Here is a 51,498-nt window from a genome sequence, read left to right on the forward strand (position 1 = left end):
AGAAGCGAAGCGGTCGTCTTTGAAATCAGGGCCTACCCACAACCAACTTCAATCCAAGGGCCGTGCTTACAACAGCGGTCGGAACCCCTCTGCCTGTCCTCCCCACGCGTCAACTGAACTCTTTCGCCAGAGGACCATCCGGGTGATCTTACCGGATGGTTTTTCTTAATTTCCACCCCCCCATTGACAAAGACGAAGACGCCGCCATAATATGTAATTATCTTGTCATTATCATTTAGGAGGAGTTGTTATGATGGAGATTTCCCGCGTATTTCGACGATGCATCAGCTTGACTGTCCTGGTTGGCCTGCTATTGGCTGGAGGCCCCGCCGCGCTGGCCACCGGGAACCCTTGGTACGACAAGTATGTAACCTATGAAAGCACGAACGGCAGCAATTATTACGCATCCCCGGACTCAGCCTTGCTCGGCTGGTCGGAAAGCTACCTGCTTCGCAGCTATGTTCACCTGTACGAGCTGACCAAGGATACGGGGTGGCTGGACAAGTACACGACTCACGTCAATACGATGCTCAGCAACGTTTCCGATTCGGATGCGGATGGCTACGAAGGGTGGGAGACGGCCTTTTATTCGCCTAACACGGTTCTTAATGGCACCTTTGCTACAGCGGATGCTTCGGACTCGACGTTACCCGGCGGCTGGACCCGATTCCAATCGACCTCGAATACGGCATACCGCTCCAATGCCTCCGGCAATTACATGCCGTCCACATCGGATTGCGGCGGCGACCAGTACGGATTCGTTTTGAAAACGAACGGGACCTCCTGGCAAAAGCTCTATCGAAACCTCGATACTTACGAAGCCAACAAGAAATACAACCTCCGTTTCAACGCCAAAACGAACGGCTCCTCCGCCAAAGCTCGCGCTTACGTGTATGACAGCACTACGGGAACTACCCTTGCGAGCGTTGTTGTGGACAACACTTCATGGGCGAATTATACGCTAGATTTCGTCACCCCAAGCGCCGGACACACCCTTCAAATTTGGCTCTCCCACGTCGATTACACCGTATCTGGCGGCATTGCCTATTTCGATAACGTCGCAGTCTCTGCCTATTATCCTTATCTGGTCCATGACGGCATGATCGGCACAGCGCTAGCCGAATTCATCCGCCTGGTCGACCGCAATTCGACCACACTCTCCGCCTACACCACGGAAGCCAACACCTATCAGACCTTTGTGGAAGACGAGCTCGTTCCGAAATGGGAAAGCAGCGCCTATCTGGGCAACAATTGGGTAAACGTCTCCGCCACGCAGGGGTACTACAAAGAGCCGACTACCGTGAACACCTTCCAAACGCCTACCGTGCTAAACCCTTTGCCTAACAACCAATACCTCATCTTTGCGGAATTTCTCATGATTATGTACGATGTGAACGGGAACTCGAATTATCTCAGCAAGGCCATAAAAATGGCGGAATATTTCAAAACGGACCTTACCGCCAACGGAACCGCCTACAAATGGGGCTACTCCACGCTTGCCGCCAAGCTGGAAGACACTTCCCACGCGAATATCGACATCTCCGTTGCCGCTGAATTGTTCAATCATGGGCAAGTGTTCACGGGCACGGATATGAATAAATTCGCTTCCACAATGACCGATGTAGTGTGGAACGGATCGACCTCCACCCCGCTCATGCACAATTATGTGGACGGCACGCAGGGCACGCTTTGCCAAGACTATCTGTATTCTCTGGATATCCCCGGCTGGCTTCGGTTAGCTCAGTTCGATGCGGATGCATGGATCATTGGAGCCAATCAATACTCCGGCTTGACACCGCTTCGCCACCTGGAGGCTTTGACATTGGCCAGAATTATGGCATGGGATCCCGTCAAGCTTGTCAATCAGGGCTTCGAGCTGAAGAACGCTACGGATGCTACGCTTCCGGCCAGATGGACCCGGTTCCAATCCACCTCGTCAACCGCCTACCTGGATGGGGCCAACGCTAGAACAGGCAAGTATGGTCTGACGATCGTATCCAACGGGACCGGTTGGCAAAAAGTCGTGCAGCCCTGGAGCCGGTATACCGCCTCTTCCACTTACGTGGTGACTTTCGACGGGAAGACGGACGGCAGCGCTGCGGGCGGGAAAATATGGGTCGTCAACAAAACGACCGGCGCTACCATCACCAGCTATGCGTTTTCCAACACCTCTTGGGCGTCGCATTCCTTCACGTTTACCTCTCCATCTACTGCGAGCAATGAAGTGGAGATTTATCTGGGCCATAACAGCTATACCCCGGTCGGAGGGAAGGCTTACTTCGACAATGTGGTCATTAAGAAGCAGGGGGATGCTTGGTAGTATGGGTTTTACTGGTATTATTGGTTAAATTGGTTATATTGATAATTATGATTAGATGAAAGGCTCAAACCCCTAGCGACAGTCCCGGACTGCGCTGGGGGTTGAGTTGTGTGGGGAGCTTGGGAATTGCTTTTTGATTGGCTTATTTTGATGCGAGTCGATCAACGTACTCCTCTTTGGTCAGCCCAAACAATACCGAATCGCGATATCTTCCATTCGTATCGCTCATATTCCAAACCAACCCGGCTAAGCTGATCCTTTTTGGAACCAATGCCGTTCTTTTTTCCTTCAAATTTATCGTACCTTTCGCTGCGACGGTACATAAATATATTTGGAAGTCATCTAAGGAGGATGCTCATGGTCAGCAATAGCAGCCTGAAAGTATGGGTCATGACGAACGAATTTCATCCGAATATAGTCGGAGGATTAGGGATTGTCGCTACCCGTCTGAGCAAAATGCTGAGCAATGCCGGTGTGAAGGTCAAGGTGATATGTTCCGGCAGCTCTGGCAAACTAGTTAAATCAAAAGCGGGTGGAAATATGCATATCGTTAGGTTACCTAAAAATGTGCAACATTTTAATCATTCCACTCGCGCATTCAAAGCTAGTGCCGTATTAAGGGCAGCGGTAGGCGCAAGCTGGGGAAAACCGGATCTGATCCATGTCCATAGTGTTGACTTTGCCGATGCCGCCGCAGCAGCTAGAAACAAGTTTCGCGCACCCGTTGTATACACAGTACATTCCAACGTTTCCGGAGGGCCTCAGTCGAAGTCTGGAAAAAATCAGGCTAAATTAATTCGAGGAGCGACGAGGATCGTCGTTCCAAGCAGGTGGCAAGCGATTGCGACCAGGAAGAGGTACGGCGGCTCACAAGGCCGTTTTGTCGTCATTCCACACGGAGTGAACGCCGTTTCGATGCAAACGCGCGGTGCTCCCGAGCATTTGCTATATGTAGGCAGGATAATTCCATCAAAAGGCATAAAATCTTTAATCAAAGCCATCGCTTTACTATCCCATTCTCGTAAAAATGTTCGTTTGACCGTTGTCGGCAGCGGAAAAAAGAGTTATATGAACCATTTGCGCACATTTGCCAAGCAGCTTGGTGTATCAGAGCGTATCCGCTGGATGGGCAGCCGCCCGAACGAAGCGATACTGCGAATGTACCCTTCCTACGGCGCCGTGATTGTTCCGAGCGAAACGGAATCGTTCTGTCTTGTAGCCCTTGAGGCGATGGCGAGTGGGGTACCTCTTGTATCGACCTTGTCAGGCGGACTTAAGGAATTTGTAAATAATCGGAATGCACATGTTATTTCTTCTGTAAATGGCCCAACAATCGCAAGGGCGATTGCAGCTATGTGGAATAATAAGAAAATGACAAAGAAGCGGCTGATTTATGCAAAAGCAACCGCTTCCCGTTATAGATGGCACGAAATTGCTCAGCGTTACAGGTCGATGTTTTTAGGCTTGAAGAGAGTGAGGACAACGTGAGCAACAAGTCGATTTCCAATATCGCGAATCAGTTTGGGATCCATGTAATAGGGCAGAAGCAAATTCGTAAAGGGATATTCCGTGTCACGAACTCGGAGGGGCAAGCTTACAGCCTGAAACGAATGCCTAAGCCGCTTGCGAGACTGCGGTGGATCGATCGGATGCTTCTGAGTGTCCGGAATAAAGGGCTTCGCCTTGCCTGGCGCAGTCCGCAAACACCAATAGGGAGCAAGCTTTACGCGACATCTCCTGAAGGAGAGCTTTACGTGCTGACGCCTTGGATTGCGGGGAGAATGCCTTCCCCTCGTTCACTAAAAGACATGCGGACATGCGGCATCGCATTGGGCCGGCTTCATACCGCTGGGGGCGAAGGGATAAAAGGTCATTTCGCCTATAACCAGATTGGCGAATGGCCCCAAAAACTCCAGACAATGCAACGGAAATTGCAAAAAAGAATAGTGAAAGCAAACGGTAACGGCTTCGGCAGTATGACGATAAACCGTTTTGTCCAGCGCCATGGCCCGGAAATTTTACGGTATGCAAACGAGGCGAAGGCATTGCTGCGGAGCAGCGGATATTTTTCCTACCGCAAACATCCGCGCTCGCACGGCGTGCTGAGTCATGGCGACGGTGGACCGAGCAATTTTATTATGAACGCCAAAGGAACCTATCTCCTTGACTTCGAAACGCTGCATGTGGATTTGCGCGCCTACGATTTGTACCGGGTCATTTACAACTCATGCAAAGATCATCAGTGGAATTTTAAGATCGCAGAAGCTATTTTAAACGGTTACCGTCAAGTCGCAAAGCTGAGTAAAACCGATTATAAGTTAATTCGAATCTGGTTGCGGTTCCCGATTAGTACTTACCTGGTATTTTCCCCCAGTGAAAGATTCCCCTTAACGGAGAAATGGCTGAAATGGGCGCTATCGTCCGAAAGGAGGATAGGTCCGTTTTTGCAAAAGCTAGACAGCTATTCTGCGTCACATAGCTCTTAAGGCGCCGGCATGCTTTACAGTGCCGTCCCCGTGCCGGCGCGAGGGGCCATTTGCGGAATTTGAATAAGCGCACACGGACTTCCGCCAAGCCGGTCATATAGTATCGGGGAGGCTGTTCACGCTCCCCAACGACTACGAACTGAAGCTCGTCCGGGTACTTCAAGCGCGAAGAGGCATAGCTTCTCAATCCACCCATTCCGGCTCGTAATGCTACGGTGACTTTCTTCATCCTCGTCGTCCCCCTATCTCTTGTTGCCCCGAGCATCAAACTCGCGAACGTACGCCACCAGATCGGCGAAATTCACCCAGGAGATGCCGACCTTCTGGTCCGCCGCGCCATAGGACATGATCAGCTCATCGCCAACCACGATGCCCCCTGTCGTGAACAGGCATGGGGTTGGGTAGTCGGTGGGCAGTTCCCACTCCTGCCGGGCGTACATGAGCCGGTCCGGGCAGCGATGGGTCACCACCGGGAAGTCGTTCTCTTGCTCTTGGACAATGAGGAACGATTGCGTATAGCCGAAATAAATATCCTTTTTGCCATGATAGGCGACAAGCCATTCGCTCTCGGATACCCGCAGCGGCGCCCAGCTTGCCCCTATCTTATGCTCTTCCCAATCGAAGATGCCGGTGGCCAGCAGTTGGTGCCGCGCCTCAGGACCGGCCAGTCCCTCGAGTGTGTCCGCCGCCGCCATATAGATCGACGGGTGAATCTCCTCCCCGCCAGGGAACGGCTTCGGGTTCATCGGACGATGAAGCGCCACGTACATCAGCCTTCCGCCCATCTTCATTTTCTCCGGAAACAAGAATACATCGCGATTGTCGCTAACATAACCGTCCGTAAGCGGACACACATACGCAAACGCCTCTTTATAGCGGCGCTGCTTCAGCTTGGCCAGATCCAGCCTGTACAGAACCGTCACCGTATTATTGGTGCGACACACGTCATAGAAGGGACCCTCGCCCTTCTCTACCCACTCCGGTACATAATCGTACCGGGTTATGACGGGAGGGTCCTGGTCCTCCATCCAATACGGACCCGGAGGGAACATGCGGCAGGCTACAGATACGTAGAGCTCCCCATCGATCGGGAAAATCCGCGGGTCTTCGATACAGCCGTTCGAATAATCTCTCACTTGCCGGCCATTGACATCTTGAATCCATATGTCCTCATCCTCCGAGTTCAGCGCCGGCGTCAAAGCCGGACGAGAGAAATCCGCATCCCACGTCTCACCGTTATCCTCGCTGGTCGCATAACCAAGGAAGATCGGATACGGAGGCAATTTTCCCTCCGCTTGTTTCTGCGGCCACGGCCCAGTTGCTCGGAACAGCATATGAAGCGTGTCCGTTTCCGGGTCCTGCACGATGGCGGGGTTGAGTACCATCTTGCTCGCCCAATCGCAACCTTCGACCGGCACTAAAACAGGCTCTGGCGAATAACGAAAGTTCGGTTTCATAGCAATATGTTCGCCTCTTCCCTTCAATCAATTAAATTTCCAAATACGCGCCTTGTTTCTTCAACTCCGCGTGAAGCTCCGCAATGGATATTTCGTCGGTAGGCTTATCGCCAAGCGCCGCCAGCGCCGCAGCGACACCGCCGCCGTGCCCGATCGCACCGGCGATCGGCGTGACGCGAATGCCTCCCTGCGCCTCGAACGTGGTCGAAATACATCGGCCCACCGTGACCAGGTTGCGGACTTTATCGTTGATCAGACAACGATAGGGGATGCTGTACGTTTCGCCCGACTTCAGATGTTTGATCTCCTGATTTCTTTTCCTGAAATGCTCTTCTTTCTCGCCCTTCGGCGGATGAATGTCGATCGGATACCCGCCATGGGCGATGACATCGTCGAATGTACGGCATTCCACCAAATCGTCCAGCGTAAGGGTGTACAAGCCTTTAATTTGTCTGGAGCTGCGAACGCCGACCGATGGTCCCGACGAGACGACGATCGAATTTTCGAAACCGACAATTTTATGCTTCAGGAACGTCTCCAGCTCTTTCACATGTCTGCGACCTACGACCTCCGCTTCGCTCAAGCTCCACGGATCCGTGCTGTCGTAGCCCAATATCCGGGAGGTGTTCACGATCACTTCGCCCGGGTTATTCGTCTCGAAGAACAACAGATCGTCGCGAACGCCGGTCAGCTCCCCGCTGTCCATCGCTTTTTTCATCTCGTTCACGAAGCCGCCGATGGACAACCGTTCCGCCCTCAGCACGCGTTCCATGTCTTCTTCCGTCGGCAGTCTCGGGAAATCCTCCGGATGCGTCCGGATATACTCCTTCACACGAGGGATATCAACGCCTCGAACCTTCATGTTCATCGTCATTGGCTGTGTAGCGCCGTCGGTCTCCCGACCCTTATTGAACTCCACGCCGGCCCATGCCGACAAATCGGCGTCACCGGAGGCGTCGACGAACACTTTGCCGACAATTTCGGTTATCCCCGCCTTGTTGACCACCTTGACGCTTCGAATCCTACCGTCCGCTACACTAGCTTCCGCCAGCATCGTATGGTACAGCAGCCGACCCCCGGCCTCGGTAAACATCACGTCCAGCTCATGCTTCATCCCTTCCGCATCGAACGGCGTGACCGTGTACGTGTAACCCGTAGTATCCTCGATATGGCCGGGCGATTTGCCTCTCGCCTTCAGCCGGTCGATCAACTCGCCGGTCAAGCCTTGCACCACCTGAGTTTCACCCGAATGAAACGTCATCATCGGGCCTACGCCGGCAGCGGTCAGCATACCGCCGAGAAAGCCGTATTGCTCGATAAGCAGCGTCTTGGCTCCGCATCGAGCCGAAGCGACGGCCGCAACGGTGCCGGCAATGCCGCCCCCTACGACCACGACATCAAACTGATTGGTTGTCATGTCTACTCTCCTCCTCTCCCCTTAACCCGCTTAAACCGCTGCCGTTCCGACCAACTCTACTACTTGGAAGCTCTTAGCCGGAACATCCACCTTACATCCTTCAATCGTCACAGCTTGATCGTTCGTATCGAAGTTAAAAGCTACACATTTCTCGTTCCCATTACGGTCCGTCCAGAGCGTAGCCATTACTTTTGGATACTGCTTGGCATGCAGCCCTCCCTGCATCGGCCAGCTTACTTCCCTCGTTTCACAAGCATAAAATGGGATCGCCTTCAGCTTGCCGTACAAAATCAAGTCCTTGTATTGCTGATAGAAGCTTACCCCTCGCTTCATGACGGCAAAATAGTCCTCAGCCTTTTCACTATTGATTTCGGCCAGATCGATGCCCTCGACGGTCGGCAACAAACCCCACAAAATATTGCGAATAAAGTTCAATTCAAACACGTCAAGCGAGTATCTGAATTTGACTAAGGAGCCGTAGCTCAAAGCGTAATCCCCATAAATCATGGTGAACAGAGGCACGGATTCGCAATTCTCCACCCCAGCCAATTCCGGGAACGCGATGTTTTGCAGGTTGGTATCCAAAGTCAGGAACACGTCGAATAGATCGACATAAATTTCACAGCACGATTCCGTCGTAATGATCATATCCGCGCCGACCGTTTTACGTATCAGGTGCAGCATCTCATGATAAGAGTCGTTCCACCACGTACCGCCTCCTACCGGATGCGAATGCGTTTTATCAAAACAAAGCGTGGAATTGAACGAAGCGATCTGGTCCAAATAAATTCCGTCAAACTTCGTATCCAGCATAAGCTCTTTGCAGAGCGCATTCACTCTTTGCTGCCACATGGCCGTTGTCGGACACATCGGCTTCAGGTTGTTGTCCTTCCACGGTTCTTCGAATAGATTGCCTTGCTGATCCTTCAAAGCGTAGGCGACGGCATTTTCAGATTTCCAGCTGTCAATATTCGTGTCCCACATCCGTGCGTTGATATAAGGGATTTTGGTGATGCCTTCTTCCGTAAACTTCTCGTTCCATGCGGTCAGCTGTTCCGGCCAGCCCTTGTCCCGGAGCTCCTGGGAAATATAGTCGGGATAGTCCACATCATGTTCGCCCATATGCCAGCCGTACCAATGCAAAGCCAGATTGGCACCGGTTTTATCCCTTATTAGTTTGGCGGTGTCGAAATATTCCTGCGTGTTTTTCCCAAGCTCGAAGCTGTTATGGTTGATTCTCCACAAATCCGTCTTCACAAGCTTTTCCGGCAAATATTTGTCCACTAGCTTCGTTTTGCACCACTTTTGCTGAATCGCCCATTCCCTGTACATCCCAGCCGCAGTCTGCCAATCTCCCTCAAAAAAGCTGAGCACAGACGGATAAGGCATTTGATAGGACTTCAGCGTCCCCATATGCTCCGGGTAGTTGGTCATTTTATAATCAAAGCCATTATTCCGCTCGTTGTAGTAATAGCCGGTCGTCTTGATATACACATCACTATCCTCGGTCGCAAAATAATAGCCGAATTTACCCGTACTATAATAGGAAGAGAATTGGTAGGAAAACTGGGAAGGATATTCATTTTCATATTTCAGGACCCCCCTGCCCCACCAGAATGGAATTTCCTCTTCTTTACTCAGCAAAGTCTGAATCGGATTCTTGACAATCAGGCCGTTCTGCCAGGGCAACAGCAGGTAATCGTCAGCAGCTTCACCGGTTATGGAGGTCATGGTACCGATAATCGGGAATTCTACTTTGTTGAAGTTAGCTTGTTCCAACAGGACATTTACGGCAATGTCCCAATTGCTCTTCGAGCCGCTCATATTCACATTGACTTGGACTTGGATGGCTTCGCTCGACCAGGAGAGGACCAAATCCGTTCCATTCAGCGAATAGGAAAATTCCGTTGTATCAGCCGGCTCAATGAACTGAAAGTCATCCCCGGAAACCGTTTCCACCCGCCAAAGAATGCTGTCCAGCTCCACAACATGATCCTTATAAACGGCCCGTTTCAAATATCCTGTGTTCTCATCAAAAAACAGACTCGTGCCGCTATCTTTCAACTCTATATGGCCCATCTCCGCTACCACCTTTATCTTATAAATTGACGCCCGTTATTAACGCACCATCTTCCGCAAGCTTGTTCCTTAACGCAACAACATCCACTTCGCAAACATTGGAGTCGCCCTGGATCGCCATAGCTGCGGCCGTACCGGCAGCCTGCCCCATCGCGATACAGCTGGCCATAATTCGTATAGCGGCATGCGCTTCATGCGTAGAAGAAACGCATTTTCCCGCCACTAGCAGATTGGTAACCGCACTCGAATATAAGGCTCGATAAGGGATGTCGTTCCATCCGCCCTTCGGGTACGTGATCGTTTTTTGGGCGCTTCCGTATCCAATCCCAGACCCCTTCGGGTTGTGTATATCGATAAACCAGGAATTGCAGCCAATTCCATCGTCAAATTTCCTGCCCTCGACCACATCGTCTTCAGTCACAATGTAATCGCCCTTGAGTCTTCTCGTTTCACGCACGCCTAACAAAGGGGCAATCGAGATGATTTGGATATGCTCGCAACCTGGAACGTTTTCTCTCAGCAGCTTGATATAAACTAAAATTTTCTTTCTTCCTTCTAAATAAGCTTTGGATAAGTCGCTGGCCTTGGTGCCGTCTATCCCTACGATTCTCGGGCAATTGAAGGCAAGCTCGTTAGGACGGTTGATCAACGGATAATTCTGAAAGCTTTTCGTATCTAAAATTTCAAACCCGGTCCGTTCCGAATATTCCTTAATGGCTTGCATAAACGTTTCTTTTCCCTCTACCGAAGTCAGGTAGCCTCTTGCTGCAGGAACATCGATATTGCCGGCAATAAATCGCAAGCTTACCGCCTGGGTCAAGCCGTCGCTCTCGCGCCCGAACATAGTGGGACTGCCAGCCCGATAGGCTACATCCGCATCTCCTGTGGCATCGATGTACACATTCGCCTTGAATCTGGTAACCCCTGATTTGTTCGCTCCGATCAAACCTATGATTTGCTCCCCTTGCCGTTCGACATCATAGATGAAGGTGTGGAACAGCACTTGGACACCGCGACTCATCAACAATTCGTCCAGTACGCATTTGATAATTTCAGGGTTGAAATTGAATTCCATGCCTTCATAGAACTGACTCAGATCCATAATTTTGTCCAGATTTCCGGCTACTACTTTTTTCCCGTCATACGTGAAGACGCCGTTCTTCATCATGGGCGTTACGAGTCCTGCGGTGGCCACGCCTCCCAAGCAGCTGGTCTGCTCCAGCAGCAGCACTTCGGCACCGCCTTCGGCAGCCGAGATCGCTGCGGATACCCCGGCCATACCTCCGCCAACGACGATGACATCTTTTTTTATCGTTTCAGCCACAACCATTTTTACCGCGCTCCTTACTCTCATCCGATTTCTGCAAAAAGAAAAACAGGCTGTAGGCATAGGAATATGACAACAGCCTGTTTAGTCGTTCAGAAGAAACGTTTATTTTTTGTAGGTAGCGTACCAGCCGTCCACTTCTTTGACGCTGTCGTCGCCGCCGGAAGTTTTGTACTGCTGGATAAAGGCATCCAGTCCGTTGATTCCTCCATCTGTGATAATCGCTTTGATCATAAAGTCATTGATCATCGTGATCAGCTTCTGATTGTTTTGCGAGTAGACCGTCTGGGCCGGAGGGATGTATCCCATCAGATCCGGGAACTTCAGCTTATCCGCAATGTCGTTATTCATCTTCGTATAAGCGTCGAACAATCTGGCATCTTTCCTTACCCGTGCCTGCCAGTAGATCGGGTACAATTTCTCATCATAGCCCGACATGTACTTGCCGGCCCAGTTGCGATCGTCGTTGAACTTCGGAAGAATCGGGCTGTAAGCGCCGTCTTTAGCAGTGAAATGAACGCCCTCTTCTCCGATCGCCAAATTCTTGTGGATGTCCTTGTCCAATTTGGCATTGATCCACTTTACAACCGCTTCCTGATTTTTGGAGCTCTTCGGCACATAGGTGAGCGTATCGAATCCGGCGCTACGGCCTAACCCCGCTTTCCCCCCAGGACCTGTCAACGGCTGGATAAAGGCGATTTTGGCGTCCGGCTGATTTTTGACCAAGGCATCCGTAATCGTCGGAACCTCCGCCCAGTTCATCGGGATGACGCCGACTTTGCCGCTAGTGAATTTTTCTTTCAGATTCGCATCCTTGTTGATCGCAAATTCCTTGTCCAGCAATCCGTCTTTATATAGGGTCACGGCGAAGCTCAGGTACGATTTGAAGTTCGAGTCCAAAGGACGAGGGACGAGCTTGCCGCTCGACTCGTTCCAGCCGTTCGGCATCCCGAAGGCGCCGATCAGGTTCACGGTATTGATGCCCATCGTATCGGCGTTCGAGCCGTTCACGGAGAACGGTATCGTGCCGGCACCGCCAGGAGCTTTTTCCTTGAACGCTTTCAGGACGGCTACGAATTCGTCTGTCGTCGTAGGCATTTTCAAGCCGAGCTTGTCCAGCCAATCCTGCCGAATCGCCAGCGTATTGTTGACTACCGAGATCGACGGATTCGGGATCGCATAAATTTTGTTGTCTACCTTCAAGGCGTCCAGCGTCCCTTGCGACATCGCAGCCTTAATGTTAGGACCGTATTTGTCAATCAGAGGGGTTAGGTCGACTAACGCTCCCCTTCTTGCATACTCGACGAACAAGCTGCGGAACACGCTGGAGCCGGCGGTATTGATGTAATCGTAGGCTTCTCCCGATGCCATGATCAGGTTCAGCTTATCTTCGGGTTTGTCGGCAGGAAGCATATCATAAGTGACTTTGTACCCCGTCTTTTCCTCCAACATCTTCGCAACCGGATACGTATTCAGATCGGTATTAGCCGTATAAGTCAACAAAGCTTTCAGATTCGGTTTCGGAGCATTTTTGTCTTCGGTTGGCGCTGGAGTAGGCGTAGCACTAGCGCTAGAACCAGGCGTCTCTTCTTTTCCGCCGCATCCCACTACGGACACGGTCATAAGCAGAGCGAGCGCACTAACAACTAATTTTTTGTTCATCTTTGTCCTCCCTATTGTTTCTTTATTTATTTAGACCTTGACCCCCGATTTCAAGTACAAGGTTAAATACAGCTTAGCCTTTGACCGATCCGATCATAATGCCTTTGATAAAATGACGCTGCAGCAGCGGATATACGAGCAGAATCGGCACGGTGGACGCAATGATCGTGGCCGCCCGGACCCCGTCCGGCGTGACATTCATCAGCTCATCCGCACTTTTCATCACTCCGGCAGCATTGCTGTCCATCACGATCGCTACATCTCGCAGATAGAGCTGCAGAGGCTTCAGCTCCTGACTGTTGATATAGAGCAGAGGATTGATATAGTCGTTCCAGTAGCTGACGGCATAGAACAGGCACACGGTGGCGATGACCGGCTTGGAGATCGGGATGATGATGCGGAACAAGATGGTCAAGTTCGATGCCCCGTCCAGACTCGCGGACTCTTCCAGGCTGGGCGGAACGTTTTCATAGTACGTTTTGATCAGCAGCAGATTGAATACGTTCACCAAACTGGGAAGGATCAGAGCGCCCAAGGAATCCATCAATCCGAGCGAGCGGATCAGCAAGTAATTGGGGATCATTCCTCCGTTGAACAGCATGGAGAAGACAAACAGGATCAGGACTAGTTTTATCCCAGGGATGTTCTTTTTAGACAGCGGGTAAGCCGTTAAGGAAGTCAGCACAATCGCTGTGAACGTCCCGACGACCGTGACAATGATTGATACGAGAAACGAATCCTGAAACTGACTGGAGGTAACGACGAACTTCATCGTGTCCAGCTGGAAGTCGATCGGGTAGATGCCTACCTTGCCTGATATAACGGCCCATTCCGCACTCACCGCTTTCGAGAAAACGTTTAGGAAAGGAAATAGCGTAGTAATCGCTAACAAAATCAAGAACACATAAACGAATGTATCTAAACAAATGTCTCCAAACGTTTTTCTTCTGACCATAGTACCGCCCCTACCAGATGCTTTTTTGTGTGAGCTTTTGACATACTTTGTTGCCCGTTACGACTAAGGCGAAGCCGACCACGGAGTTGAACAACCCAACCGCCGTACTGAACGAATAGTCCATCGTCCCGAGCCCTATTCGATATACGTAGGTGCCGATAACATCAGCGGTTTCATACACGACCGAGTTGTACATGACCAGGATCTGCTCGGTGCCGGCTTCCAGCACATAGCCCAGCCTGAGAATCAGCATAAGCACTATCGTAGAGGCTATCGATGGCAAGGTGATGTGGATGATCTGATTGATCCGACCAGCCCCGTCAATATCGGCCGCTTCGTACAGGTCTTGATCGATTCCCGCAATGGCGGCGATGAATACGACTGCATTCCAACCCACTTCCTTCCAGCCGGCCGAGAACACCAGCACGCTCCGGAACCAATCGTTATCAATCAAGAAGGAAATCGGTTCGCCTCCGAGCGACTCTATGATGCGATTCACAATCCCGGATGACGGCGACAAAATATTTACAAACAATCCTCCGATGATGACCCAAGACAGGAAATGCGGAAGATAGATTATGGTCTGCACCACGCGTTTGAAGAAAATTTTCCGGACCTCGTTTAACACGATCGCTACGAAGATGGGGAGAGGAAACAGGATGACGATTTTGTAGACGCTGATTAGCACCGTGTTTTTGAGTACTCGGAAGAACTCGTTGGATGAAACCAATTTCTCGAAGTTGTCCAAGCCGACCCATGGGCTGCTGCCGATTCCGTCGAATATATTGAAATCCTTGAAGGCGATCAGGATTCCGTACAAGGGGACGTATTTGAAGAGGAGCAAATGAAGCAAGCCGGGCAATAAAATCAAATACATGCTCATATGGGCTTTCCACTGGTTTCGTTTTCGTTTCCTAATCGGCGTATTAGGAATATTCGCTATGGAGTGTTCGGTCATGTCCATTTTGTAAGCGCCTCCTTCTATGTGTTTATTTTACTGGAGACCGGAAATGAAACATATACGATAAAAATTCGAAATTCGCTAATAATATTCAATTTGTCGGCAGAAAGAGAAAAACCATCAGGGCTTTGATCACCCTGATGGTCCATTGTCGTTGGCGCACCGTTAGGCGCGCGGGGAGGGCAGGCTTCTCCTTTTTTTGGGGTGGGGTTAGTACGAGAAGGCGGCAACTTAGCCGCCGCCTAGTAGACTTATGGTTACTTGTAGGATGAGCTAATCGGTTGCAGGATACGGTAGGGCTGGTAAGAGCGGCAATTAAGACGGGAGTTAGTAAAAAATTTGCACTAACTCGCTTGGAAACCGCAGCTAGTGCGGGAGTTAGTAAATTTGTTTTACTAACTCGCTTGGAACACGCAGTTGATGCGGGAGTTAGTAAAGTTTTTTTACTAACTCGGCCGGAAGTAGCCACTTGAGTGGGAGCAAGTCCATTTTTCAGCGCTCATACTGGATAGCCGGGATCTTGATTTCCACGACTGTCCCGACCGACTTCTCACTCTTGATTGTTAATCCATAGTCCTCGCCGTAGTTCATCATAAGCCGTTTGTTCACATTCAGGATGCCGAAGCCATGACCATTCGTTCGCGGCTCATCGGACAATATTTTCATCAGCTGCTCCGGCTCCATCCCTACCCCATCATCCTCAACAGTCAGCAGCAGACCGGGGTCCTCCAGACGACCGCTTATTTTGATTTTGCCGGTCTGATCATCCTTTTCCATGATGCCGTGCAAGATCGCGTTTTCCACGATAGGCTGCAAAATCAGCTTGAAGATGGAGTAGCCCAGAATGCGGCTATCGATGTCCAGCTCCAGCTGAATGACGTTATCGAAGCGCTGATTCTGAATTTTAATATACGTTTCAATATGGGCCAGTTCATCCGCAATTGAGATAATATCCTTCCCATTGCTCAAGCTTAATCGGTAAAATCTCGCTAACAGGTTGATCAAGTTTGTAATATCATCCGCTTTGTATTTAACCGCTTGACATGTGACCAGCTCCAGCGTATTGTACAGAAAATGCGGATTAATCTGAGCCTGCAAAGCCCGCAGCTCCGCGTTTTTCGATTCTTTTTCGATTCGGATTTTCTCGTCAACCAGATCTTCGATCTTCAGGAGCATGTTGCTGAACCGTTCTTCCAGCACCCCGATTTCATCTTTGCCGCTAATCGTTACTTTGACCGACAAATCCCCCGTCTCCGCTACTTTCATGACCTTCATCAGCCTCAGCAACCGTTTCACCATGGATCCCGATATCAACAAGGCAAGCAAATAACCGATGACGCCAATGATGAGCATGAGTACGAAGGTATAGTTTCTCAACTCGTTATTGGCGCTCAGAAGAGTGGACATAGGCATGACCGCATACAGCTTCCAGTCCGAAAAGGGTACATCCACGCTTGCCGTCATCACATCTTCGTTATTCAGTCTCGTTTTTTGCCAAAGCTCGTCTTCCCCCGCCGGAATTGGCATGTTCCCTATATCTTTGTACTTTTCATTCGCCATCGTATGATCCGAGCTTGTAATGATCTGGTTATGCGAATTGGCGAGCAGGATGAAGCTGCTTTTCGCCAGGGTAGAGTTCGTTACGATCTGCGTAATATCCCTTAGTAGAATATCCACACTTACGAGCCCGATAAACTCGCCATATAAGTTCGGGTTATTGACCACTCGTATGGCCGAGATGATTTCCTGATTGTCGTTGATGCCTGCATACTTGAAGGAATATGGGGATGTGATATAGATTTGCCCGTTGCGCTCGGCTGCATTTGTGTAAAAAACGGAATCCTGGATCGATTTATAGTTGAAAAAGTTAATGGACTCGTTGGAGTAGATGGTAGGCTCTTTCATGTAAAGCCGGATTCGGTATATACTTTGTTCGGTCTGGATCCGGGTGAAATAGTCGCTCAGGAAAACAGAATCATCGTATTGCGTATTCAAATCATACTTCTTGGGATCGCGGAGCAGGATGTCTTGAACGTTTTTGTTGGAAAACACCATATTCGAAGATCGGACCGCGCTTTGCAGCGAATAACTAAGCGTGCTCTTCAACTGATCCAGCGATTGCGAGGAAATATCCAGCATTTTATCGCTAAGAATGACGGAGCTTCGGTTGTAGGTCAAGAAGGCCAGGATGCCGAGCGGAATGACGATCAGGACCAAATAGGACAGCAACAGCTTTTGCTTCATATTCATGTCCTTCAAGAAGGCGTTGAACATTCGGGTTACCAAAACCTTCATACCGCTATTTCCTCCTGTACTCCGACGGATACGTCCCCACAACCTTGTTAAACACAGAAGCGAAATAATTGGCATTGTTGTAGCCTAACATTTCGGCGATCTCATTGATTCTTAGGTGCCCGTCCTTCAGCAGCTCCTTCGCCCTCTCCATCCGGATGCTCTCGATGTATTCGCTTAATGTTGTTCCGGTTTCTTTTTTGAAAAGAGTGGATAGATAGGTGGAACGGATGTCCAGATAAGCTGCAATTTCGACTACAGAAATAGCCTCCGCGTAATGCTCGCGTATATACTCAATCGCCATTTTGACCTTCAGGCTTTTTCCCTTTTGCTCCTGCGTATGGGCGAACAACACTTCCAGCTTGTCGATGATGAAGGCAGCGATCTCATCCATCGTGTAACTATTCAAGAGCTCCGCCCATTGCACCTCCATGTCTTTCCACTTGATACCGATAGCCATATTGTTTTCTTTCGCGATGGAGATGACTTTCAGCATGATTTGCAGGAATATGCCTTTTACCGTAGTGATGCTATATTCGTCGGCTTTTTCCTTAAAGATTCTTACAAGCCCTTGGACAAGCTCCACTGCGGCTGCTTTGTCGGCATCGTTGTAACAGGCGGTCAGCTTTTGCACAATCTCGTCGGAATGGAATTCTTGGTTGGCCTGTGCTTGCTCATCGTAGAAAATAATTCCCCCGTATTCCAGCAAGAAGCTTTTCTCCAGTGCTTTCTGAGCGTTCTGATAAGATTTATAAACATGCTCGACCCCTCTGACCGCAACCCCGACTCCGGCCGTTACAGTCCCCTCGAACGCATAGAGCTGATTATTTTCAGCCTGGATCAATTGGATCACGCGCTTCAAGATGGCTGAATGCTCAGCCGTTTTGCCGAACACGTGGATGATGACATGCGTACGGTCCATCACCCCGGCCATACAGGAAATCGAGTTTTCTTCGAATTTCTTATAGATCAGGCTCAGCGTTTTCTCATTGCAAAAATGATCGCTGCCCTCTCCCGTTGAGAGCTTGTGAAAATTGTATTTCAACACCAAACACCGGAAGTTGTCATGCAGCTGGACACCGACCACAATATCGTCGAACCGTTTTTTCAACTCCGCTTGGTCTACATTTTTTCGAATGATCGCAAGCGATAGCTCCTGTTGGAGCAGCACCAAGCTCTGCTCGAGCTTATTGTGGATCCAGCTGTCTTTGAGCTTTTTGTTTTTTTCCGCCATACACTCGCTCGCCGATTTCTGCAGAACCGTGAACAGCTCGTTCAGATCGATCGGCTTCTCGATATAGTCCACGGCTTTCAGCTGGATGGCCGATTTCAGGTACTCCTTGTCGGTGTAACCGCTTAGAAAAATGATTTTACAGTCCGGGTTTAGTTTGAGGATCTCGGTTGCGCTTTCAATCCCGTTCATTTTGGGCATGCGCACATCCATCAGAATCAGATCCGGCTTGTGGGATTTGGCGAGCTCCAGTCCTTCGATGCCGTCCTTTGCTTCACCCAGTACCTGAATTTTGAGCTTGCTCCAGTCCATGCCCTCGATCAGCTTTTCTCTTGTGGCCCGCTCGTCATCCACAATAATGAGTTTTAGCATGTCAACCTCCCGAACTGAAAAAGTGCTTACAGCTTATAACCTAAGGATACACCTTCGCCAAAAAATCGCCAATTTCCCGGGCATAAACGTTCGAGCCTGCAATCGAGGGATGAACCCCGTCATCCGTGTTGGCCTCATTTTGCATGGAGCGCAGGAATTCATACTTGTCGTAGCCGGCGCAAGCTTGATGCATGTCCACTAGATCGACTTGTTTGGCCGCTGCTGTATCCCTCACCACTTGGATATATTGCTCCAGCCAGGCCTCGGCTCCACCTACGTTGGCATAGTAGCTTTCCGGGTGTCGGCGGTAGTAGTACAGCTTGGCATCCCCTTCGATCATGTAATTCGTCGTCACCAGAATGGGGGTCGCCTGTTGATTTCGGATTTCGTCGATCATCGTGGATAGGTTGGACTGGAAAGTACTTATGGGCACCTTTGGGATGTCCAGCTCGGTCATCACGTGGTCGTTCATGGCAAAATTGATCAGGACAAAGTCAGGCTGATGCGCCAGCACATCCGTCTGCAGCCTTTCCAATCCTTGGGAGCTAGTATTCCCGCCGATTCCCGCGTTGATGCCATTCAGCTGGAAACGAGCTATTATTTGGTTCACCCATTTATGCTCGTCCGGCACCCATTGTCCGAACGTTATGCTATCGCCGAACATGACAACTTTCGATCCTCTAAAGCTCTTTTTTTGCGTGGTCATTTCTGTGTCAGCACCTCTCGTTTGATTGTAAAGCAGTAAAATTCGGTGCGGGTGATGGGATTCCTCTTTTATCGACAAGGAGCGGGGAGAACTGCTACTGGCATAAGAGGACCTGACCGGGTGAAAGACCGGTAGGTCCTGTGGAATTCGCATTTTGTCGGTGCTTCGGGAGGGCAAGTTGCTGCTCCAACTCATCCCACTATGAGCTTAGCACAAGCCTAATCTTCAACAAGCTAATAAAATTCGAAAAGGTTCAATAATATTCGATTTGTGAGGGAGATTCAATTGCAATGGATCATTCGTGCATCCTAACTCACCAAACAAATTTTGTTGGATAGCTTGGCTTGGAACGACCGGTTTACCACGTTATCCTACAATTCTAGTTGGATAGCACGTTCGGAGCGACCGTTCCTAACACGTTATCCTACAATTTTTGTCGGATAGCATACATGAGGCAACCATTCAGTCTCGTTATCCTACAATTCTTGTTGGATAGCTTGTCAAAAAAAAGGAGGAAGTCGCACACACCCACTACCCCCGAGTCATCCCCCGACTTAAGAAGGATTGAATCTCTTTTGGAGTTTATCCACGACCCGTTATCTCCATCGTCAATCCTTCCGGCGGGCGACGTGGAGTAAGGCGCCCCAGTGGCGGCGAAACGATTTATCTTGACGGCAATTCAGGCGGGATCGGATTTCGTTAAAGAGCTTGGCTCTTTTCCATTCCTCCATAAGGATGTGCCTGGAGAAGGTTTCGAGGAGAGTAATGTACTCTTCAAAATGATAATACGTTCCCAATCAAAATGTCGTACATGAACAATCTCAAACAACCCGCTTTCCTCAATCCACCAAGAAGAGCAAATTTTCACCGTTTCCTCCCGCCGTCCACTTCAGCTGGAAGCTATGTTGCCGCATTAGCGGCATGGAAGCGAAGTATATAATCTGTGAACCAAATTTCCGTCGATTGGGGGCAACACGGGGATTTATGAACCTAAGTTCACTGTTCAGGAAGCTGGCTTCTTGAACAGTGAACTTAGGTTCATAGTTTAACGCATTCGGAGCTTGCTAACGAAATTCGGTTCATAAGTAATGAACATTAGGTCATACAGCTGTCCCGCGCCTTCACCACGGCCCACCTCGCCTACCACCGCCGTCCGCGCGTAATAAGGCTATCAATTACTTGCTACTCTGACAAAAAACCATACCTAATCGAGCATATTCTGAGTACCAACTTACTCGAGTAGAGTACCCTTTTTCGCCAAATGGTGCTACACTCCCCCCATCTGGATACTCACGTAAACAGCTCGCGAATCCGGCAACGCAATGAAGCCCGGCTCCCACCGCCATCGGCTGTGATCATGAACAAAAAAACGCCCCCAATAGGACGTTTCTCCATGCGCTTTCGGCTACTCTTTGACAGAGCCAAGCGTAGCACCTTGAATGAAATATTTTTGCAAATAAGGATACACCAAAATAATCGGGAGCGCCGAGAACATAATGACGGCCGCTTGCAATGTTTCCGGATTATAGGGGAGCACAACATTCGGCACGGAGCCCATAATGGTGTCCTGATTGACGATGTATTCTCTTATTTTGATTTGCAGCGGATATAATTTGGGATTCTGGATAAAAAGCAAGGCATGGTAAAAAATATTCCAGTACATCACGGCATAAAACAGACCAACTGTTGCCAGAACCGGCTTGGATAAAGGCAATACGATACTGATAAGGGTTCGAGCATCATGACAGCCGTCCATCTTGGCTGCCTCCCCGATTTCTTTCGGCAGTTGTTGAAAGAACGTTCTGACAATAATCAAATTAAAGGCAGAGATACCGCTCGGAATAATTAAGGCCCAGATGCTGTCGAGCATCCCAAGCCCTTTTATCGTTAGAAAATAGGGAATCATCGGGGGCTGAAAAATCATTGTAAATACAATCCCAAGCATAACATACTTGCGAATCAGAAACTCAGTCCTCGACAATGAATATGCCAGCATCACCGTAATCCACATGCTGAACAGCGTTCCGGCCGCCGTCACAAACACGTTGACGCCGAGCGCTCTCCACAGATCCACTTTCGCGAGGATCACCTTGTAAGAGGCCAGAGTAAAATCAACCGGCCAAAAGGACACATGCCTTCCCTCAACCTGAAAGGGTGAGCTTAACGATATGGAGGCAACATGGACGAGAGGCAGAAACATCGTTAGTGAAACCGCTAGCAGGACGATATAATTAAAGCGCTGAAACAGCGCTTCACCGACAGATTTTTTCAACATAGCGTTCCCTTTCTGTGCTCATTTCTCAGAACAGACTTTGGCCTGTCGTTTTTTTCGATAATTGATTCCCGCCCCACAAGAGAATGAATCCAACCACCGATTTAAATAAGCCAATTGCCGTTGTCAGACTGTAGTTGCCCTCCTGAACGCCTGAACGAAACACATACGTATCCAGAATGTCGCCAACCGAATACGTCATCGGCGTTAACAGCACAAAGGACTGCTCGAATCCAAGCTCCATGAAATGGCCGATTTTTATTAACAATAAGACTGTAATCGTAGGAAGCAAGGAAGGAAGCGTAATGGAGATCAGTTGTCTGAACTTGCCCGCGCCGTCTACGGTTGCCGCTTCGTACAAACTCATGTTGATTCCGGTCAAGGCAGCCAAATAAATAATGGCGTTCCAGCCCACCTCTTTCCAAATCGCGGACACGGTCACAATCGTGCGGTAATACATCTCTTTCTGCATGAACAGAATCGGATCGCCGCCAAACCACATCACAATGCGATTGACAACGCCATGCAGCGAAAGAAGTTCAAACATAATCCCCCCAATGATGACCCAAGAAAGAAAATGAGGCAGATAAAAGAAGGTCTGAACGGTTCTTTTAAAAAACTTTTGCTTTGCTTCGTTGAGAAGAAGAGCCAGCACAATAGGCGCCGGGAATCCGAATACCAGCTGATAGAAGGCAATAAGCAGCGTATTGCGCAGTATTTTCAAAAAATCAGGATATTTAAACATAAATTCAAAATGCTTTAGGGCGACCCAGGGGCTTTTCCAAAAGCCATTGAAAATTTGATAATCCTGAAATGCAATCAATGACCCTGTTACAGGCACATAACGAAATATCAGGAACCACAGAATGCCTGGCAGGGCCAAAAGGTACAGCAACCAGTGCTTTCTTATGTTATCGTAAAGGCGACGAAATTTCGTCGCCTTTTTTCCTAGAGCCAGCGGCTGCTGCAAAGGAACTGCGGAAGATGCCAAAATATCCACCTCTATTTCTTGTTGACCTTCTGGTACCATTCATTGGCCCGTTTCGTTACTTCTTCTCCGCCGGCTTTATACCATTTATCTACATATTCATCAAATTTATCGATAGCCATATCTCCCGTAATGATTTTGGCCGCATATTCCTGGAACAGCTTATGGGCTCCGATATCCGCAAAACCATCGTAAATGCTGTTGGGCATGCCGTCCGCCGGCAACAATTTTTGCGAGGATTCGGAATCCTTCGTTAATTTAGGGATCATTTTCCCATACTCAGACGTATCTATAGCAAAGTTTTTTTCATAGAACGGGAGGTTCCAGTAGGACAAGCCGCTTAGCGCAAATTGTCTGGATTTCCGCTTTTCAAGCGAATCCTTCTCCGCAACGTATTTTACTGAACCGTTTTCGATGATCTGACTTTCGTTCACCTGCCCGAATACCTGGAAGTTGGCCCCTTCCTCCGTGTACCACCAATCGAGGTATTTCAGCACGTTCGGAGCATTCTTCTCCGCACTCTTGGGAATCATGTAGTCCACAAAGCCGAGCGCCTTCTGCGAAATAAAACCGTTGTAGCCATCCACTTTCGGAATCGGAATCGCAATGACCTCCGCTTTCGGATTTTTCTGCTTCATCGCATTGAAATTGGCGGCTCCTTCTCTTGGAATATGGAACCACATCCCGACTTGATCGTTTCTGATTTTGGCCACCCAAGTATCGCTCTTATTCAAAAAGGTCTCATTGTCCAGAAGCTTTTCCTTATACAGCGAGCTTATGAATTTAAGCGCTTCTTTCATGTTGGGCGTTACGCCGGCATAGATCAGCTTGCCATTCGCCAGATTCCAGTCAGGGAAGCCTTCGTACATGCCAATCTCGTACATGGAGAACAGCTCGTCCATCCATCGCGCGCCTTCGCGACCGCTTGTTGGAATATCATCCTTTACGCCATTGCCGTTAGGGTCCTTGTCACGGAACGCTTTCAGCACTTCCACCAGCTCAGCTTGCGTAGTCGGCGCCTTCATTCCGACCTTGTCCAGCCAATCCTTGCGGATCATAATCCCCAGTCTTGGGAAAATATCATACTTCGGAATATAGTAGATTTTTCCGTCCGGTGAAGCCGATCTGACTTTATCCCATACTTCCTTCGGCATTGCGTTCCACAGATTTGGCGCATGCTTGGGAAGCAACTCATCCAGTGCCAGAGCTGCGCCCTGCTTCATCATAATCTGGTCTACATTGCCCCCTTGACCGTTAGGTCGCAACAAGTCGGGAAGATCGCCGGATGCCAACAGAATTTGAATCTTTTGCGTGTAATCATTCCAAGGGAATGTTTCAATCTTGAGATTAACGCCCGTTTTATCCTCAACATACTTCAAATCCGAATCACTTGGCACGGCATCCTGCTCTATCGGCCCTTTAATGATCCGAATCGAAGCTTTCGCCGCCGGGCTCGAGGACGTTGCCGTCGCGCTTTCCTGCTTGCCTGTCCCTTCCGCAGGCGCCTTCTCGCTGCAGCCTGCCAGCGAACCTGCAACAAGGATTGCGCATGACAGCAATAGCACACTCTCTCTTTTTACTTTTTTTCTCATTTCGTATACCACCTTTTCAAAATGTCAAAGTTGATTGCACTCAGAGCGTACATGAATCGTAAATTGCAAACAACGTTCCATTTGTTGAAACATCTACAATAAATGAGCGATTACATGCCCTTTTATTTTCTGCATATAGTCGGCGAATAAGCATAGCATCCGCTTAGCCGAGTTAAACTGCGTTCAGGCTGCATCGAGGGGAAGAATGGCTGATCGTACAAAAGGCCAGCCCGCCGGCTAGCCTCGTTGATTCCCTCTTTTCAACCATTCGCGATACTTCCCCGGGGTCATCCCTTTCACATTGCGGAAAGCGCGGATAAAGCTGTTTTCATTCTGATAGCCGACCATCTCGGCGATTTCAAACACTTTGTAGTCGGTATCGGCCAACAGCCGCTCGGAGCTCTCAATGCGAAGTTTGGAGATGTATTCATATACCGTGTGATCCGTCTCTTGCTTAAACAACTGATTCGCTTGATATAAGCTTAACTGAACGGCATCGGCAATGTCCTTGACGCCGATATTGTCCTGAAGATGCTGCTGCATGTACGCTATCATTTGATGAATGACCTGGCTGTTCTTGCTTGTCGACTGCTCACGAATGGCCAATAGCAGGCAAGCCAGGCTCGCGTTGAAATGCTTGCGCAAATCGGCGAGATCCATCGAATTGATTTTAGGATTTTTAGTATACGCTCTCATCGCCCCTGCAACCGACTTGCCAAATTTCTCAGCGGTTTGCTCAAGCGCGATTTGCAGATTCTCAAGTGCCGCAATAACGGTTAACGGGGGGAACTCGCCTGTTTCTGCGGCGTCGAATAAAGCATTCGTCGCGCTCCATACGTGCCTTTCCTCCCCGGAATGCACAGCCTGAACAATTCCCTGGATGAGAGTGTTATCGAATTCTCCCACCGCGTGGTTCTCCTGTTTGTTAACGGTGTGAGTATGTCCATATCCCTGATACAGCCTCTGGGCTAACGCGCCAAGCGCCTGCCTGTACGCTTGCGGCAGATGGTGCGTGTGCTGCACGGGATCGCTAAGTCCAATGGAAATGAACATTTTGATGTAGATGTTCACCTCAGCGATAATTCTATCCAATGATTCCAGAAATTGTTCCTGATCCCAATCGCGAAGCGGTTGTACAAGCAGGCACAGACCTTCTCTTCCATGCTGAATCATCACCATGCGAAAATCCGGATTCAAGCATTCTTCCACAATATTGCCCAAGGCAAACAGCATCAGATGGAGGTCGCTCTTGTTGTAATTTGCGGACCAGGCCATGTAATTATCAATCGAAATGACGCTAATATACGCAGGTCCGTTCTGCCACTCCGAGAAATGATCCTTCCATTTCTGATACAACTCTACATGATCGGTCTGTTCAACTAACACATCCTCGAGAAATCGCTTTCTTATTTCCGGAATCGTTGTCTTGATCTGTTTGAACATATGGGAATGATCGTTTAATATTTTGGTCATCAGATTTTGCAAATCCAGCAATTCCGGCTCTTGATAAGACTTTTCAAACGGGATCAGAAGCTTACGCATGCGCCGGATAGGCTGCAGCATCTGAAAATTAATCATGCAGATCATGATCACGCTGAATAAGGCTATCAGAACGGAAAGAAGCAGCACCACATCGCGTATCCAGTACATGCGCTTGAACAGAATTTGCTCCGGCAAAACAATGACAAAGCTCCAGCCGGTATAGTCCGATTTCAGGGCATAGACGATATGTTCCTTCCAGTTGGCGGTTTGCGCCGAAGCGCTTCCCAAATTTCCCTGCTGCACAACGGCCGCAACCTCCTCCGTCGACAAGCCCAACTGCTCTTTGACCAGAATAGGCGATCCTTCGGCATCGAAGACGTACCGGCTCCGAGGCACCTCATTGTCCAGATAAACGGGATTGGAGAAGAAATCCTTCAATGGAACATTGATAACCAGGATGCCTTTCTTCCGGGCACTTAACAGAATCGGTCTGAACAAGGAAATAAGCGCTTCGTTCGTCCTCTTGTCCATTCTCGCTTTAACAACCATGCCGTTGATCTGATTCAAGTCCGCTATCCATTCTTGATCGGTGAATAGCTCGATATTGGAAACATAGCCGATCGGATTGCTGGCGGCAACGCTTTGTTTATCCATGTCGTAGATGTAAATCGACTCGATATTTTGCGAATAGCTCACTGCATTCAGAAAATTGATCGTATTTGTTATTTTATTGTACTCTTCTTTTGTGCTTTGCAAAAAATCTGTAGTTGAAGGGTCTAATATAACTTGAATCGCTGTTTTGTCCATCGCTTTAATCATCTCATCCGTGACATCTTTATCGATCTTCAACCATGTTAGCTCTGAACCGGCCATTTCATTTTTCAGTATGTCTTTCGCGACAAAATAAGACGTAAGTCCCAGGGATAGGAACATAATAAATATGAGCAAGGTCAAACCTAGCAGGAGTCGTGACTGAGAATTCTTAACCGCATACTTGAGCCAGAACAAAAATCGTTTCATAAGCAGTTCCCCAATCCCTCACGATCACTAAGGGGACAGCTTCCTCGTGATCTTCTCTTCTATATTAGCACTTGTCTTTCCGGTTTGAACATAACGGTTACTTCATGACGAAGTGAAAATGACCATTCTGGTTAGATGGTCATTTTCACATTATTCCATATGAATAAGTTTACTGGGCGATAACAATTGTTGGACGAATAGAGACAGTTGCATGCTCGCGAGCGCCGTAGCTAACGTTGGAGACACCAGACAGTGACTGCGCGGCATAAACCCGTATGGACAATTTCTTATCCGATGCATGCGCATTAACCGCCTGACTTGTTACATCCAACTCATGCAAACCGGCTGTTGCTGGGAAGCTCGCCAACACAATTCCTGTTGCGGCCGGCTTATTATTCCAGCTTATGCCGTTCTCCGTCCAACTGTTGTCGCTGACCAGTTCGACAATCTGATTCGGCGCAATGGCGCCTGCTGACGTGATATAGACATGAATCTTTGCAGATTGGATGCTGCCGGTAATGGAGGCTAAATCAAATTTGATATACGATTCTCGGTTATAACCCGCCGCCGGGTCTGATTTCGTTTCAAGAGTAGCACTGCTCCCATAATTGAGAGTTGCGTAGCTGCCGTTGCGTACGAACGCATCTTCAGCAGCCGTCAGCTCGATTACTGGCAAGCTATACTCCAGAACGGGTCGGTTCGCATCGGTTGCGTCTTCCCGTGAGCCGTAGGTTACATTGCCGGTGCCTCCTGCATCCGTCGGCGAGTAGACCCGAATGGAAAGCTGCTTGTCGCCTGCCAGCGCCGCGTTCACTTGCGAGGTGACGTCTAGGCTGACGGGAGCGCCTGTCGTCAGAGAAGACCACTCCGCAAGCAAGGTGGCGGAGGCCGGTTTGTTGTTCCAATTCAAGCTGGTTTCAACCCAAGCAGAGCTGCTGACAAGCTCCGCCCTGTTCAATGTTCCGGCAGCCCCGCCTACGAAGATAGGAACCAGCTTGATTTGGGCGGAAGAAACCGGCGTTGAGAGCGTTGACAAATCAAAGCGGATATACGCGTCACGATTGTAGCCGGAAGTGGATTTCTTCACTTCCAAAGCCGCATCTGTGCCAAAATTCACCGTTGCGTAAGCGCCGTCCCTTACATAAGCATCCGCTGCCGCGGACAGCTTCTTTGTTGTCGACAGGGCATCCGAGACGGAACCAAACACAGCCTTGAATGTTTTCCCTTTGGCCCCATTCACATTGACAGAGAGCTTAATCGTTGGGCTTAACTGCGTAATGGACACCTCCGGATCTTTAGAAATCACACTGGATGCGCTTCGGTTGATTTCTATGACAATCGTTCCGGTATTGGCTTGGGTCGGGTCGGAGACGCCGATTTCCAACGCACCTGCCGATTCCAATGTCATGACAGAGGACTTTTTATTACTGGTTATATAAGGATTGCCATCGACATAGACGGATTTGGTCGCGTCATTCCAGAAGTTGGCCCCGACTGCGTTCAGCTTCTTCTCCTTCACTGCTTGAGCATCCCCGGAGTTTTCAAGGATCGCCACATCCGGATTGCTGGCATAGGCGCTGACTTGCGTGCTTGATTTATTCGGCAGCAGAACATACGAGTAGCTGTCGTCGATCGGGTTCTTCCCATGATCCTGCCACAAGGTCATAAAATGTTTCGAGACCGTTGTTGTATCGATCCCCTTGGCATACGTGTTCATCGACGCCCAAGTATTCGTCCTATTTTCCCTAAGCCCCTTTACGGTTGTTGGCGTCGGGAAGTAGTAGCCAATATCCGAGTCGATGACATTGCCGGCCAAGTGCATCCAGTTTACACCTGTTATCGTTTCCGCCCAGCCTAATGTGCTGGATTTGGCCGAGCCGTTAACCGTCAGCGCATTGTTGCCCGCAGCGTTGATTTTACGATTTTCGATTGTCGTTTCTATCGTCCTGTTGTCCGTGCTTGTGATCCCCGCCCCCAGAGCAACGACTTCATCGTCGAACATGAACCAGGACTTCTTCGCCGTTAATGTACTGCTCCAAGCATCCAACTCCATCCCTGTGACGCCATACTGGTCAGATACGCTCGTTCCCCCTACCCAATTGTTGCTGCTTCTAGACTTCTGCCCCGAGCCTGTGCCTCTGGATTGCCGATCAACTGTCGTGCCGGGCAACCGGTACTTATCCACAAGTCCCCAATATTCATCACTGTATTGAGCTAAATCATTATTGTATAAGTACGTCATTCCCTCCCCCGTATACCAGCCTCTTAAATTTTCACCGTTAATCGACTCATAGTTGGAGATTCGACTCGAATGCAGGCTCAGGGCAAATCCGAATCCGGGCCGCAAATGGACTGCCCGATCCATAGATGCGAATTGTTTGTACTTAATCAGCTCTCCTCTTGAGACAACCGTCGGATCGTTGACAATCTGTTTGGCGAGTACCAGATAGAAGAGCGGCAAGTCTTGATAGACGGAGCGGTACGTATCCGATTGCACCCAGTATTTAACCATACTCTTGTACTGGGCTGCATCGAGAGGCGGGGAAAACTGCGCGAAGTGCGCAAAATATCCGATCATTTCATGACCTGCCGAATGCGCCTGGAACGAGCGCCTCGACATTTCGCGTCCTCTCACCATATCCATCATCTCCCCCTTGTAAATAAAGGGCTCGAAGCTGTCATGAAGCCACTTGTACACATTGCCTAACTGAGGATCGCTGATTTGCCAGCTTGAACCGTCAAGCAGATCGATCAGTTGAGCCAATCCGCGCATTAAATACATCCCGTACGCGCCGTTATACGCAAACGAATCATGCTGGATAAAGGAGCCGTCCGCATAAAACCCGTCCCCGCTTGTTACGTAGGGAAAAACGATACTTAAGGCATCTCGGGCAGCCGCTATTTTCGCGCTGTCTTTTACAATAATGGCCCGGATCAGCACGACTTTCGCCATGCCCACACGGTTGGCCCCAGTTGCCACATTTTGCCCCCCAAGATAATATCTAGTTGGATTTGGAGAAAATTTGTTGATGACATTCATATAATTTGTTTTTTGCGTAGTCGTTAATTGATTGTAGAGCAGCACAACCGTATCGCTCAACGGGTACGGAGACCCCATCTCCCAATCAAACCAGTTGCCGGATTCCACTTGGTTCTCGTTATAGCGATTCGTATACAGCCAATCTAGACCGCCGCTTATGCTTGCAAGCAAGCTTGAGTTCTGATACAGCGAAGAAGCGCTTATTGAATAGGCAAGCGCCATCTCATATAATCGCGTGTAGCTTAGCGTCATATAGCTGGATTGATTCTTCGCATCCGTGGTGGCGGTGAAGTTAAGATCGCTCCACAAATAGGTTCTGCCGACAGACTGGTTTAATGTATCCCAATTGGATTGGGCCTTAGCCGTAATTTGGGTGATTTTATTGGCAATATCAGGGTCGTCCGTCGTATAGATTCCCCCTGTCAGAAAATAGTTCCACTTCTCCCTTAGCGCGTCGAACTCATCCGCAGCATTCGCCCGGTTTCCCGACATCAACGCAGCACCGCTCCATAATAGCGAAAGAACCATAAGCAGCTTAAACAGTTTCCTACAACTTGTCTTCATCTTCTATAACTCCCTCCGTTTCATTTCCGACTCCAACATTATCCCCCGCCATCTCGTCCAGCCTTCTGCTGGAACATACTACTCACTATAAACAAGCCCAAATGTAAGCGCAATCATTCATATTCAAGCCGATACGCAATTCATAAAAAAATCGCCTTCCTGCAAAATACGCATACTTTTTTATGAATTGCATACTGCCTCGAAGCTCCAAGCCCGCCGGAAGAGCAGAAACAAAACCCTCCCAGATCAAGCCAACTTTCGCTCCTTCTCCCCGTTGCACTATTTGCCCTCGACTACAAATTGTTTAATCCGATTTTTTATGGATTCCCGAACCTCGCGGAATTTTGCCATGATTGCTTCTTCCGAACCGGTCGCCTTCGCTGGGTCGTCAAAGCCCCAATGAAATCTAGCAGCTTTCTCGTTACGAACGACCGGACAATGGTCATTCGCATGACCACAAAGCGTTATGATGTAGTCCGCACTTTTCATTATTTCCGGGTCGATTACGTCCGAGGTATGCCCCGAAATGTCGACACCGGCTTCCCGCATCACTTGAACGGCACGCGGATTTAGCCCATGTGCTTCCAATCCCGCACTTTTCACTTCGTATTTCTCGCTGCCGAGCCTCTTTAAAAATCCGTCCGCCATTTGGCTTCTACATGAATTGCCCGTACAAAGAAAGTAAACTAATTTTTTATCCATAGTCATGTCCGCCTCTTATTCATGTAGGGTTCGATAAACGATTGACGCAGCCACAGCCCCCAGTATGGTCGCTACGATGTACAGCCACATATGCTCGGTTGCACCCGACACAAGAGCAGGTCCCAAGGATCGCGCTGGGTTCATGGACGCTCCGCTAATCGGTCCCGCGAACATAGCCATAAGCCCCACCGTGGCACCTATGGAAATACCGGCAAAGCTTTTAACCGCTTTTCCGTGAACCGCTGAACCTAATATGACCGTCATTAAAACAAACGTCAAAATAAACTCCAGAACAAACGATTGGCTCTCCGACGCATGTGGAAGCGTGGAGCCTAAATGGGCGACATTGCCAAATAAAAAGAGTAAGGTATAGCTCGCTGCGATCGCTGCAATGAGCTGTATAACGATGTAACCCAGACTATCTCTTATTGAAAGCTCCCCTCGAACCCAAAAACCGATCGTTACCGCTGGATTAAAATGCGCTCCTGAAATATGACCAAACGTATAGATGAGCGCCATAACAAGAAGCCCGAATGTAATCGCGACACCAACATGGGTAATGGTTTTCGTTATCTCATCGACTACGATCGCCCCTGGACCTGCAAAGACTAGAAAATACGTGCCGATAAACTCAGCGATTAATTTCTTTTTCAAACCGTGAGCTCCTAGTTGAAAAAAATGTTTTCTGCATCATTAGCAGCATGAGCTTTCTTTTCGGAAATCGGTAAGTTCAACCTGTTGAGCGGCGGGTGTCGTGCAGCAGGAACCGGATCGGCTATCTCGATCTTCAGCTGCTTCGAATTCACTATCCCCTTTGGTGTAAAACACTTCCCACGGGTTGCCCTCCGGATCGGTAACCCATATTTTATCTTGGACCGCATAACAGCATGTAGTATTCATTTCATCAAATGAAACGAGTCCGGATTGTTGCAGTCGGGTTTTGGCCGCCAGCACCTCTTCCGTGTTTTTGACTTGGAATCCGAAATGGTTCAGAACGCCTCGGTTTTCGTAATGACGGACATTTAAAGAAAAGTGCAAAGCCGGATCATCCAACTCAAATTTTGCGTAGTTCTCTTTTACTTTTGTAGGTTCGGCGTTAAACAGCTTTTTGTAAAATTCCAACGACGGATTCAGATGATTTACATTAATGGCTACATGCATTTTCATTTGTCCACTCCTTAAATCAAATTTATTTGATTAAATAAACAAAAAAATTTAGCAGCAATCCGAAGAATCTTCTCTTGGTCTGAAAATGCAGCATAACTTCTCGGAAAGAAGCGCACCGATTTCATCCGGGTTAAGCTCGTAATAGCTCCACGTGCCCCTAGTCTCTTTTGTAATTAAGCCTGCATCCAACAAAATTTTCAGGTGATAAGATAGCTTGGATTGCGGCATCTCCACAATTTCAGTCAAATCACAGACGCATGTATTGCCACGCTGGCAAAGCTCATATAAAATTTACAGCCTTTTCTCATCGGCTAATGCTTTAAATTTCTGCTCATATCCTTCAAAAGAAACATTTGGTTTCGCCCTTACATTTACCGGAAGTTCAATTTCCAACTGCATTCACCTCCTCGAAAAGATTAATCAATTTTTTTTGATTCAAGTTCAAATTCAACTTAACACTTTTTCTTACATAAATCAACCTATTAATCAAATAAATTTGATTAAATTAACAAGGCTACCGCTTCATAGCGATAGCCCATCAAACCCGAGTCATCCCTCGACTCAATTCCTCCTGCCGATCGCTTATGGACAACCGACCTTATACATCGAGCACAACCATCTGATGACATTCTAAACGAGGCACTGTGTAAGAGACATACTCACCGTTCCATTGGAATGGCAGCTCTTGGCCGTCCGGTGCCAAATACACACGGGCCGGCTTCCGATCAAGACGGATTTGAACCTCTATCAGATAGAGCGGCAAGATATCTTCTATGACTTCAACCGAAGTCCCTCTCTTCACAGGGGAGGCGTAAAGCAGATGGTTGACATAACGGCTCTCGGCCGCCTGTTTCATCAGTGTTACAATTCCTTGAGCTGGAAGGTTGGTATACAGCGTCTTGTCCGGCAACATCAAGTTAAGCGCATGCAGGACCGTTTCCTTGAGCGCCAAACTTCCTTTAGTAGCATAATCCTCGAATATATTCCATGCGATATAGATCCCGTTTGGAGACTCTACCATCCCAGGTCCGGCATCGCTAAGGACATTAGGCGTATGTTGATGAGAGCTGAAGGTGAATACATCCCGATTGAAGTACGGGTTCTGGCGGCTTCCCAGCTCGGTGCCTCCTTCGCTAAGCTCGATATTTTGACCTTGGGAGTAAAAAACAAAGGTACCTGAACCTAGGCTGGAGAGCTCAAAATGCGGGCGGAAATAGTCAGGCTTATAAGGGTTAGGCCCCAGCCAATTCACTCCAAAATCAATGGCAAATCCGCTTGTAGCAGATTCCGGAGACACGTCATTGGCATATAGACCCGACTGCCCTGTGGCCAGAATTCGGCCGCCCGCATGGAGATAGCTCTGCAACCGATCGCGGAGCGGCTCCGTCAACGTGATCATATCAGGCAGAATGAGTACCTTGTACTTCTCAAATTCGCTTTCCCAATCCAGCACATCGAACAAATAGTTGCCTTCCGACAGCATCCGGATTGCACCGGAGTCCGGCTGGCTCACTCTTGGAGATTCCCGACCTAATGCCGAATGGAGCGCCTCTACGCTAAGCAGCCCGATGTCGGCCACAGAAGCGACATTGGAGCACCAAGGCTCCTTGCGCTCCACCTCTGAATACGCTTGTCCGATGAGCCGATAGGTAGTCTCGTTCATTGCACCATTCGGATGCAGCTGATCTCCAATCGAACAGCGGGCACCGTTCGCCAAGCAGAGGGAGGTTTCGTATCGCAGGGCGTTGGGATGCTTAAAGCCCCCAAACTCTCCCCAGCTAGTATGAAATTTGCCGGTCATACCGAGAAATGGCATCCCAAGTCCTTGTGTATACCGCGCCGAGAATGGAAAGTGATCATAACCCCAACTGCCGGTTGGCAGCGACTCCAGCTCGAGGTGTGTATTCATAGCCGCCAAATCACGACGACCGCAACGAATGTGCCCTCCATTGTGAAACACGGGAAGCCCTTGCTTAACAGCATCGACCGCTTCTCTGACGCGCTTCGTATAATTCGCGTATGTCCTCTCCCAGAGTCGCTTGGCGGCCTGTTTATTGCGAGGATCCGATCCCTCTGCTCTTAAGGACGCCACACAGTGATGGCAGTAGCAGCTCACAACCTTGACGATGTCAAGGAAGACCCCGTCTACGTCGTATCGGGTAACGACCTCCACGATTTGAGGAATCAGCACTTGTTCCAGGTAAGGTGAATTGAAGCAAAATACATGATAGCCGGGTACCATAAACCCTTTTGCCCAGTTCGTGCTGTCGTTCTCATCGCGAACAAGCCATTCCGGATGTACACGGGCCAGTTTCTCATCCAATCCGGCCGAGAGGTAGACAGGTGTTTTGACGTTGATGGCATGCGCTGCTTCAATCATCTCGCCAAGTAAATCGAAGTGAAGCTCGGGGTGCATTACATTGGCTTCAGAAGGATGATAGGCCCATCCGTGATGGCATTTGGAGAATACCGTGATGGAATCAACGGAACCAAGCTTTAGCTGATCCTGAAACTGTTGCCTGTTAAATTTTTCCCCTATTCCAGGAATGGCCTCTGAAGTATGAAAATCCAAATGTACCTGACGAAATCTCATCTTAAACACTCCTTATGGATTGAATATGTGCTGCTCTGCAGATAGCGGGTACATGTCTAACCATACAGAGTTCCAGTCTGCTATACTATAGAAAAAAGAGACATAGAGTAGCACATTTTCGACTAAGGACTGATTTTCTATATTGTTCAGGGAGGACAGTAGTTGTGGAGATATTGGAGCTTCTAATACCGCCTCTGCCACAATTATTAACCGTGGGCCATACGACGTGGAAACCCGGCAATCAACATTTCAAGCGTCGATTCGATCTTTACGACGTATTGTTCGTGGTTAGGGGCAAGTTTTACATGACGGAGGAAGAGATAGCCTACGAGATCGGACCCGGGCAGATTTTGGTCTTAGAGAGCGGGCTCGAGCACTGGGGGCATAGACCTTGTGAGGAGGAGACGGAAATCTATTGGGTGCATTTGAAGCATGCCCCTCCGTCACGCAAGGTTAACTTTAATGCCGTTCCATGGTCATCGGTCCTGCCACAGGGAACTGATAAGGATTTGTTCCCGACGGAGCAGCCGTTCTACATCCCCAAATATGCCAATATCGACCTACACTCCGTCGTACCTGTGCTAAATGAGATCGTCCATCTCCACCGTACGTTATGTCGCGAGAATGCGGTCCTGCTTCACGTTAAGCTCGGTCAACTATTGGTCCTCCTGCAAGCTGGTTTAAGAGGATCGATGACCTCCAGATCCTATACCGTCTGTGAAGAGATGAAGCAGGCGCTGCATCAGAGCTATACGGAGCCATTCAATGCCGAAGCTCTGGAACGGACGCTTCACTATAATCTGGATTATGCTTCACGATGCTTGAAGCGCCATACCGGAATGAGCCCCTTGCAATACCAGCATTACTTGAGAATTGAAGAGGCGAAGCGATTGCTAAGACATTCACCGCTTACAATAGGAGAAATCGGGGCGAAGGTCGGATATAGCGATGACAACTATTTTATCCGCACCTTCAAATCCAAGACAGGGTTCAGCCCAGGCGCGTACCGCCGAATCTACGTCGAGCACCGGAGTTAAGCCGGTTTTAACTGTATACATGATCAATCTATTCGACATGCGACCCGGAGAACAGCGCCCCAGCGGCGGCGAACTGATTTATCTTGACGACGATTAAGGCGGGATCGGATCTCGTTAAAGAGCTTTTGCATCTTTGGAAATCCGCCACGTAGTTTGAACTTAATATGAGTACCAAATTGCGCGAGTGGAGTACCATTCTTCGCTGAATGATGCCACGCTCCCCCCGTCTGGATACTCAAGTAAACAGATCGCGAATCCAGCTTCCGATTTTGTTTACTTTGTTACTCAGAACTCCCTCACGCTCCCCAATTAAGGTAATTTGGTACTCGGATTGGATACTTGGGTTCTCAGAGTTTTGTAATAGACCAAGACTTCATTACATGCTTCAAGCCTTTTTCGCAACTTGGCAATCCCTTTGAGCAGCTCATTCCGATTCTTCCTGCTCTTTATCCATTCAGGCAGCCTACTGGCCAATAGCTGATAGGCTGCGAACCAACTAAGATATGCCAATAAAGCAAGACCACTAAACAACCAACAATCGGCTTCTATTTCCTTTTTGAGGAAGAGTTTTGCAGTAAATTTCCTATTACTTCAACGAATAACGGCAGCCGGTCATATAGCCGGCTGCCGTCTTTCGAAACAGGCAAGAGTTATCCTAATGTCGCAGCGGCCAGATCGCGCAGTTCTTCGGCCGATAACGCGCGGCCGAACACCGCCAAGCCGCCGAGCAGGCCGGTATAGAAATTGCCCGGCTCGCCGGAACGGTCGACCGCGCCGACGGTAAAGTCGGCTCCAGCCTCGCCGCCGTCGAACAAACCGCCTTCGTAACGGTACGGATTGTACGTTTCCCGCTCATCCAGACGGCCATCCAGATAAGCGCGCGCCTCCTTGCCGTCGTATGTGAACGCAACGAAGTGCCAGGCGTCGCGCGATACCGGCGTCTGGCCGATCGCCGCGTCCATGCACCACAGATGTCCCGGCGTGGGACCCCCGACCGACGAGACGTGGCCGCACACCTGCTCTGCACTGTTCCAGATGCGCAGATTCAGGAACAGGCAGTACTGGCGCATCGACCGCGACTCGTCCCACAGGCCGGCTATCGCTTCGCAGCCTTGATAGGCCGACTCGCCCCGACGCACCCACGCCGCCACGGTCACCTGCGCATCCGGCCCGTGAAGATCAAGCGCCGGGCAAGCCGCGCGCGGGATACAGAGCCACTTGCCGAATGTGATGTCGGCGGCATAAGGGCCGAACACGCCTTCCTCCGCTCGCTCCACCAGCCCCGCCATCTCGCGCAGCCGATACGGATGAGGCCCTTGCGCCACCCGCTCCTCCCCCGCTCCTTCTTGAAAATCCCAGAAGCTGATCAGCCCCGGGCGATCCAGCACCGCTTGCGCACGTGCTTGTCCTGCTGCTGTATGCATCGCCTAGTCTCCTCTTGATTGCAGAATTAGGAACGCGCCGCGCCACTAACACGGCAAGCGCGTCAAACAAGCAAATCCGTCCCCGCAGCCAATGGGGACGGATCCATGCGGATTATTTCGCGTTATACGCGTCGGTCAATGCCTTAGCGACATCTTCGCCGCCGGCTTTTTGCCATTTGCTCACGAATTCGTCGAATGCCGAGATCGGCATAGCGCCGGTAATGATTTTGAGGAAATACTCGTTCTTCAGGTCGAGAATTTCTTTGCTCTTCTTGTCGGCCGCTTCGACCGGCGGCAGCATGTCGACGACATTCTCGTACTTGGACGATTTCAGCAGCGGATTGAAGTAAGGCGCGAACCCTTTTTGCTCCATGCGCTGAAGGCCGAGCTCGATCGTATCGAACATGTTGTAGTAGACGCGGAAACGGATTTTTTCGGCTTCCGGCGTGGAGATGTATTTGCCGTCCTGCTTGTTGTAGTGCTTCCCAAGATCGCCAAAGGAGATATAGTCGATCAGCTCGTTAGTAGACACCTTGTTGAGGAATTGCACGACTTCCTTCGCCTTCTTGCTCGCCTTCGGCACGACCATGTAGCGGGTCACGGAGTTCAGCTTCGCCATGCCGTACGCGCCGTTCGCGCCGGTGACGGCATCGATGTAGCCCAGATCGGAGGAAGCGATTTTCGCTTTGAGCGCGTCTCCGGTCGTCTTGGCGTCGGCCCAGCCCATCGTGGTCATGAACGCTTTGCCGCTAACGATTTTCTCCTTGACGTTCTCCGCTTTGTTGACGACCGATTCTCTATCGAGTAGTCCTTCGCTATACAGCTTGTTGGCAAAAGTAAGGAAGTCCTTGGCGGCAGGCAGAGCCGGATTGTAGGTTACTTTGCCGTCCTTGTACGTATAGTCGACCGGCGGCACGAACATGGCCATGATGCCGTCGAGCGAGCCAAGCCCCTGCGACAAATTCGCCGTGTACGGGATCATGTCCGGCTTTTTCTCTTTGATTGTCTTGAGGGCGGCGTACAGCTGATCCTGCGTTTTCGGCTCGGCGATGCCAAGCTCCGTCAACAAATCCTTGCGCGTCAGCAGAGCGGAGTTCGGCGTACCGAAGTAGGCAGCCCGGATCGCGTACAGCTTGCCGCCGGACATCGCGGATTTCATCTGCTCGGGAGAAAAGATTTTCTTGATGTCGGGACCCACTTCGTTGACCAGCGCATCGAGCGGCGTAAGCAAACCTTGCTGCACGAAGCTGCCGAACAGCGCCTTGTCGTTCATGATCAACAGATCGGGCGTATCGCCGGAAGCCATCGTCAAATTCATCTTCTGTCGCGCCGCTTCGGCATCCTTCGGCAGCAGCTCCCACTGCACGTTGAACCCGGTTTTCTCGCGGATCATGTTGGCGATTTCGTTGTTGTTCACGTCGGACCCGGACGGGAATTCCTCCACATTGTTCGGGACGAGCACCTTCAGCGTCACTTTCTCTTTCGGTGTGGCGGACGCGGATGCCGTAGGCGAACCGGATGCGGACGATTGTGAACCGCCGTCTTTGCTGCCGCAACCGGCGAGCGCGGTGCCGGCGAGCAGCACGGCCGCCATCGTCAGCCCGAATTTTTTCTTATACCCCTGTGTCATGTTTGTAAATCCTCCCTTTATATGGTGATCAGCCTTTTACGGCGCCAAGCACGACTCCTTTGACGAAAAAGCGCTGCAGGAATGGATAAACCAGAACGATCGGCAGCGTAGCCGCCACGACGGTCGCGCCGCGGATCGACTCCGTGGACACGTTCACCTGCTCCAGCATATCTACGTTGTTGCTTGCATCGGACGCATTCATGATCATTTCCCGCAGGAACACCTGGAGCGGCAGCAGCTTCGAGTTGTTGATGTACATCAGAGCTTCGAAGTAGCTGTTCCAATACTCCACCGCGCAGAATAGGGAGATGGTCGCGATAACCGGCATAGCCAGCGGCACCATGATCGAGACCAGAATGCGGATGTTGCTGGCGCCGTCGATTTTGCCCGATTCCTCGAGGCTGTCCGGCAGGTTCATGAAATAAAGCCGCACGATGATCATATTGAACGGACTGACAAGTCCCGGAATGATGAGCGCCCATAGAGAGTTGACGAGACCTACACTTTTGACGACCAGATAGGTCGGGATAATGCCGGCGCTGAATAGCATTGTGAACACGTACAGCATCATGATCGTCTTCTGCCCTTTCAAGCGGCTGCGGGACAGCGCGTACCCGGTGCACACGGTCAGCGTCACATTGATCAATGTGCCGACAATCGTAATCAATACGGAATTGCGAAACGAAGTTATGAATTTCTGGCTGCCCAGCACGATCCCATAAGCATCCGTCGTAAAATGAACCGGCCATAGCTTGACGTCGCCGGCCATGACGCTAGCCTCATCGCTGAGCGACTTGGCGGCAATGTTCAGCACCGGGATCAAACAGGCCAGTATGACAAGGGTGAGCAGCACGTAGTTGACCCATTCGAATATCATTTCGCCCCTCGTCCGAAGCTTCATGACACATACCCCGCTTTCTCTATCGCATTCCGCTTATTCGCCCGCCCGGTTACCACAGGCTGCGTTCGCCGAATTTTTTGCTTAAATGGTTGGCCGTCGCGATAAGCGTCATGCCGATAACCGATTGGAACAAGCCGATGGCGGTCGTGAAGCTGTATTTCATTTCGGTCAAGCCGATCCGGTACACGTAGGTGCCGATTACATCGCCGACGCTGTAAACGAAGGGGCTATAGAACATGAGCACCTGCTCCAGATCGTTGCCCAGCGCACTGCCGATGCGCAGCAAAATAATGAAAATAATGACGTTGCGGATGCCGGGAAGCGTGATGTGCCAGATTTGCCGCATTTTGCCCGCGCCGTCGATGCGTGCCGCCTCGTATTGCCCGGGATCGATGGACAGGATGGCGGATAAGTAAATGATCGAGGACCAGCCGGTTTCTTTCCAAGCGGCCGACAGCACCAGCACGCTGCGGAAAAACCGTTCATCGGCGATCATCATGATGTCCTGTATGCCTAGAAAGGAGAACACCTCTTTCAAGATGCCCGTTTGCGGCGACAGCAGGTTGATGAACAGTGCGCTGATGATAACCCACGACAAGAAGTGAGGCAGGTATGAGACGCTTTGCGTGACCCGCTTGAAGGGCAGATTGCGCACTTCGTTGATCATTAACGCAAGGATGATCGGCAGCGGGAACTGGAAAACCAGCTTGTACAAGTTGATCAGCAGCGTGTTGCGCAGCACTTCCCAGAACTTCGGCTGATCCCACAGCTCCTGAAAATGCTTCAGCCCTACCCAAGGGCTCCCCCATATGCCGTCGAAGAGATTGTAATCCTTAAAAGCAATGATCGTGCCGAACATCGGAACGTATCGGAATAGCAGCATGACTACAAGTCCGGGAATAAGCAGCAAATATAGATCGTAGTCGTTCCTTAACAAGGTCCGCCAAGCGCTTCGCCGGACAGGCGGCGCCTTAGGCGCAACGATCGTTCCCTCCTCTATATTTGCCATGTGCAAACACTTCCTTTCCGCGTTGCTTCTGTAAATGGCTATTATGCAATCGCTTTCACTTTACTCTTTTGATTATAGGGAAATAAAAAGACCCCGAAAACGGGGCATTCCTACGATAAGGTGTCGGATCTTCCGCTCTTCGATGAAGCTTCCAGCGAGCCCGCCTGCAGCCGCAGCCTGATGGCCGTCCCGCAGCCGAGCTTGCTGCGGATTTTCACGCCGAACCCCGGTCCGTAAACCAGCTTCAGCCGCTCTTGCACATTTCGCAGCCCGTAGCCGGGGCCTTCGGCCAGCAGCAGTGTGGCGGCGACCTCCTTGCTCATGCCAACGCCGTCGTCGAATATGACAAACTCGACCGCTTCTCCCAACAGCCGCCCGCGCAGGGTAATCGTACCTGCCTTGCCAGGACGTTTGTTGATCCCGTGCACGATGGCATTTTCGACGATCGGCTGAAGAATCAGCTTCGGGATGGCGACCGGGTTCAACTCGGAGTCGACACGCGTCTCGAAGCGGAGGGCTCCGCTGAAACGAATATTTTGAATTTCCATGTAGGCGCGGACGTGCTCCAGCTCCTTCTCCACAGTGATCGTTTCCTGGCCGCGGTTCAGGCTGATGCGGAAAAACTTCGATAAATTCGTCACCACGTTGGCGATGTCAGGCGCTTTGGACGCCAGAGCCATCCATTTGACGGTATCCAGCGTGTTATACAAGAAGTGCGAGTTGATCCGCCCTTCCAGCACCTTCATTTCTTCCCGCTGCTTGTTGATCGTAATCGTATACACTTCGTCGATCAAATTTTTGATTTGCACGGACATCTTATTGAACCGCCGCTGAAGCAGCGATATTTCGTCGTAGCCGGTAATCTCCACTACTTCGCCGAACTTCCCTTGCTCGATGCCCATCATCTTGTCGCCCAGGATGCGAATTCGTTTTGTAAACATGCGCGACAACAAGACGGACAACGCCAACACGATCACGACGACCGAGACGGACAGCAGCAAAATGTACCAGCCGATCGACTTGCTCTGGCTCGTGATGTTCACGGCCGGCACGAGCCCCGCAAGCCGCCAGTCGGAATTGCCGACCGGCTGGGTGAGCAGCAGGTAGCTGCTTCCGCCGAACCGAACGGTGCGGTAGCCCTGCCCGTCGGCCGGGGTTTCCCGCAGCATCCGACTCAGCTCATCCTCATTCGTCTTCAGTTGCTCCGGCATCTGCGTATAGGACGAGACAAGCGAGTTGCCTTTGTACAGCATCGCGCGGTAGGGCAAGGCCAGATTCATGTCCTTGAGGACGCCCGCCAGCGTCTCTTCGTTCACGTCGATCGCAATGACGCCCAGCGTCTGGCTGACAGCTTCAAAATCCTTCATGAGCCGGTACAGCGAGACGACCGACTTCTGCACGTTGCCTAGATAGCTGGTCAAGCCAAGCGGACGCCATTCCATCACATTCGGCTTCGCCATCAGCTCCTTGTCGAGATTGGCCGATTCTTCCGCGCTGATCGGGAAAATGTTGAAGTTCTCCGTCGTATAAAGCGGGTTGTTCGGCACGAGCAGTCGGATGCGGAAGATGTTGCGGCTTTTCTCCAGATTGCGGATGATCTCGATAATCGCCTTGTAATCGCCGATCACGTCGCCGATGGTCAGCTCCTGCCGACTGGCTCGGCGTAAAATGCTCTGCAGCTGCACATTCGTGTAAATGATGTCGGAAATGTTCTCGACCTCGGTCAGCCGATACGAAATGTTGATCGCCGTCTGGCGCAGCGCTTCCAGATACGCGCGGCTCGTCTGCTCCTCGATGATGGAGGACGATTTGCGGTAAGAGAAAAAGCCGATGATCACCGACGGAATAAGCAAAATGACGATGAAGGCGATCAGCATTTTGCTGCGCAGCTTGAGCCTGGCGTCGAAGCGGACGAGCAGCCGGAGTAGCCTCATCATCTCGCCTTCTCTCGGTATTCGCTCGGGTTTATGCCGACTTCCCGTTTGAACAATTTTGTGAAATATTTGCCGTCTTTATACCCGACCCGCTCCGCCAAATCGGCGATCAGGAGGCCCGGCTCCTCGCGCAGCAGCCGCTTAGCCTCTTCGAGCCGCAGCTGTGTTAAGGCGTCGTTCACCGTCGCGCCGGTTTCCTTCTTGTACAAACCCGCCAAATAATTCGGCGACAAATGCACGTGCGCCGCCAATTGTGCGAGCGACAGCTCCTCGCGGAACGAGCGCTGCATGTATTCTTCCACCGCGAGCACGACTTTGCGCCGGTCGGGCTTGCTGTGGATGGCCGCAGCCAGCCCGTCGAGCGCTTCGGCCAGCAGCCGCTCGAGCTCGCGTTCGCTGTAAGCCATGCGTATACCGGCGAGCGTCTGCTCCCCGGCGGCCGCGCCAGCGACTTCGAGCAAGGCGCCGAAGCGGCGGGCGACCTGCAGGAGCAGCATGCTGCCGAACGCCTGCAGGTACGGCAGCGCCGCATGCGGTCCCGCGCGGCGGACCGCGCCGGCGAAGCCGAGCAGCGCGTGCTGCAGCTCGGCTCGGTCACCGCGCTCCAGTGCGGCCAGGATGGCCGCCTCGCGATGAGCGATGTCCGCCAGCAGCGGCTCCTCCTGCTCGGCGCGGGCCGCTTCATAGACGGCAACGGCGGCAGCATCGCCGTCGTCCGCCTGTGCGCCTAGCAGCGCGAGTCGGGCTTGGCGGAACGAGTGGCGGATATCGGCGAGCCGCGCCACTGAGGCGCCGATGCCGATGCGCGCGGCATGGCCGGGCAGCAGCCGGCCGATGGCCACCGCCATTTCGTGCGGCTCGGCAGCCATGATGGCGCCGTGGGCGCCCCCGCCGGCATCAAACAACAGCAACGGCAGTTCACCGTCCTGCGCGGGCGTCGATGCCGGTGCCGGGAAGTCGCCATCGGTTTCGATGTACGCGGCGCTGTAAACGGACTCGGCTTCCGTTTCCGTGAGCGCGTCAAGCACCGTATCGTCATCGCCAAGCACTTCGCGGTAAGCCGTGAGCGCCGTGTCGTCCAGCTCGCGATCCATCAGCTCCTGCAGGAACCGCTCGCGCACGAGCTGTCGCGACGCGCCGACATGCCGCTCCAGGCTGCTCAGCCGCTCGCTGCGCGCCCGTTCCTCGCCGCAGTCCTGCAGCACTTTGCGCAGCACGTCCTCGAGCTCCTCGGTGTGGAACGGCTTCAGCAAATAATCGACTACCTGCAGCTTGAGCGCCGACTTGATATATTCCACATCTTCATGACCGCTGATCATGACGACGCGGATCGTCTTGTCCGGAATGTCGGTGCGCAGACGGCGGACGAATTCGATGCCGTCCATCTCGGCCATGACGACGTCAGTCAGGATGATGTCGGGTCGCAGCGCCACCGCCATGTCCAGCCCCATCCTCCCGTCGGCTGCGTCGCCAATCAGCTCGATGCCGTAGGCCGACCAATCGAGACAGCCTTTCATGCCTTCACGGATCAGCTCTTCGTCCTCGACGATCATCAACGTATACATCGTGCTACCCTCCTTATTGGCTTGGTATCTATTCGACAATCGGTAACCGCTTTCATTTGTTTGGCTCACTCATTTTCCTGGCGTACTGTGTATGATAGTCCCTTCCACGACATCCGTCAATCGCGTAAACCTGGCAAAGCATAACTGCCTCCCCGGCGAGTGGCCGGAGAGGCTTAGCGTCTTTACATGAAGTAATACTTCGACAAGTCCCGTCCCTTCAGCGCGTACCGCTGGTAATGCTGGTAGTGCGCCTTGTACAGCTGTCCGTTTTTCGCGGGCGAGTAGGTCAAGTACATTTGCTTGCGGCTGACGTTCGCCGTGTTGGCTCCGCTCTGATGCGGCGTGAAGGAGTGGAACAGGATGATGTCGCCGGGATTCGTCTCGACGAGCTCGCCGGTGGCCGGATCGATCTCGGCAATTTCTTCGGCGTTCATGTTTCGCAGCGAGCCCGGCTCGGAGCGCAAGCGGTCGTGGTAGCCCGGGAACAGCTCCAGCCCGCTGTTCTCCTTGGTTGCGCCATCGATCGCCACCATCACCGAGATCAGGCCTTCCATCGGGAACACTTGCCAGTAGGCGGCGTCTTGGTGCATTGTGTACCCGTTCGTGCCCGGCAGCTTGAAGATCAGCTTGTCTTTGAACAGCAGCGGCTCGTCCATATAAATATCGCGAAGCGGAGCCAGGATGCGTTCATCTTGCACCAACGAGTTGAACATCGGCGATATGTCATGCACCGGATCGAGCTTCTCGATCTTCACCACGTCGTTCGGGTAATTCCGGTATGCGACACGGGCATTGAACGAATCGGTATACGGACTAGGCGTCAGCAGCCGTTCGCATTCCAGCTGCATTACCTTCGCTTCCGCCTCGCTGAACACATTGCGTAGAACTAGATATCCGTCTTTGTAATAGGAGTCGATTTGCTCGTTCGTGAGAATATTCAAGGCCTGTTTCATTTGGGCTGCGCCTCCATTAGGTTTTTGCCGGATGATTCGGCTGATACCTTTATCCTAAGGCAGCCCCTTCCCAAACTCCATGCCGTGATTTATACTATTTCATATCTTTTTTTGCTTGTTCTGAATAGGGAAGGAGTGAACCGATCGGATGGGAGCGAGGGTAAAACGATATACGTGCAGCGGGCCGCGCGACAAATTTTCGCTTGAGGCGGATGTGTACGAGGGGTGGGTCATTTTAGCGGCGCAGACAGGGTCGTTCCTCTTTAAGATGATGGACGCGGCGGGTGATGCGGCGGCTGCGAACGAGGCTGAAGCGAATGGAGACGCAGCCGAAATGGATCGCTGGGAGCGCCAAGGCGAAGCCGGTTTCGGCGAGCTGCTGCTATGTCCGCCTGGAACAACGCTGTGGCGGCAGGCGCTGGAGCCGATGTCGTTCGTGTTCGTCGAATACGTCTCCGAGGATAATGAGCTTTTCGGCGGCATTCCCCCTCGCGGCGGCAAAATACGAATCCGCGACATGCAGCGGCTCACTTCGTCGTTCGGTTATATGAACGAGCTTCATGACCGAAATGACGGCGCCAAGCCGGATGCGGACGTGGCCCATCTGTTCGCCGATCTGCTGTTCCTCATCACCCACGAGCGCAGCACCGCAGAGCGCCTGAGGGAACGGCGAGCCGCCGAGCCGCTGATGCACCATGCGGCCGCCTATATCGAGCAGCACGCCTGCAGCCCTGAGTTCGCGCTCGGCGCACTGGCGGACAAGCTCGGCATTGCCGGCCCGCAGCTGACGCGGCGCTTCCAAGCCGCCTACGGCAAGGCTCCTGTCGCTTATGTCACCGAAGTGCGGCTCGCGCGAGCCCGGCGCCTTCTGGTCGAAACCGACGATACGCTCGATTCGATCGCCGAACAGTGCGGCTACCCGAACGGCTTTTACCTCAGCCGCATGTTCTCTCGCGCTATGCGCCTCCGCCCGTCCGCGTACCGCAAAATGTATCGAATTTAGCGCCAATAACCACTGGACCGTGTGTAGCTCGCCGAATTAGCCCCCTTTTAAACACATCAACACGTATTTACGGCAAAAAAGGCCATAGTCTTCCCATCCCTTCCATATGCGTCAACCCGTTCAGTCTGTACGATGAAACATATAAGGGAGGGATCCGCATGACATCGATTCCATTCACTAAAGCGGAGCAGGTATGGCCCATTCGCCCGGTTCAATGGGACGCTATCCGGAAGGCCGAGCTGTCGAACCGCTATTTGAACATGCTGCTGCGATGGGTACCGTATGCCGACTCGACATTCGAGGAATGGCCGGGGCGCCCGAACTGCGGACATTTCTTCGGCGGATGTCACGGGTACGGTACGGATACTTCTTGCCCGGCTGCGCTGTACGCCGTATTGGCAAAGATCGGCGAGTTCGATGAGGAAACGACCGGGATCTCCAGGAAACGGTTGAAGACCCGCGCAATTCAGGGGATTCGGTACCTCGGTTTCACGCACGGCTCCGGTCCGGAGGACTGCGTCCGGCCGCTCAGCCACAATCCGGCGAACAGCGGTCTCAAGTGGGGACGCCCGGACGAAGATTGCTTCCGCGCGACGCAGACCGGCAACAGTATTGCTGCGCTTGGCATAGCGGCTCAGTTCCTATGGGATGATCTCGGCGATGAAGAGAAGCTGATGGTGCAGACGATCGTGGCTTCGTACGCGGACCGATGGTGCGAGGTCCGTCCGAGAAGCGGGGTGTACAACGATACCCAGGAGGAGGAGAACGCTTGGACGGCCAACGGCATTAGCGTCGCGATGAATTTGTTCCCGGACCATCCGAATGCGGAGAAGTGGAAAACGGGATTCATCCGTTGGGCGCTTAACTCCGTAGTGTCCTACAAGGATTGCTATATCCAGGAGAAGGTGCTTCCGGCTAAGACGCGTCGAACCTCATCTGTGGAGATTCCTCCCTTCATCAATGTCACGCTCCACGCCGATTACACGACTGAGAATCACGGCTTCGTGCACCCGGACTACCTGAAGGCCGGGATCAACCTGCGCGCGAGCCATCTGGTGCAAGCCTGGATCGGCGGCGCGGAGGCGCTGTCCTGCGCGTTGTACAACAATGAGGAAATCTACGAGCAGGTTATTCTGAAGTGCATTCAGGCCGACGGCTTCGGCATTCCTGTGCAAGGCCAGGATTGGTACTACAATAAGCAGCATGAATCGCTCTTCACGCACGCGGTTATGAACGTGGTGCATGAGCATCCGGATGCGGCGCTGATCGAGCGGGATGTTCTGAGCCGGATGGAGAAGGTACAGCTTAGCCATTCTAGCGGGTGTCTCGTCGAGGAGAACTCCGAGGACTATTGGCTTACCCCGTTCCAGTCGCTTAAGCATGTCGAACCGCTCAACATGCTCAGCCTGCTGAAGAGCTTCCTGCTGCACAGCTTTGGCGGCGACGGCACCCCTCCCAGCGACCGGGAAGCGTTCCATCGAAGAATGGAAGGCGTGCATCATTATCCTTACGGGAGCTTCATTATTCATAAAACGAAAAGGGCGTTCTCGGCGTTCAACTGGCGCAGCAATGTACTGGCGCTTACCCTTCCGGAATCCGGCATCTGGAGCCTTACGCCGATGTTGAACAACTACGTTGGAACGATCGAGTTCGAGACTTCGAACGGAGTGAAGGGGCTCACCAACGAAACCCGCGTCCGTCATGTCGAGCGCGACCATGTGCTCCCGCACGCTGACGGATTCGGAGTGTGCACGACGATCCCGCGAGGCGACCGCGAGCTGCTGCAGCATGTGGCATTCGTGTCCCTGCCGGATGGGCGTACCGTCTATTTGGAACAGTTTCATGCGGTTAAGCCGTGCCGAATCAAGCATATGCACACCGGGATCTTAGGCGTTCGCAACGAACATTACAGGCAGCTGCCGGATGTGGCCAAAGGGTACCGGACAATGTATGGATCGGACGGAACAGTCGCGACATTCGAGGGGATGTTCGGAGGCCGTCCGGATGAGCGATACGCGTTCGGGCCGGTCCCGTACCTCAACCTAGATCAGCAGATTGGGTTCCAGGTTTTCGGATCGGCCGGCATGCAATATTGGAACCGCCATGAGTTTCCGAAGTATACCGGGGTGGAGAACTCGATCGTGCTGAACGCCCGGGAGCAAGTAGTTATGGAGCCCGGCGCCAGCCTGCCTCCTCTCACGGTGTTCACACTGCCGAACCGCACGCTCGATGAGACCGCCCGGCATGCGTCAGAGACGGTGCAATTGGATTGTTCGGACCCTCAGGCGACGGTGTTCGAGTCGCAGGGCTGCCTCGTCTACGCCTTCTTCGGCGACTTGGATCGGACAGTTACGGCAGCCAGGCCGCTAACCTTGGGGCACGGCGACCGGCTAGCCGTCTATGAAGGGAACAATCGGATCGTGCCGGAAGCCTGGATGTGGAGCGGCCGGCTAGGCGCGTTCAGCAGCGGGTATCTGACGAAGACATGCTCGATCACCGTTCAATTGACAGGAGGGCTGCCCGCTAACGAGGCGTCTCCTCCAGCATGGTCGCTGGACGTTGCCGTCCTGGCGGATCGCATCCTGCTCACCAACGGCTCGCCGAAGCGACTCCTTGTGCAGCTGTTCATCCAAGGCGAGTCGGAGTCGCATCAATCGGTGGAACTCGGCCCGCAATCGTTCGCCACGGTTCCTAGAGGATAATAGATACGCATTGTACCCCATCCTCAGAGGTTCGGGCACAATGCGTTTTTGCATTTCCAGACTTTCGAAAAGTAGATTAAGATGGGACTAGAAGGGAAATATCATAGAATAGGGTTCATGTTGAAGCTGCGGATATTTGTTGGTGATGAATGAGGGAGGACTCAGTTTTGAATAGCCTAGAAAAAGGTGAGTACGGGGTTAAAAGAGTTTGATCAGGCGATCGACCATCTTCGGCTAGGCGACAATGTGGTGTGGCAGGTGGACTCGGTATTGGGATCGAATCGGCGTTTCCATCTGAGCAAGAGGATAGTATAATGCTCGCAATATGTTGAGACACGGGAGGGCGAAAAAATCGAGCAGTTGCTGCCAGTCTTCCTGGCTGAGCGTTTGTCGCAGCTTTCGGATAAACGTGTAGTTCCACGTTTTGTCCGAAGTATTCCCGTTCTCCACACTGGCGAGTACCGGGATGCGCTCCGGCGAAACGGCAAGTCCGAGCATGATCGGCTTGAGATCGGGGCGATGATCCTTGCTGTGTCCATGCACGATGTGCAGGTCGGCCTCTCCTTCGTAGGCGCCATACAGACTCACCGATGTCGTGTCGTTATGCAGCGCCCCAATCGGCAGACCGAGCTTGCGCATCGCACGAATGGCAAGAGCGGAGTAGACCTTCCACGGCGTGGCTTCGTGAAGCTTGTCGAGTGCGTGGGCGAGTGCATCGTCGTTCAAATCGTCGGCGATTACACCGGCCCCAAACAGGAGCTCCACATCTTGGTCACGGTAAAATCGCTCGACGTGAAAGAAGGGATCCTTGCCGCCGAGCACGTTGAGGATTAGGGCTTTGATTCGTGCGCCGGGCGATAGTTTGCAACGTTTCGGGTCCCACGCCAGCAACTCATTCAGAGTCTGCTCCAATTCATGTTCCCATAACGCACAAAACCCGCCATTGGGCGGTAAATTATCGGTACAGGTCCTTGTTACTGGGCATATGAATACCTCTGACCAGTTATTCATTTCTTTACATAAAATAATCGTAATACCATAACCCCATAAAGAAAATGAATCCCAGAAACGAAATAAGTCCAAACGCCGTCAGAATGACAATCACCGGAGACCATAAAGCAATTTTAGCTATCCTCTTCATATGCTCCTCCTTCATGTTGTTACACTAGAGTAAAATCTGTCATGTTGCAGATTCCAACTAATGTCCCATCTGTCTCTTTCTCAAAAGAAAGGCTAGCTCATACAACTCAGCCAAATCGGGTCTTCCAGTATGAATAAAGTTTGTCTTTGCTTCCTCTACTGTCATTACTTCAACGGCTACAACCTTTTCTCCATCTTCCGGTATCAGAGGAGAGGATATGATTTCAATATCGGCATACCCGACAACCCGATAGTATATCGGATGTGGTAGATGAGGTTTGTATGGCCTCTCCGAGTTTAGTGAGACCCAGTAGCTAGTGCGACTTACCCTCAAATTGACCCGCCACGATTACCTCAAATAGGAATTGGCTTTAACTCATCGGCAATAAATTAGGATAGGTTCATCGCTTAAAAATATCATTCATGTTGTTCCAATTGTCCCCGATCCAGATCATCTCATCAATAAAGCGTCCCGTTGTCTTTTCCTTGCTATACATCGCATGTACTCACTTGAACTCCTTATACCAAGTAAGTTGAATGGATCGAATAAGTTGTCGGTCTTCATAATCCACTTCATATTTCCATATCCCAAATGATTTGCTTCTACCGAATAAATACGCCATCCGAACTTATCTCTGAGGTAATGAATAATCTCATCTTCCAAAGCTTGTATTGCACTAACTGCTTCCATAGGAATCACCTCCTCATAATAAAAAGAACTACTATGGTCAGTTGCCGTATGGTGTTGGAATTAATCCAATATCTTAATAATATTTTTAGCAGCTAACAAGCTTTCGCTTTTATTTAGTTTTCGCGAAGGTTCCAAATGTTGAAGCATAGACTCTAAATATCCTGATATTATTTCAGGGTCCCTTGATCCGCTTGAACGAATGCATTTTTGTATTTCATAACTCTCGATACCATAGCTCTTTAAGTCAAACGGATCCCACTCGGCAATGATTTTATGTATTTTATCAATTTGAGAACTAATAACAATTCCTCCTCAAACTTCAATACAATTGTTGTAAAAGCTCTGAAAAGGTACTGCAGACTGGTTTTTCTGTTGCTCAGTCACAGGTTCCACCTCATTCATTAGTATCGGATTAATATTGCAACACGTCGGTGATGCCGCGCAGACGTTCAATCGCCTTCTCTTTCTGCACCTTCGCATACTGAAGCATCAATGGCGGTTCGCGCATGCCTGATCAGGTTTGACGCGGTTCTCATTCTAGCCCCATTGATAAAAATCTAAAACAAAAACTTTAGAGCCAACATCAAAATAAATCTGCTCCCATTCAAATTCGTCTTCACCTTTAGGTGGATTCGTTATTAGCTTATAAACCCTTATCTCTGAACCCAAAAGAAGATTTTTTAGCATTGTTATTAGTTGCTCTGAAACTCTGTTATACTCCTTGTCATTTTCCATTGATACAACTTTACCATCTGAATACTGTGTCTCGCCTAAAGTAAAATTACTCATATGAAACATTGAAAAAAACCAATACGTGCAGATAT

At 50.9% G+C, this 51,498-nt stretch carries 35 protein-coding genes and 1 pseudogene; 6 read left to right on the plus strand and 30 right to left on the minus strand.

Going from position 1 to position 51,498, the window contains the following annotated elements:
- Window positions 1-250: 250 nt before the first annotated feature.
- The 3 genes from PKO02S_RS16720 to PKO02S_RS16730 all read left to right on the plus strand — a co-directional run bounded on the left by PKO02S_RS16720 (window position 251) and on the right by PKO02S_RS16730 (window position 4,806).
- The gene (locus PKO02S_RS16720) at window positions 251-2,320 is read left to right on the plus strand and encodes a hypothetical protein (protein ID WP_127584885.1); all 2,070 of its coding nucleotides are present in this window, start codon (window positions 251-253) and stop codon (window positions 2,318-2,320) included.
- A 357-nt stretch (window positions 2,321-2,677) separates the two neighbouring features.
- The gene (locus tag PKO02S_RS16725; protein ID WP_127584887.1) at window positions 2,678-3,808 is read left to right on the plus strand and encodes a glycosyltransferase family 4 protein; all 1,131 of its coding nucleotides are present in this window, start codon (window positions 2,678-2,680) and stop codon (window positions 3,806-3,808) included.
- Window positions 3,805-4,806 (plus strand): phosphotransferase, encoded by a 1,002-nt coding sequence (locus tag PKO02S_RS16730; protein ID WP_127584889.1) that lies wholly within the window; start codon window positions 3,805-3,807, stop codon window positions 4,804-4,806. The genes PKO02S_RS16725 and PKO02S_RS16730 overlap by 4 nt, the downstream gene beginning before the upstream one ends.
- Before the next feature lie 242 nt (window positions 4,807-5,048).
- Here PKO02S_RS16730 and PKO02S_RS16735 read toward each other — a convergent pair whose 3' ends face one another.
- The 20 genes and pseudogenes from PKO02S_RS16735 to PKO02S_RS16830 all read right to left on the minus strand — a co-directional run bounded on the left by PKO02S_RS16735 (window position 5,049) and on the right by PKO02S_RS16830 (window position 34,685).
- On the minus strand, window positions 5,049-6,263 hold the full coding sequence (locus PKO02S_RS16735; RefSeq protein WP_127584891.1) for a glycoside hydrolase family 130 protein: 1,215 nt from the start codon (window positions 6,261-6,263) through the stop codon (window positions 5,049-5,051).
- A 31-nt stretch (window positions 6,264-6,294) separates the two neighbouring features.
- Window positions 6,295-7,680, minus strand: coding sequence for an FAD-dependent oxidoreductase (locus tag PKO02S_RS16740; protein ID WP_127584893.1), 1,386 nt, complete (start codon window positions 7,678-7,680; stop codon window positions 6,295-6,297).
- Between the two features lie 30 nt (window positions 7,681-7,710).
- Complete coding sequence (locus PKO02S_RS16745) at window positions 7,711-9,759, minus strand: DUF6259 domain-containing protein (protein ID WP_127584895.1); 2,049 nt, start codon at window positions 9,757-9,759, stop codon at window positions 7,711-7,713.
- A gap of 19 nt (window positions 9,760-9,778) precedes the next feature.
- Window positions 9,779-11,089 carry an FAD-dependent oxidoreductase gene (locus PKO02S_RS16750; RefSeq protein ID WP_164821498.1) on the minus strand — a complete coding sequence of 437 codons (1,311 nt, stop codon included), beginning with the start codon at window positions 11,087-11,089 and terminating at the stop codon, window positions 9,779-9,781.
- A 102-nt stretch (window positions 11,090-11,191) separates the two neighbouring features.
- Complete coding sequence (locus PKO02S_RS16755) at window positions 11,192-12,748, minus strand: extracellular solute-binding protein (protein ID WP_127584899.1); 1,557 nt, start codon at window positions 12,746-12,748, stop codon at window positions 11,192-11,194.
- Window positions 12,749-12,821: 73 nt separating this feature from the next.
- Complete coding sequence (locus PKO02S_RS16760; protein ID WP_127584901.1) at window positions 12,822-13,703, minus strand: carbohydrate ABC transporter permease; 882 nt, start codon at window positions 13,701-13,703, stop codon at window positions 12,822-12,824.
- A 10-nt stretch (window positions 13,704-13,713) separates the two neighbouring features.
- Window positions 13,714-14,661 (minus strand): ABC transporter permease, encoded by a 948-nt coding sequence (locus PKO02S_RS16765; RefSeq protein WP_127584955.1) that lies wholly within the window; start codon window positions 14,659-14,661, stop codon window positions 13,714-13,716.
- A 495-nt stretch (window positions 14,662-15,156) separates the two neighbouring features.
- Window positions 15,157-16,959, minus strand: coding sequence for a sensor histidine kinase (locus PKO02S_RS16770; RefSeq protein ID WP_164821499.1), 1,803 nt, complete (start codon window positions 16,957-16,959; stop codon window positions 15,157-15,159).
- Window positions 16,960-16,963: 4 nt separating this feature from the next.
- The gene (locus PKO02S_RS16775) at window positions 16,964-18,559 is read right to left on the minus strand and encodes a response regulator (RefSeq protein WP_127584905.1); all 1,596 of its coding nucleotides are present in this window, start codon (window positions 18,557-18,559) and stop codon (window positions 16,964-16,966) included.
- Window positions 18,560-18,599: 40 nt separating this feature from the next.
- On the minus strand, window positions 18,600-19,265 hold the full coding sequence (locus PKO02S_RS16780) for an SGNH/GDSL hydrolase family protein (protein WP_164821500.1): 666 nt from the start codon (window positions 19,263-19,265) through the stop codon (window positions 18,600-18,602).
- A gap of 1,405 nt (window positions 19,266-20,670) precedes the next feature.
- On the minus strand, window positions 20,671-21,540 hold the full coding sequence (locus PKO02S_RS16785) for a carbohydrate ABC transporter permease (RefSeq protein ID WP_307720026.1): 870 nt from the start codon (window positions 21,538-21,540) through the stop codon (window positions 20,671-20,673).
- 25 nt (window positions 21,541-21,565) lie between these two features.
- Window positions 21,566-22,567 carry an ABC transporter permease gene (locus PKO02S_RS16790; RefSeq protein ID WP_127584909.1) on the minus strand — a complete coding sequence of 334 codons (1,002 nt, stop codon included), beginning with the start codon at window positions 22,565-22,567 and terminating at the stop codon, window positions 21,566-21,568.
- On the minus strand, window positions 22,540-24,117 hold the full coding sequence (locus PKO02S_RS16795) for an extracellular solute-binding protein (protein WP_127584911.1): 1,578 nt from the start codon (window positions 24,115-24,117) through the stop codon (window positions 22,540-22,542). Before PKO02S_RS16795 ends, PKO02S_RS16790 begins: the two co-directional genes overlap by 28 nt.
- A 237-nt stretch (window positions 24,118-24,354) precedes the next feature.
- Window positions 24,355-26,448, minus strand: a complete 2,094-nt coding sequence (locus PKO02S_RS16800; RefSeq protein ID WP_164821501.1) for a helix-turn-helix domain-containing protein — start codon at window positions 26,446-26,448, stop codon at window positions 24,355-24,357.
- Between the two features lie 340 nt (window positions 26,449-26,788).
- On the minus strand, window positions 26,789-30,151 hold the full coding sequence (locus tag PKO02S_RS16805; RefSeq protein WP_164821502.1) for a polysaccharide lyase family 8 super-sandwich domain-containing protein: 3,363 nt from the start codon (window positions 30,149-30,151) through the stop codon (window positions 26,789-26,791).
- A gap of 351 nt (window positions 30,152-30,502) precedes the next feature.
- Window positions 30,503-30,925, minus strand: a complete 423-nt coding sequence (arsC, locus tag PKO02S_RS16810) for an arsenate reductase (thioredoxin) (RefSeq protein WP_174819918.1) — start codon at window positions 30,923-30,925, stop codon at window positions 30,503-30,505.
- A gap of 15 nt (window positions 30,926-30,940) precedes the next feature.
- Window positions 30,941-31,579: an aquaporin gene (locus tag PKO02S_RS16815; RefSeq protein WP_127584920.1), complete on the minus strand. Its 639-nt coding sequence runs from the start codon at window positions 31,577-31,579 to the stop codon at window positions 30,941-30,943.
- A gap of 39 nt (window positions 31,580-31,618) precedes the next feature.
- Window positions 31,619-32,092, minus strand: a complete 474-nt coding sequence (locus tag PKO02S_RS16820; RefSeq protein ID WP_127584922.1) for an ArsI/CadI family heavy metal resistance metalloenzyme — start codon at window positions 32,090-32,092, stop codon at window positions 31,619-31,621.
- 48 nt (window positions 32,093-32,140) lie between these two features.
- Window positions 32,141-32,491: pseudogene (locus tag PKO02S_RS16825) on the minus strand (ArsR/SmtB family transcription factor).
- Between the two features lie 199 nt (window positions 32,492-32,690).
- A complete protein-coding gene (locus PKO02S_RS16830; protein WP_127584924.1) occupies window positions 32,691-34,685 on the minus strand; it encodes an alpha-amylase family protein in 1,995 nt (664 codons plus the stop codon).
- Window positions 34,686-34,849: 164 nt separating this feature from the next.
- On the opposite strand from PKO02S_RS16830, the gene PKO02S_RS16835 reads away from it, so the two are divergent.
- Window positions 34,850-35,722 carry a helix-turn-helix transcriptional regulator gene (locus tag PKO02S_RS16835; protein WP_127584926.1) on the plus strand — a complete coding sequence of 291 codons (873 nt, stop codon included), beginning with the start codon at window positions 34,850-34,852 and terminating at the stop codon, window positions 35,720-35,722.
- 650 nt (window positions 35,723-36,372) lie between these two features.
- Here PKO02S_RS16835 and PKO02S_RS16850 read toward each other — a convergent pair.
- From PKO02S_RS16850 to PKO02S_RS16880, 7 genes are all read right to left on the minus strand, one after another.
- Entirely contained in the window at window positions 36,373-37,146 is a 774-nt protein-coding gene (locus tag PKO02S_RS16850) for a LamG domain-containing protein (protein WP_127584930.1), read from the minus strand.
- Between the two features lie 112 nt (window positions 37,147-37,258).
- Window positions 37,259-38,776, minus strand: a complete 1,518-nt coding sequence (locus tag PKO02S_RS16855; protein WP_127584932.1) for an extracellular solute-binding protein — start codon at window positions 38,774-38,776, stop codon at window positions 37,259-37,261.
- A gap of 28 nt (window positions 38,777-38,804) precedes the next feature.
- Window positions 38,805-39,653 carry a carbohydrate ABC transporter permease gene (locus PKO02S_RS16860; protein ID WP_246067077.1) on the minus strand — a complete coding sequence of 283 codons (849 nt, stop codon included), beginning with the start codon at window positions 39,651-39,653 and terminating at the stop codon, window positions 38,805-38,807.
- Window positions 39,654-39,726: 73 nt separating this feature from the next.
- Window positions 39,727-40,686, minus strand: a complete 960-nt coding sequence (locus tag PKO02S_RS16865) for an ABC transporter permease (protein ID WP_127584936.1) — start codon at window positions 40,684-40,686, stop codon at window positions 39,727-39,729.
- A gap of 110 nt (window positions 40,687-40,796) precedes the next feature.
- A complete protein-coding gene (locus PKO02S_RS16870; protein WP_127584938.1) occupies window positions 40,797-42,623 on the minus strand; it encodes a cache domain-containing sensor histidine kinase in 1,827 nt (608 codons plus the stop codon).
- Entirely contained in the window at window positions 42,620-44,185 is a 1,566-nt protein-coding gene (locus tag PKO02S_RS16875; RefSeq protein WP_127584940.1) for a response regulator, read from the minus strand. The genes PKO02S_RS16870 and PKO02S_RS16875 overlap by 4 nt, the downstream gene beginning before the upstream one ends.
- A 182-nt stretch (window positions 44,186-44,367) precedes the next feature.
- Window positions 44,368-45,138, minus strand: coding sequence for a phytanoyl-CoA dioxygenase family protein (locus PKO02S_RS16880; RefSeq protein WP_127584942.1), 771 nt, complete (start codon window positions 45,136-45,138; stop codon window positions 44,368-44,370).
- 148 nt (window positions 45,139-45,286) lie between these two features.
- Between PKO02S_RS16880 and PKO02S_RS16885 the strand changes: the two genes are divergently transcribed.
- Together PKO02S_RS16885 and PKO02S_RS16890 are read left to right on the plus strand one after the other, a co-directional pair.
- On the plus strand, window positions 45,287-46,141 hold the full coding sequence (locus tag PKO02S_RS16885) for an AraC family transcriptional regulator (RefSeq protein WP_127584944.1): 855 nt from the start codon (window positions 45,287-45,289) through the stop codon (window positions 46,139-46,141).
- A 158-nt stretch (window positions 46,142-46,299) separates the two neighbouring features.
- A complete protein-coding gene (locus PKO02S_RS16890; RefSeq protein WP_127584947.1) occupies window positions 46,300-48,843 on the plus strand; it encodes a hypothetical protein in 2,544 nt (847 codons plus the stop codon).
- 234 nt (window positions 48,844-49,077) lie between these two features.
- Here the strand turns inward: PKO02S_RS16890 and PKO02S_RS16895 are convergent, their stop codons facing one another.
- From PKO02S_RS16895 to PKO02S_RS16905, 3 genes are all read right to left on the minus strand, one after another.
- Complete coding sequence (locus PKO02S_RS16895; protein ID WP_164821503.1) at window positions 49,078-49,755, minus strand: IS1634 family transposase; 678 nt, start codon at window positions 49,753-49,755, stop codon at window positions 49,078-49,080.
- Window positions 49,756-50,434: 679 nt separating this feature from the next.
- On the minus strand, window positions 50,435-50,674 hold the full coding sequence (locus tag PKO02S_RS16900; protein WP_127584951.1) for a hypothetical protein: 240 nt from the start codon (window positions 50,672-50,674) through the stop codon (window positions 50,435-50,437).
- A 537-nt stretch (window positions 50,675-51,211) separates the two neighbouring features.
- The coding region (locus tag PKO02S_RS16905) for a hypothetical protein (RefSeq protein ID WP_218033939.1) at window positions 51,212-51,498 on the minus strand (287 nt) is incomplete at its 5' end.

Origin of the sequence: Paenibacillus koleovorans NBRC 103111, from assembly GCF_004000845.1 — a bacterium.
In the GTDB taxonomy this organism is placed as follows: domain Bacteria; phylum Bacillota; class Bacilli; order Paenibacillales; family NBRC-103111; genus Paenibacillus_AA; species Paenibacillus_AA koleovorans.

Excerpts from the sequence above, each read along its gene's own strand:
- PKO02S_RS16795 (WP_127584911.1), bottom strand. The coding sequence starts at position 24,117 with ATGAGAAAAAAAGTAAAAAGAGAGAGTGTGCTATTGCTGTCATGCGCA.
- PKO02S_RS16790 (WP_127584909.1), bottom strand. The coding sequence starts at position 22,567 with ATGGTACCAGAAGGTCAACAAGAAATAGAGGTGGATATTTTGGCATCT.
- PKO02S_RS16735 (WP_127584891.1), bottom strand. The coding sequence starts at position 6,263 with ATGAAACCGAACTTTCGTTATTCGCCAGAGCCTGTTTTAGTGCCGGTC.
- PKO02S_RS16865 (WP_127584936.1), bottom strand. The coding sequence starts at position 40,686 with ATGGCAAATATAGAGGAGGGAACGATCGTTGCGCCTAAGGCGCCGCCT.
- PKO02S_RS16750 (WP_164821498.1), bottom strand. The coding sequence starts at position 11,089 with ATGGTTGTGGCTGAAACGATAAAAAAAGATGTCATCGTCGTTGGCGGA.
- PKO02S_RS16830 (WP_127584924.1), bottom strand. The coding sequence starts at position 34,685 with ATGAGATTTCGTCAGGTACATTTGGATTTTCATACTTCAGAGGCCATT.
- PKO02S_RS16875 (WP_127584940.1), bottom strand. The coding sequence starts at position 44,185 with ATGTATACGTTGATGATCGTCGAGGACGAAGAGCTGATCCGTGAAGGC.
- PKO02S_RS16900 (WP_127584951.1), bottom strand. The coding sequence starts at position 50,674 with ATGGAAGCAGTTAGTGCAATACAAGCTTTGGAAGATGAGATTATTCAT.
- PKO02S_RS16860 (WP_246067077.1), bottom strand. The coding sequence starts at position 39,653 with ATGATATTCGAATGGGTCAACTACGTGCTGCTCACCCTTGTCATACTG.
- PKO02S_RS16775 (WP_127584905.1), bottom strand. The coding sequence starts at position 18,559 with ATGCTAAAACTCATTATTGTGGATGACGAGCGGGCCACAAGAGAAAAG.
- PKO02S_RS16805 (WP_164821502.1), bottom strand. The coding sequence starts at position 30,151 with ATGTCGGGAAACCGGGCGAATGCTGCGGATGAGTTCGACGCGCTAAGG.
- PKO02S_RS16765 (WP_127584955.1), bottom strand. The coding sequence starts at position 14,661 with ATGACCGAACACTCCATAGCGAATATTCCTAATACGCCGATTAGGAAA.
- PKO02S_RS16780 (WP_164821500.1), bottom strand. The coding sequence starts at position 19,265 with ATGACCACGCAAAAAAAGAGCTTTAGAGGATCGAAAGTTGTCATGTTC.
- PKO02S_RS16820 (WP_127584922.1), bottom strand. The coding sequence starts at position 32,092 with ATGAAAATGCATGTAGCCATTAATGTAAATCATCTGAATCCGTCGTTG.
- PKO02S_RS16760 (WP_127584901.1), bottom strand. The coding sequence starts at position 13,703 with ATGGTCAGAAGAAAAACGTTTGGAGACATTTGTTTAGATACATTCGTT.
- PKO02S_RS16770 (WP_164821499.1), bottom strand. The coding sequence starts at position 16,959 with ATGAAGGTTTTGGTAACCCGAATGTTCAACGCCTTCTTGAAGGACATG.
- PKO02S_RS16755 (WP_127584899.1), bottom strand. The coding sequence starts at position 12,748 with ATGAACAAAAAATTAGTTGTTAGTGCGCTCGCTCTGCTTATGACCGTG.
- PKO02S_RS16725 (WP_127584887.1), top strand. The coding sequence starts at position 2,678 with ATGGTCAGCAATAGCAGCCTGAAAGTATGGGTCATGACGAACGAATTT.
- PKO02S_RS16890 (WP_127584947.1), top strand. The coding sequence starts at position 46,300 with ATGACATCGATTCCATTCACTAAAGCGGAGCAGGTATGGCCCATTCGC.
- PKO02S_RS16740 (WP_127584893.1), bottom strand. The coding sequence starts at position 7,680 with ATGACAACCAATCAGTTTGATGTCGTGGTCGTAGGGGGCGGCATTGCC.
- PKO02S_RS16880 (WP_127584942.1), bottom strand. The coding sequence starts at position 45,138 with ATGAAACAGGCCTTGAATATTCTCACGAACGAGCAAATCGACTCCTAT.
- PKO02S_RS16885 (WP_127584944.1), top strand. The coding sequence starts at position 45,287 with ATGGGAGCGAGGGTAAAACGATATACGTGCAGCGGGCCGCGCGACAAA.
- PKO02S_RS16850 (WP_127584930.1), bottom strand. The coding sequence starts at position 37,146 with ATGCATACAGCAGCAGGACAAGCACGTGCGCAAGCGGTGCTGGATCGC.
- PKO02S_RS16785 (WP_307720026.1), bottom strand. The coding sequence starts at position 21,540 with ATGTTGAAAAAATCTGTCGGTGAAGCGCTGTTTCAGCGCTTTAATTAT.
- PKO02S_RS16720 (WP_127584885.1), top strand. The coding sequence starts at position 251 with ATGATGGAGATTTCCCGCGTATTTCGACGATGCATCAGCTTGACTGTC.
- PKO02S_RS16855 (WP_127584932.1), bottom strand. The coding sequence starts at position 38,776 with ATGACACAGGGGTATAAGAAAAAATTCGGGCTGACGATGGCGGCCGTG.
- arsC (WP_174819918.1), bottom strand. The coding sequence starts at position 30,925 with ATGGATAAAAAATTAGTTTACTTTCTTTGTACGGGCAATTCATGTAGA.
- PKO02S_RS16745 (WP_127584895.1), bottom strand. The coding sequence starts at position 9,759 with ATGGGCCATATAGAGTTGAAAGATAGCGGCACGAGTCTGTTTTTTGAT.
- PKO02S_RS16870 (WP_127584938.1), bottom strand. The coding sequence starts at position 42,623 with ATGATGAGGCTACTCCGGCTGCTCGTCCGCTTCGACGCCAGGCTCAAG.